We start from the raw sequence: 43,113 nt of genomic DNA, 5'->3' as shown, positions 1-43,113 counted from the left end.
GGCCAGGACCCGTACCGGTCCGGGCCCCCGGCGTCCGCCGTTTCCGGGGGCGCTGCCCCCGGACCCCCGCTCCTCAATCGCCGGAGGGGCTTGATTTTGCCCCCCGCCAACCCAGCCCCTCCGGCGCTTGAGGAGCAGGGCCCGGGGCGGAGCCCCGGTTACGGGAAGGGGCCTGGCGGGGAACAGGGCCGCCGCAGCCGTACCCCCCAGCCGCGCCCCCCAGGGGCGCCCCGCTTCCATCGAACCGGTGACAGCACAGGTGAGTTCCCCCACAACGGCCCGCCTCGAAGGAGCGACCAGCTCTTTCGCGCCTTACGCTCAACAAACCGCTCAACGAACCGCACGAACCCTCCCCGTTCCCACGTCTCGGAGGTTCACGCTCCATGAAGCTCACCGTCGTCGGATGCTCCGGCTCGTTCCCGTCCACGGGATCGGCATGCTCGAGCTACCTCGTAGAGGCCGACGGCTTCAGGCTGCTCCTCGACATGGGCAACGGCGCCCTCGGCGAGCTGCAGCGCCACGTCGGTCTCTACGACCTCGACGCCATCTTCCTCAGCCATCTCCATGCCGATCACTGCATCGACATGTGCGCGTACTTCGTCGTCCGCTACTACCCGCACGAGGGCGGACGCCCGGCCCCCATCCCGGTCTACGGCCCCGACGGCACGGAACAGCGGCTCACCACCGCCCACGCCGACACCCCGTCCGACCACGCGATGGGCGAGGTCTTCGACTTCCACACGCTGAAGTCCGGCTCGTTCGAGATCGGCCCCTTCTCGGTGCGTACGGAGAAGCTCCGCCACCCCGTCGAGACGTTCGGCATCCGCATCGAACACGGTGGCCGCTCGCTCACGTACTCCGGCGACACCGGCACCTGCGAGGCCCTGGACGAGCTGGCCGATGGCGCCGACCTCTTCCTCTGCGAGGCGTCGTTCGTGCACGGCAAGGAGGACATCCCGGACCTCCACCTCAACGGCCGCGAGGCCGGCCAGCTGGCCGCCCGCGCCGGGGTGGGGCGCCTGGTGCTCACCCACATCCCGCCGTGGACCGACGCCGGACGCAATCTGTCCGACGCCCGCGAGGTCTTCGACGGCCCGACGGAGCTGGCGGCCCCGGGCGCGGTCTACGAGATCTGACGGCGCCGGCCCCCTGACGTACGACGAAGCCCTCACCTTCCGCCGGGAAGATGAGGGCTTCGGTCATGAAGGCCGGACCGCGGAGGCTACGCCTTCGTCAGGTCCTCGACCTCTTCCTCGGGCTCACGACCCGGGGTGGTGAGGTTGAACTTGGTGATCGCGAACCGGAAGAGCACGTAGTAGATCACTCCGAAGACGAGACCGATCGGGATGATCAGCCACGGCTTGGTCGCCAGGTTCCAGTTCAGCGCGTAGTCGATGAAGCCGGCCGAGAACGTGAACCCGGCGTGCACACCGAGCGCCCAGGTAATGGCCATCGACAGCGCGGTCAGCACCGCGTGGATCGCGTAGAGCAGCGGCGCGATGAACATGAACGAGAACTCGATCGGCTCGGTCACACCGGTGACGAACGAGGTCAGCGCCAGAGAGACCATCATGCCCATCACGGCCTTGCGACGCTCGGGGCGAGCGGCGTGGGCGATGGCGATGGCAGCGGCCGGGAGGCCGAACATCATGATCGGGAAGAAGCCCGACATGAACTGACCCGAGGTCGGGTCACCGGCGAAGAAGCGGTTCAGGTCACCGTGCACGACGGCGCCCGTGGCGTCGGTGAAGTCACCCAGCTGGAACCACGAGACCGTGTTGACGAACTGGTGCATGCCGACGGGCAGCAGCGCGCGGTTGATCAGGCCGAAGAGCCCGGCACCGAAGGAACCGAGACCGGTCATCCACTCGCCGAAGTTGGATATGCCCTCACCGATGGGCTCCCAGACCAGGCCGAAGAAGACACCGAAGATCACACCGACGAAGGCCATGATGATCGGGACGAGCCGGCGGCCGTTGAAGAAGCCCAGCCAGTCGACCAGCTTGGTGCGGTGGAACTTCTGCCACAGGATCGCGGTGACGAGACCCATCAGGATGCCGCCCAGGACACCGGGGTTGTTGTACACCGCGGCGGTGTCCTCGCCCTTCTGGATCACCGCTTCGGAGACCGGGAAGGCCTTGAGGACGTTGCTGTAGACCAGGAAGCCGACGAGACCGGCCAGAGCGGTGGAACCGTCCGACTTCTTCGCGAACCCGATGGCCACACCGATGCAGAAGAGCATCGGAAGGTTGTCGAAGACCGCGCTGCCCGCCGTGGCGAACACGGACGCGACCTTGTGCCAGCCGAGGCCGTCGTCACCGAAGACGTCGGGCTGGCCGAGACGGAGCAGAATGCCCGCGGCCGGCAGCACGGCGATCGGCAGCTGGAGGCTGCGCCCCACCTTCTGCAGGCCCTGGAACAGGCCGGAGCCCCGCTTCTTCGCGGGGGCCGCCGTAGCGGTGGCCGTACTCATCAACTTCCTCCAGTAGGCAAGGCGCCGCCAGGGACAGGGATCTTGGTGGGCGACGACTCAAGGAACGTGGCAGAGTGCCACGTGGTCTGGACCACTCAGTGGTGTAGACCAGTTTTAGCACGGTGAGGGTTAGATAAGGAACCTGCGATTCCCGACTACTTCGCAGTAGCCATCGCCCACGCACGGTGACATGGCGAAGGCCCCCGGACCGAGTGGTCCGAGGGCCTTGGTAGCAGGGGGCATAGCCCCCGCTCAGCGGCTACTTCGTGAGGTTGTTCTCGATCTCCTCCTCCACCTCTTCGGGCTCCCGGCCCGGGGTCTGGAGGTTGAACTTGGTGATCGCGAACCGGAAGATCACGTAATACACCACGGCGAAGGCCAACCCGATCGGGATGATCAGCCAAGGTTTGGTGGCCAGACTCCAGTTGATGACGTAGTCGATCAGACCCGCCGAGAAGCTGAAACCGTCCTTCACCCCGAGCGCCCACGTCAGCGCCATCGACACACCCGTCAGCACCGCGTGGATCGCGTACAGCAGAGGCGCGACGAAGAGGAACGAGTACTCGATCGGCTCCGTGATTCCCGTCACGAACGACGTCAGGCCGACCGAGACCATCATGCCGCCGACCGCCTTGCGACGGTGCGGCTTCGCACAGTGGTAGATCGCCAGCGCGGCCGCCGGCAGGGCGAACATCATGATCGGGAAGAAGCCCGTGGTGAACTGACCGGCCGTGGGGTCGCCCGCCAGGAACCGGTTGATGTCACCGTGCACGACCGTCCCGTCCGGCTTGGTGAAGTCACCGAACTGGAACCAGACGAACGTGTTCAGGAACTGGTGCATACCGATCACCAGCAAGGCGCGGTTCGCCACACCGAAGATCCCCGACCCCAGCCAGTTCAGATCCACCAGCCACTTCGAGAAGCTCGTCAGACCGTCACCGATCGGCTGCCACAGCCACGCACACAGCGCCGCGAAGAGCAGCGCGACGAACGCCATGATGATCGGGACGAGCCGCCGGCCGTTGAAGAAGCCCAGCCAGTCCACCAGCTTCACCCGGTGGAACCGCTGCCAGAACCAGGCCGACATCAGACCCATCACGATGCCGCCGAACACCCCCGGGTTCTGGTACGCCGCCGCCGTCACCTGCGCGTCGTCCGTGACACACGTACCGAACCAGGTGCCGCCCGACACGAACGTCGAACCGGCGTCGCAGTCCACCGGGAAGGCATGCAGCACCGCGTAGTAGACAAGGAAACCCGTCACGGCCGCCAGCGCCGTCGAACCGTCCGCCTTCTTCGCCATGCCGATCGCGACACCGACACAGAACAACAGCGGAAGACCGAGCCCCGAATCGAGCAGCGCACCACCGGCGGCCGCGAACACCTTGGCGATATTGGTCCAGCCCAGACCGTCGTCACCGAAGACATCCGGCTGACCGAGCCGGTTGAGGATGCCCGCCGCCGGCAGCACGGCGATCGGGAGCTGAAGGCTGCGCCCCATCTTCTGGAGGCCCTGGAAGAGGCCGTTCCACCACTGCTTCTGTGGGATCGCTGCGCTGCTCGAGCTCATCGGCGTCCTCCCGGAACAAGACACAATTGGGGGTCGTTGCACACTGGTGTAGACCAGTTGAGGTACGGTGCGGAGCCCGCCCGGAAGACAGGGCACCGGTGATCGTCATCATTGGTGATGGCTCGGTTGCTCGCCCGCGAAGTTGGGCCAACCGTGCGTTACCGTGACGAAACGGACCCATGGTGGGCCGTCACATGTACGTGAAAACCCAGGGAGAAGGCCATGGCCAGCAAGGCTGAGAAGATCGTCGCCGGGCTCGGCGGAATCGAGAACATCGAAGAGGTCGAAGGCTGCATCACCCGCCTCCGCACCGAGGTCATCGACCCGAGCAAGGTCGACGAAGCCGCGCTCAAGGCCGCCGGCGCCCACGGCGTCGTCAAGATGGGCACCGCGATCCAGGTCGTCATCGGCACCGACGCAGACCCCATCGCCGCCGACATCGAAGACATGATGTGACCCACCGCTGAACCGCACGGGCCCACCCACCCGGCACCCCGCAGGCCCCGCCCCCACCGGACGGGGCCTGCGGCGCACCCACCCCCGGACAGCCCGCCCGCACCGGAACGACAGGGCCCCCGCACCCGATAAAGTCGACGCCATGTCTCGTATCGACGGCCGCACCCCCGACCAGCTCCGCCCCGTCACCATCGAACGCGGATGGAGCAAGCACGCCGAAGGATCCGTACTCATCTCCTTCGGCGACACCAAAGTCTTCTGCACCGCCTCCGTCACCGAAGGCGTCCCGCGCTGGCGCAAGGGCAGCGGCGAAGGCTGGGTCACCGCCGAGTACTCCATGCTCCCCCGCTCCACCAACACCCGCGGCGACCGCGAATCCGTACGCGGCAAGATCGGCGGCCGCACCCACGAGATCAGCCGCCTCATCGGCCGCTCGCTGCGCGCCGTCATCGACTACAAGGCCCTCGGCGAGAACACCATCGTCCTGGACTGCGACGTCCTCCAGGCCGACGGCGGCACCCGCACCGCCGCCATCACCGGCGCCTACGTCGCCCTCGCCGACGCCATCACCTGGGCCCAGGGCAAGAAGATCATCAAGCACGGCCGCAAGCCGCTCACCGACACCGTCTCCGCCATCAGCGTCGGCATCGTCGACGGCACCCCCCTCCTCGACCTCCGCTACGAGGAGGACGTCCGCGCCGAGACCGACATGAACGTCGTCTGCACCGGCGACGGCCGCTTCGTCGAGGTCCAGGGCACCGCCGAGGCCGAGCCCTTCGACCGCAAGGAACTCAACGCCCTCCTCGACCTGGCCACCGTCGGCTGCGTCGACCTCACCGCGTTCCAGAACGACGCCCTCACCCGCACCCTCGGCGAATAGAGCCGACCGGAGCCGCACGCGGGACCGGGTAAAGAAGCAACCAAGTACCCACTCCACAGCGTCGATACGAGTACGGGCGCACGGGTCGAACCGTGCGCCCGTCCGCGTATCCGCACCCGGGGAGGGACCACGCCATGGCCGCGCGACACCGACGCCACCGCACCGCACTGGCCATCAGCGCCGCACTGCTCACCGTCACCGCCGCAGCCGGCTGCGGAGCACTCGACAGGGCCATCGACTGCGTGCAGACCGCCGACGCCATCGCCACCAGCGTCAACAACCTCCAGCAGGCCGTCACAGACGCCTCGAACGACCCCAGCCAGGCCTCCGAAGCACTCGACGCCATCGAGAAGGAACTCGGCGACCTCGGCGACAAGACCGACAACGCCGACCTCGGCAAGGCCGTCGACGACCTCCGCACCGGCGTCGGCAACGTCCGCGCCTCCATCGACAAGGGCGACGACACCCCCGACATCACCCCGGTCACCGACGCGGCCAAGGAGATCGGCAAGGTCTGCACCCCGTAAACCGCGCTCCCGGTGGCGGCGATAATCGAGCCATGACCCGCCTCATCCTCGCCACCCGCAACGCCGGGAAGATCACCGAACTCCACGCGATCCTCGCCGACGCAGGCCTCACCCACGAACTCGTCGGCGCGGACGCCTACCCCGAGATCCCCGACGTCAAGGAAACCGGCGTCACCTTCGCCGAGAACGCCCTCCTCAAGGCCCACGCCCTCGCCCGGGCCACCGGCCACCCGGCCATCGCCGACGACTCGGGCCTCTGCGTCGACGTACTCGGCGGCGCCCCCGGCATCTTCTCCGCCCGCTGGGCAGGCACCCACGGCAACGACCGGGCCAACCTCGACCTGCTCCTGGCCCAGCTCTCCGACATCGACACCCCGCACCGTGCCGCCCACTTCGCCTGCGCCGCGGCCCTGGCCCTCCCCGACGGCACGGAACGCGTGGTCGAGGGCCGCCTGCTGGGCGCCCTGCGCCATACGCCGTCGGGCACGGGGGGCTTCGGCTACGACCCGATCCTCCAGCCGGAGGGCGAGACCCGCACCTGCGCGGAACTGACCCCGGCGGAGAAGAACGCGATCAGCCACCGCGGCAAGGCGTTCCGGGCGTTGGTGCCGGTGGTGCGGGAGTTGGTGGGGTGAGCAACGTGACGGGCCGCCCCGAGGGGCGGCCCGTCACGCGGTGCGGCCGGTGGGATTCGAACCCACACGAGCGAAGCTCACCCGGACCTAAACCGGCGCGCGTCTGCCATTCCGCCACGGCCGCCTGTCGGCCCATCGTACCGGGCAGGCCGTGCAGTCAGGGGGTCAGGGACGGGGTCCGGGGCTCAGAACTTCGGGTCCGGCGACTGGGCGTGCACCAGTTCCTCCGCCTCCTCGGTCGTCTCCACCGAGGGCGGCGAGCCGTCCAGCGGCTTGTTGGCCGTTTCCTTCATGCAGGCCACGGCGATGACGCCGACCACGGCCGCGCCCATCGCGTAGTACGCCGGCATCAGGTTGGTGCCCGAGACGCTGATCAGGGCGGTGATGACGAACGGGGTCGTACCGCCGAAGATCGACGCCGACAGGTTGTAGCCCACCGACAGGGAGCCGTAGCGGACCTGGGTCGGGAACAGGGCCGGGAGCGCGGCGGACATCGTGCCGAGCATGCAGACCAGGGAGAGGCCCAGCATCAGCATGCCGAGCGAGACGGCCGGAATGCTTCCCTGCCGGATGAGCAGGAACGCGGGGAGGGAGAAGATCAGGAAGCCGAGCATGCCCGCCATGAGGAGCGGCTTGCGGCCGAAGTGGTCGGAGAGCTTGCCGACCTGGCTGATGATCAGCATCAGGAAGACCATGACGGCGAGCAGGATGAGCAGACCGTGGGTCTCGCTGTAGCCGAGCTCGTCGGAGAGGTACGTCGGCATGTACGACAGCAGCATGTAGTCGGTGATGTTGTACGCGCCGACCAGGCAGATGCAGAGGATCAGCGTCGGCCAGTAGTCGCGGAAGATCTTGCCGAGGTCGCCCTTGGCGCTCGTCTCGACGCCGTCCGCCGCCTCGGTGGCGTGTGCGGTGCCGCCCTCCAGCTTCTGGAAGGCCGGGGTCTCGTCGAGGCGCAGTCGCAGGTAGAGGCCTACGAGGCCGAGCGGGCCCGCGACGAGGAAGGGGATGCGCCAGCCCCAGGACTCCATCTGCGGGGTGTCCAGGAGCGCGTAGAGCAGGGTGACCAGGCCCGAGGCTCCGACGTAGCCGGCGAGTGTGCCGAATTCGAGGAAGCTGCCGAAGTAGCCGCGTCGCTTGTCGGGGGCGTACTCGGCGATGAAGGTGGAGGCGCCGCCGTACTCGCCGCCGGTGGAGAAGCCCTGGAGCATCCGGAAGAAGATGAGCAGGACGGGGGACCAGATCCCGATGGAGCCGTGGGACGGGATGATGCCGATCGCGAAGGTCCCGATCGCCATCATGATCATGGTGAGGGCGAGGATCTTCTTGCGGCCGACCTTGTCGCCCATGGGGCCGAAGAACATGCCACCGAGGGGCCGTACGAGGAAGGCGACGGCGAAGGTGGCGAAGGAGGAGAGGAGCTGGGTGGTGTCGCTCCCCGACGGGAAGAAGACGTGGCCCAGGGTGGCGGCCATGTAGGAGTAGATGCCGAAGTCGAACCACTCCATGGCGTTACCGAGCGAGGCCGCCTTCACGGCACGCTTGACGGCCTGGTCGTCGGTGACGGTGATGTCGGTCCGGCGCAGCCTCGGGTTCTTCCGTTTCCGGATGGCCCGGAAGAGGGCGGGATGGCGTTTGACCGCTTCGGGGTCGGCCGCCTGATGGGGGTCGGAGGCCGCCATGGCCGGGTCCTTTCCTCGGTGGGTGTTCCAGGGAAGGCTTCTGCGCGGTCATGGCGGTCGCAAACCGAATCGGCGAAGGATTGGGATGTCCATCACATTTTTTCGGCCATTCGGCCTAGTGGTCGGCCGCTGTTCCCGGTCCGGCCGGTCGGGTCAGATGCCGAGGTCCTTGATGATCTTGGCGACGTGTCCGGTGGCCTTGACGTTGTAGAAGGCTTGCTCGACCTTGCCCTGTTCGTCGACGACGATCGTGGAGCGGATCACTCCTGTCACCGTTTTGCCGTAGAGCTTCTTCTCGCCGAAGGCGCCGTAGGCCTCCAGGGTCTCCTTGGCGGGGTCGCCGACGAGGGTGACCTTGAGGTTCTCCTTCTCGCGGAACTTGGCGAGCTTCTCGGGCTTGTCGGGGGAGACGCCGATGACGTCGTATCCGGCGCCGGCCAGGAGGTCGAGGTTGTCGGTGAAGTCGCAGGCCTGCTTGGTGCAGCCGGGGGTAAGAGCCGCCGGGTAGAAGTAGACGATGACTTTGCGGCCCTTGTGGTCGGCGAGCGCGATGTCGTTGCCGTCGGCGTCGGGGAGGGTGAAGGCGGGGGCGGTGTCGCCGGGCTGGAGTCGCTCGCTCATGGTTCTCCTCGTTGGTACGTGGGATGTACGGGACCGAGGGTAATAGGGGTGCCGCCGGGTGCGGGGGCGTCCGAGCTGACAGACTGTCGATGAAGGTTTACCGGACGAGGACCACGGAGGCGGCGCAGTGTCGGATGCCAGGAGCCCTGCGCAGATCGAGGCGGACATCATCACCAGGCGTGAGCAGCTTGCCGTGGTGCTCGATGAGATCGGGGTGCGGGTGCACCCGAAGACGATCGTTGGTGATGCGAAGGCGAAGGCCGCCGAGGCCGTGGACCGGACGGCCGGGCGTGCGTTCGTCGCGGTGAACCGGACGGTGTCGGATGTGCGGGCCCAGTTCGTGACGGAGGACGGTGCTCCGCGGCTGGAGCGGGTGATTCCGGCGGCGGTGCTCGTGGTGGGTGTGGTCGGTCTGGTCGTCGCGTCCAAGCGGCGCGGGAGGCGTTGACCGCCCCGGGAGGCGCCGGCCGCCCCGGGGCCGCCTTGGGCCGTGCGGGGTGGCCGGGTAGGTTGCGGGGCGTGAGCGAGAACGCGGACGACAAGCTGCCCATCCGGATGTTGCATGACCGTGTGCTGGTCCGGTCCGATTCTTCCGAGGGTGAGCGGCGTTCCGGCGGCGGCATCCTGATTCCGGCGACGGCTGCGGTCGGCCGTCGGCTGGGGTGGGCCGTGGTGGTCGCGGTGGGCCAGAACGTGCGGACGGTGGAGCCGGGGGACCGGGTGCTGTACGACCCCGAGGACCGTGCCGAGGTCGAGGTGCGGGGCGTGGCGTATGTGCTGATGCGGGAGCGGGATCTGCATGCGGTGGCCGCGGACCGTTTCGAGGGCTCGGTGGATTCGACCGGGCTGTATCTGTAGCCCGTAACCCGGCGTGTCCGTGACCCCGTAGCCCCGCGATCCCGTGCGCCTGTAAGCCCGTACGTCCCTGCAAAAGGCCTGGTGACCGTTGTCACCAGGCCTTTTGCCTGTTTTTTGCTACGGTGGTGGGACCCCGACGAGACGCGCCGTACCGGGCTTCCGCAAAGACGACGCATCCGTGTTGTTCCGCGTGTTCTGTCGTCGGAGGTGCTGTCGTGGCGTGGGTTCTGTTGGTGATCGCCGGTCTGCTGGAAGTGGCCTGGTCGATCGGGATGAAGTACACCGAGGGGTTCACCCGGCTGTGGCCGAGTGTGTTCACGGGTCTCGGGATCGTGGCGAGCATGGTGTTGCTGTCCCATGCGGCGCGGACGCTGCCGATCGGCACGGCGTACGGCGTGTGGGTGGGTATCGGTGCGGCGGGTGCCGCGGTGCTGGGCATGGTGGTGCTGCACGAGCCGGTGACGGCGGCCCGGATCTTCTTCGTGTGTCTGCTGCTGGTGGCTGTGGTGGGGCTGAAGGCCACGTCGGGTCACTGACCGCGTCGCCACCGCCCCTTTCCGCCGCTACAGGCGGCCCGGGGCCCGGGTGCCGCGGGCGCCTTCGAGGAGGCCGCCTGTGGTGTCCGGGCCGCCGTCCGTGTTTCCGCCGCTGTCGCCGTCCCCGGTGCCGGTTCCGCCGTCCGTGCTGCCGCCGGTGTCGGTGCCGCCGGTGGGGGGCCCGGTGGTGGCGGGTGAGGGGTCCGGGGCGGTCGGGGTGGTGTGCGGGGAGCTGGACGGGGTGCTCGGGCCGGTGCTGGAGGGTGTTCCGGTCGGCTGCCCGGTGTTGCCGGGGCCGGTGCTCTCCTCGTCGGGCAGCTCGGTCTCGTCGGTGCCGCTCTCCAGGTCGAGGTCGAAGTCCTTGACGGGGGCGCCGCGCAGGGCGGCGCCGGTGTACTGGGCCCAGGTCTCGGCGGGGGCGCCGCCGCCGTTGATGCGGGGCAGTCCGAGTGCGCCGTAGAGCGGCTGTTGGGCGCCGGTGGTGGGGTCCTGGCCCATGACGGCGATGACGGTGGCGAGGTTCGGGGTGTAGCCGGCGAACCAGGCGGCCTTGTCCTCCTCGGCGGTGCCCGTCTTGCCGGCTGCGGGGCGGCCCGCGCCCTGGGCGGCGGTGCCGGTGCCGCCGTCGACGACGCTCTGCAGGATCGAGGTGGTGGTGTCGGCCGCTTCGCGGCTGACGGCCTGTTTCGTGTCGCGGCCGGGGAGCTCGACGGTCTCGCCGTCCTTGGTGACCTTGTCGACGAGGGTGTGTGTGCCGTGCTTGCCGTGGTTGGCGAGGGTGGCGTAGGCCTCGGTCATGTCGAGGACGCTGGCGGTGGCGGGGCCCAGCGCGATGGACGGGGACGCGGTGAGGTCGGGGGTGTCCTTGGGGATGCCGAGGTCGACGGCGGTCTGGCGGACCTTGCCGGGGCCGACGTCCTCGGCCATCTGGGCGTAGACGGCGTTGACGGATTTGTCGGTGGCGGTGCTGACGGTGATGGGGCCGTAGTCGACGTCGTCCTCGTTGGACGGGTCGTATCCGGTGGGTCCGTCGGGGCCCTGGACCATGCGCTTGTTGGTGCCGTCGTAGATGGTGTCGGGGGTGATGCGGCGGCCGTCCTGGGTGGTGGAGTCGTTGGCGACGGCGGAGGTGAAGACGAAGGGCTTGAAGGTGGAGCCGACCTGGTAGTCGGTGCGGGTCGCGTTGTTGACGTACTGCTTGGTGTAGTCGATGCCGCCGTACATGGCGACGACGCGGCCGGTGGCGGGGTCGATGGAGGCGCCGCCGACGCGGACGTCGCGGTCGGCCTTGTTCTGTTTGCTCGTCTTGGACATGACGTTGTCGTCGACGGCTTCGACGAGGGCGTTCTGCTTCTTCTTCTCCAGCGTGGTGGTGATCCGGTAGCCGCGGGTCGCGAGGGTCTTCTCGTCGAGGATGTCGTTGCGGACGAGGTAGTCCTCGACGGCCTGGACGATGTAGCCGCGTTGGCCGGAGAGGCTGTTGGCGGGCTTGACCGGGCCGGGCGCCGGGAAGGCCATGGCGGTGCGCCGGGCGGCGGTGAGCCATTTCTCCTTGACCATGCCGTCGAGTACGTAGTTCCAGCGGGCGAGGGCCGCGCTCTTGTTCTCGGGGTGGGTGATGACGTCGTAGGCGCTGGGCGCGTTGAGCAGGGAGGCGAGGTAGGCGCCTTCGGCGGTGGTGATGTCGCCGATGTCCTTGCTGTAGTAGGCCTGGGCGGCGGCCTGGATGCCGTAGGCGTTGCGGCCGAAGTAGCTGGTGTTGAGGTAGCCCTCGAAGATCTGGTTCTTGGATTCCTCGCGGCCCAGCTTGATCGAGATGAAGAACTCCTTGATCTTGCGGCCGACGGTCTGTTCCTGGCCCAGGTAGTAGTTCTTGACGTACTGCTGGGTGATGGTCGAGCCGCCCTGTTTGCCCTTGCCGGTCAGGGTGTTCCAGCCGGCCCGGAACATCGCCTTGATGTCGATGGCGCGTTCGGAGTAGAAGTCGCGGTCCTCGGCGGCGAGGACGGCGTGCTGGACGGTGCGCGGTACCTGGGCGAGTTTGATGTTCTCCCGGTTGACCTCGCCGTCGCGGGCGATGACGCTGCCGTCCTTGTAGAGGTAGACGTTGGACTGGGCGGTGGCGCTGGCGTTGGCGGAGGGGATGTCGACGAGTTCGTACCCGGCGATGAAGCCGCCGATCAGGACCAGTGCGATGAGGAGGATGCCGCCGAGCACCATCCGCCAGGTGGGGACGGCGCGGCGCCAGCCCGTGCGTTTGGGGCGTTTGGGCTTCTTCTGCTTCGTCCCGTTCTTCCCGGTGGTGGGGTCCGTGTCCGGGGCGCCCTGGTCTCCGGGGGCGGCAGCGCCGGCAGGCAGGTCTCTGGGGCTCCAGCCCCGGGGGGCGGGGTCCTCGCTCTGCTGCTGTGGCTCGTCGCTCATGTCGGTGCAGACTCCTCGGCCGCGGTCAGTTCCCCCATAGTGCACTTTTCTGCGGAATAACCCCCGGATCGACCTCCGAAAAGCGGTCGCGGCGGTTGCCCCGGCTGGTCTAGGCTCGTGCGCTTTGGTGTCCGCACGCGGATGCCCGAGTCCGGGGGGTGGTGTGCTGTGCGGGTCTATGCGGTGGTGGCGGCGGGCGGGTTCCGGCGCTATGCCACGTACCGGATCGCGACGGCTGCGGGGGTGTTCACCAACACCGTCTTCGGTTTCATCATGGCGTACACGTATGTGGCGCTGTGGGACGAGCGTCCGCAGCTCGGTGGTTACGACATGTCGCAGGCGCTGACGTACGTGTGGCTGGGCCAGGCGCTGCTGATGACGTGCGCCATGATGGGCGGCGGTTTCGAGGACGAGCTGGTCGAGCGGATCCGCAACGGCGATATCGCGGTCGATCTCTACCGGCCGATCGATCTTCAACTGTGGTGGCTTGCCGGTGACTTGGGGCGGGCCGCGTTTCATCTGCTGGGGCGCGGCATCGTGCCGATGGTGCTGGGTTCGCTGGCATTCGATCTGGCGATGCCGGGGTCGGCCGGGGTCTGGGCGGCGTTTCTCGTCGCGGTGGCGCTCGGGGTCGTGGTCAGTTTCGCGATCCGTTATCTGGTCGCGTTGTCGGCGTTCTGGCTGATGGACGGGGCGGGTGCGACGCAGATGTCGTTCCTGGCGGGGATGTTCTTCTCCGGTCTGATGCTGCCGCTGAATCTGTTCCCGGGGCTGCTGGGCGAGGTGGCGCGGGCGTTGCCGTGGTCGGCGCTGCTGCAGGTGCCGGCGGATGTGTTCCTCGGCAAGCACACGGGCTGGGGTCTGGTGCGGGTGTACGGGTTCCAGGCGGGCTGGGCGCTGGCGTTGCTGTTCGCCGGGCGGCTCCTGCAGTCGGTGGCGACGCGGAGGGTGGTGGTCCAGGGTGGCTGAGGCGGTGGAGACGGTGGCGGAGCCCGTCGTGGTGTTCGAGTCCCGGTCGCGGCTGGTCGAGGGGGTCCGGGCGTACGGGCTGATCGCGGCGATGTGGCTGCGCTCGACGATGGCCTACCGGGCGTCGTTCGTGATGACGGCCTTCGGCAACTTCGCGGTGACGGCGTTCGACTTCGTGGCGATCCTGCTGATGTTCTCGCACGTGGATGTGCTGGGCGGCTACACGCTGCCGGAGATCGCCCTGCTGTACGGGGCCTCGGGTACGGCGTTCGGTCTTGCCGATCTGACGATGGGTTCGATGGACCGGCTGGGCCGGCGGGTGCGGGACGGGACGCTGGACACGCTGCTGGTGCGGCCGGTTCCGGTGCTCGCGCAGGTCGCGGCGGACCGGTTCGCGCTGCGCAGGCTGGGGCGGATCACGCAGGGGCTGCTGGTGCTCGGCTACGCGCTGGTGACCCTGGACATCGAGTGGACGGTGCTGAAGGTGCTGCTGATGCCGTTGATGCTGCTGAGCGGGGCGGCGATCTTCGCGGCGGTGTTCGCGGCCGGGGCCGGCTTCCAGTTCTTCGCGCAGGACGCCGCCGAGGTGCAGAGCTCGTTCACGTACGGCGGGAGCACGATGCTCCAGTACCCGCCGACGGTCTTCGCGAAGGACCTGGTGCGCGGGGTGACGTTCGTGGTGCCGCTGGCTTTCGTGAACTGGCTGCCGGCCCTGTATGTGCTGGACCGGGAGTATCCGCTGGGCCTGCCGCACTGGGTGGCGTTCCTGCCGCCGCTGGTGGCGGCCGCGTGCTGGGTGGCCGCAGGTCTGGCCTGGCGTGCGGGGCTGCGGGCCTACCGGAGTACGGGAAGTTGACGGACATCGAGCGGGACGGAACATCGGACATGGGCGCGGCAACCGGCGTGGACGGCGACTTCGGCACAACGGACGGCGGGGGCGGAGGGGACGGCGGGGACGACGGCTTCATCGAACTGAACGGCCTGGAGAAGGTCTTCGACGTCCGCCGCCGCACGGGCTTCATGCGCGCGGAGCGCCGCGAGGTGCGGGCCGTCGACGGCATCAGCTTCCGGGTGGCGCGCGGTGAGATGGTCGGCTACATCGGCCCGAACGGGGCGGGGAAGTCGACGACGATCAAGATGCTGACGGGCATCCTCACCCCGAGTGGCGGTTCGCTGCGGGTGGCGGGTATCGACCCCTCCCGGGAGCGTACGAGGCTGGCGCACCGGATCGGTGTGGTCTTCGGGCAGCGCACGACGCTCTGGTGGGACCTGCCGCTGCGTGACTCCTACCGGCTGGTCCACCGGATGTACCGGGTTCCCGACGCGCGCTTCCGGGCCAATATGGACCGTTGTATCGAACTCCTCGACCTGGGCGACCTGTTGGACGTCCCGGTGCGTCAGCTGTCACTGGGGCAACGGATGCGGGGTGACATCGCGGCGGCGCTGCTGCACGATCCCGAGGTGCTGTACCTCGACGAGCCGACGATCGGCCTCGATGTGGTGTCCAAGGCCAAGGTCCGTGGATTCCTGCGGGACTTGAACGCGGAACGCGGCACGACGGTGCTGCTCACCACCCACGATCTGACGGACATCGAGCAGCTGTGCAACCGGGTGATGGTGATCGACCACGGCCGGCTGATGTATGACGGGGCGTTGTCGGGTCTGCACGAGGTGGGGGAGAGCGAGCGGACGCTGGTGGTGGATCTGGAACGCGAACTCCCGCCGATCCGGCTGGAGTCGGAGCCGTCCGTGCGTACGGTGAAGGTGGAGGGGCCCCGGCAGTGGCTGGCGTTCCCGGCGTCCGCTTCGGCGGCGCCCCTGGTGGCACGGATCGCCGCGGAGTACCCCCTGGTGGATCTTTCGGTGCGGGAGCCGGACATCGAGGCCGTGATCGCGAAGATGTACGCGTCGGCTACCGGATCGTAGATCGGTGACGGAGGCGTACGCGTTCAATAGGCTGCGCGGTATGACGAGCGAACTTCCGGACATGCGTGCCTCCGACGCCGAGCGCGAACGTATTGCCGAGATCCTGCGCGAGGCGGTGGCCGAAGGGCGGCTGGAGATGGCGGAGTTCGACCAGCGCCTCGATGCCACCTACAAGGCGCGCACGCACGGGGAGCTGGTCCCGATCGTCCGCGATCTGCCGGGTGCGGGGGCCGCGGTGGCGCCGGTGGACGCGGGGCAGCCGGGGGCCGGTTCGATGGCCCGCTGGGCGGACCGGGTGGGCAAGCCGGCGACGTCGGGCGGCGCCTTCGCGTTCTGGGGCGGGTTCCGCCGCCGGGGGACCTGGACGGTCGCCCGGAAGTTCACCGCGTTCGCGATGTGGGGCGGCGGTGAGATCGATCTGCGCGAGGCGAACTTCGAGGACCGCGAGGTGGTCATCCGCTGCTTCGCGATCATGGGGGGCATGCAGGTGACGGTCCCGCCTGACCTGAATGTGGAGGTCCGGGGCATCGGCGTCATGGGCGGCTTCGGGGAGCACGGCAAGGACGACGGCGTCCCGGCACCGGATGCGCCCCGGGTGCGGATCACCGGCTTCGCGCTGATGGGCGGCGTCGGTGTGGAGCGCAAGCGGAGCAAGGCGGACAGGCAGCGGCTGCGGGACGCGGAGCGCGCCCGGGGCCGGCTGAAGAAGGGTGACGGGGGCGCCGGCGCGAACAGGAGCAAGTAGCGGGAAGGGTTCTCGCACCGCGGACGAAGCGCCTGTCACTCCGTTCCGCGCCGGCCCTGCCGCTCGTCAGAGCGCGTCGGACGAGGGGCGGACACGTACGAGATCGGTCAGGTCCACCAGGGAGCCCAGCCGCCGGTAGCCCGCGTCGTTCAGGTGGAGGTGGTCACCCGAGTCGTAGGCGGGGTGCAGCCGCTCCGGGTGGGCCGGGTCGCGCATGTCGCGGTCGAAGTCGAGGACCTGGTCGAAGACTCCGCCGGCCCGGATCGTTTTGTTGACCTGGGTGCGTACGGCGTTCTGGGCGGGGCTCCAGCTGCGGTAGCCGTCGTAGGGCATCAGGGTGGCGCCGATGACCCGCAGTCCGTGCGCATGGGCCAGCTCCGTCATGGTGCGCAGCGCGTCGGTGATCCGCTGCGGGTCCTTCTCCTGGGGGAAGCCCTGCACATCGTTGATACCGAGGGCGATGATGACGGTCTTCGCGCCGGTCACACCCAGCACGTCGCGGTCGAAGCGGCCCAGGGCGCGCTGCCCGATGCCGTCGCGCAGGAGGCGGTTGCCGCCGATGCCCTGGTTCACCACCGCGTACCGGCCGTTCAGCCGGTCCGAGAGGATGTCGGGCCAACGGGTGTTCGCGTCGGTGGTGGAGCCCGTGCCGGCGGTGAGCGAGTCGCCGAGCGCGACGACGGTGCCGGTCGCGTTCGGGCTGTGCACGTCGACGGCGGTGAGGTAGCGCCAGGAGGTGCTGCGCCAGGTGCCGCCCGCGGTCTCCACGTAGGAGCTCTGGTGGCTGTTGGGGTGCACGGTGACCGGGCCGCGGGCGGTGGGGGTGCGCAGGGTGACGACGAGGTCGGCGTCGGCGGCGACCGGCACGACGACGGGGTCGCTGACGATCTCCCGGCCGGCCGGGACGGTGGTGGTCGGGGCGCCACGGAACGTCACGGGGCGGGTGTTCACGGTGACGTTGTCGATCAGCAGTGGCTGGGTCCCGAAGAGGTTGGACAGGGTGATGCGGGCCGCGTTGCCGCCGATGCTGGTGTGCACGACGTTACGGATGGTGCGGTGAGCGGGGTCCTGGTCGTGGTTCGGGTCGGCTGCCCCGAGGACGGGCGCGGCCGCCCAGGTGGCGAGCCAGAGCCCGGAGGAGTGGGCCGGTGCCGCGGACCCCCGGGCGTTGTTCTGCGGCCCGGCGGCGGCGGCGGACGCCTTCGCCCGGGGGCCGGAGAACAGCAGCGAGCCGGCGAACGCCACGACGGCGGCGAGCGCGGCGGTACCCGCGACAAGGGCTATGAGCAGGGCGTACCCCTGGCGCCTGGGCATGGGCGGTGTCTCTCCTCTGTTGGTGGACCGGTTCCATGATGCGGCAGGGCGCGGGGAACTCAACGTGCGGCCCGGGAGTAGGTCAGGTAAGGACAATGCGTACGGGGCGTCGGGGGGCGATGCGTACGCGGACGGGTGGAGCGGATGAAACGTACCGAAGGAACCGGACCCGGCGAGCCGGCGGCCGGTACGGACGCGAGCCCGGACGGGGACGCGGGCACGCGGGAGGGCGAGGGAGCGGCTGCCGGCCGCCCCTCCGCCTCTCTGGCGTCGTTCGCGTACACCGCGGCCGATGAGGAGAAGCGGCGCGGCGTACGCCGTATGAAGACCACGGCCACGGGCCTCCTTCTGCTGGTCGCGCTCGTCTACGTGCTCGCCACCTGGGCGAAGAACGAGGGGGTGGGCGGCTGGCCGGGCTTCGTTGCCGCGGCCGCCGAGGCGGGCATGGTGGGTGCGCTGGCCGACTGGTTTGCCGTCACGGCACTCTTCAAGCGTCCGCTCGGTCTGCCGATTCCGCACACCGCCATCATTCCCACGAAGAAGGACCAGCTCGGGGCCTCTCTCGGTTCCTTCGTGGGCGAGAACTTTCTGTCGGGCGGTGTCGTACGGGACCGGATCCACTCCCTCGGCATCGGCGGCCGGCTCGGTGCCTGGCTCGCCGAGCCGGAGCACGCGGACCGGGTCACGGCCGAGCTGGCGACCGCGCTGCGCGGTGCGCTGACGGTGCTGCGCGACTCGGATGTGCAGGCCGTGGTCGGTGAGGCGATCACCCGGCGGGCGAACGCGGCGGAGATCGGCCCGGGCCTCGGCAAGATGCTGGAGAAGGTCGTCGCGGACGGCGGCCACCGCAAGGTGGTGGACCTGGTGTGTGTCCGGGCGCACGACTGGCTGGTGCTGCACGGCGACTCGGTGATGGACGCGGTGCAGGGCGGCGCACCGGGCTGGACCCCGCGGTTCGTCGACAAGCGGGTGGGGGAGCGGGTCTACAAGGAGCTGCTGCGTTTCCTCACGGAGATGCGCGACATGCCGGGGCACCCGGCGCGCGGCTCGATCGACACGTTCCTGACGGACTTCGCGGCCGACCTCCAGACGGACTCGGAGACCCGTGCCCGGGTGGAGCGCCTCAAGTCGGAGGTCCTGGGCCGGGGCGAGGTCCAGGACGTCATCGCGTCCGCGTGGTCCTCGGTCCGCGCGATGGTGATCGCGGCAGCCGAGGACGAGCAGAGCGAACTGCGCCTGCGCGCCCGGGCCTCCCTGATGTCCCTGGGCGCCCGCCTGGCGACGGACGGCCGCCTCCAGTCGAAACTGGAGGGCTGGCTGGAGGACGCGGCGGTGTACGTCGTGACGACGTACCGGGCGGAGATCACGTCATTGATCAGCGACACGGTGGCCGGCTGGGACGCGGACCAGACATCCAGGAAGATCGAGGCCCACATCGGCCGTGACCTGCAGTTCATCCGCATCAACGGCACGGTGGTGGGCGCACTGGCGGGCCTGGTGATCTATTCGGTGTCCCGAGCCCTGGGAGGCTGACCCGAAGAATCATGCCCGTCCGGCGATTGAGGACAAGCGGCTCCCCGGACGCCCCGGGGCCGGCCGGTACCCGCGCGCCCCGCACCCGCGCCCCCCGGAGCGCACCGCTCAGGCCGCGCGCCGCGTGACCGCCCAGGACGCCGCGGCCACCGTGCCCGCCACGGTGAAGACCGCCGGCCACGCACCGATCCGCTTGGCCAGCGGGTGCGACCCGGCGAAGGCGGCGACATACGCGGTGGTCAGCCCGACGGCGGCACGCGGACCGGCCTGACGGTTCCACTCGTACGCCGCCGCCGTGCCCGCGGCGGCGAGGGCGACGCCGCCCAGCGGCCGCTTCCTGGTCCACCGTGCGACGGCGTAGCCGCCGACCAGTCCGCCCGCCGCCACCGCCGCTGCCGGAATCCTCGCCATCGCAGCCACCTCCGCCTGTTCTCGTCCGTGGTCCGGTACCGCGTCCCGGTCCGGCTCCCGGATGCGAGGCTAACGCGGTCTGCGGACGCCCCGTCGCCGAGGGGGTGTACGTGCGTTTACCCTGGGGGTGAACGCACGTACACCCCCATGACGCCGAGCACCGTACGGAGAACCATGCCAGCGGACATACCGGTCCCAGCCGATCCCGCATCCGCGACCCCAGCCGTCCAGGCCCCGCACCCCCGCTTCGCGGTCGGCGTGCTGGCGTTCTGCGGTGTCGTGGTCGCGGTCATGCAGACGATCGTCGTCCCGCTGCTGCCGCACATCCCCGAGCTGACCGGCGCCACCCCCGCCGCCGCGAGTTGGCTGGTCACGGTCACGCTCCTCACCGGCGCGGTCTTCACCCCGGTCCTCGGCCGGGTCGGCGACATGTACGGCAAGCGGCGGGTGATGGTCGCCTCGCTGGCGGTGCTGGTGGTGGGTTCGGTGCTGTGCGCGGTCAGCTCCCACATCGGGGTGCTGATCACCGGCCGTGCCCTGCAGGGCGCGGCGATCGCCGTCGTACCGCTGGGCATCAGCATCCTGCGCGACGAACTGCCGCCCGAGCGGGTCCTGTCGGCCGTCGCGCTGATGAGCTCCACCCTCGGGATCGGGGCGGCCGTCGGTCTGCCGATCGCCGCGGTCGTCGTGGAGAACTTCGACTGGCACACCATGTTCTGGGTCTCCGGTGTGATCGGGCTCATCGACATCGCGCTGGTGTTGCGCTGTGTGCCGGAGTCCCCGGTGCGCAGCCGTGGCCGCTTCGACGTGGTCGGTGCGCTCGGCCTGTCCGCCGCGCTCGTCTGCCTGCTGCTCGCGGTCACCCAGGGCGCCGACTGGGGCTGGGGATCGGTGCGGACGGTCGGCCTGCTCGGGACCGCCGTCGTGGTGGCGCTGCTCTGGGGCGCGTACGAGCTCCGCGTCACGACGCCCATGGTCGACCTGCGGGTCTCCGCCCGCCCCGCCGTGCTGCTCACCAACGTCGCGGCGCTGCTGATCGGCTTCGCGTTCTACGCGAACTCGCTGGTCACCGCCCAGATGGTGCAGGAGCCGAAGGCGACGGGGTACGGGCTCGGTGCGTCCCTCGTCGTCAGCGGTCTCTGCCTGCTGCCGGGTGGTGTGGCGATGGTGGCGCTCTCGCCCGTGTCGGCGCGGATATCCGCCAAGCACGGCCCGAAGGTCAGCCTGGCGCTGGCCGCCGGGATCATCGCCGTCGGCTACGGCGTGCGCTACTTCACCAGCCACAGCCTCTGGCTGATCATCGCCGGTGCCACGGTCGTCGCCTCGGGCACGGCCATCGCGTACTCGGCCCTGCCCGCCCTCGTGATGCGCGGAGTCCCGGTCAGTGAGACCGGGGCGGCCAACGGTCTGAACACCCTCATGCGGTCGATCGGACAGGCCTTCTGCAGCGCCACGGTGGCCGCCGTCCTGGCCAACATCACTTTCCAGGCAGGGGGTCGTACGGCTCCGACCCTCCACGCGTACCAGTTGGTCTTCGTGATCGCGGCAGGCGCGGCGCTCGCGGCGCTGACCGTGACGCTGTTCCTGCCGGGCCCGAAGCGTGCCGGGGCGGGTACGGTCGGGGAAGGCCGCAAGGCCCCGGGCATCCGCGAGGGCGGTGCGCGGACGGCACGGATCCAGGAGGGCGCATGACCGGCGGCCAGGCCATCGCACCGGCCACCGGGTCCGCGGAGGCGGGCACCGGCCGGGAGGCGATCCTGCGCGCGGCGCGGCGGGCGTTCACCCAGCGCCCGTACGCCGAGGTGACGATCCGCCGGATCGCGGCGGACGCGGGCGTGAGCCCGGCTCTCGTGGTCAAGCACTTCGGCCGCAAGGAGGAACTCTTCAACACGGTGGCCGACTTCGGCCCGGCCGCGGCGGAGCTCCTCGACGCCCCACTCGGCCTGCTGGGCCGCCATCTGGTCGTCACGCTGGTGACCCACCGCCGCGAGCTGAAGTCCGACCCGCTCCTGCGCGTGGTGTTCTCCCTGGGCAACCAGGACGAACGCTCGCTGCTGCGTGACCGCTTCCAGGAACAGGTCACCGACGCCCTGACCGACCGGCTCACCGGCCGGGACCGCGCGTTGCGCGCCGAGCTGCTGGCCGGACACCTCCTCGGCCTCGGCGCGACCCTCAGCCTTCACCGCGAGGGGGCAGGCGCCCTGGCCACCCCGGAGCACATCGCCGACCTCTACGCTCCCGCACTCCAGAAGCTGATCACCGGCTGAGCGGTCAGGGTATGGTCTGGGCCATCCGATGAGGGGGGCCTCTTGTGACTGTTCGTATCCGCGCCCGTATCCACACCCGAAGACATGCTGCCGCACTCGCGGTGGCCGCCGCTCTGGTGACATCTCTGGTGGGCTGCTCCAGGGCGACCGAATCGCACGGGCCCGGCGACGAGGTCCCGCAGGTGGCACCGTCGGTGTACGAGTCGGCGGACCGGGCCGGTACGACCGAGGTCGCCGCGGAGACGGCGGGCGCGGACGGCGGCGGGCAGGAGGCTGCGGCTGACGGCGACGACGCGCAGAGAGCGTCGCCCGGACCCGAGGAGGTGCGGGACGCCTTCGCCGGCCTCCAGGCCACCCTCGACGACACCTGCACTCCCGGCGCCGGTGACTGTGCCTACTTCCTGGGCCGGGTGAACGAGGAACTGACCGGGCTGGACGCCTCGATGAAGGCGGACCAGCAGGGTCCCGGCCACTTCAAGGAGCCTCTGGCGTGGACGGCCGCGCTGCGCACCCGGTTGGCCGGTGACACCTCAACGGCCAACCTGGAGAAGCACTTCAAGGATCTGATCGGCACGCGTGACCGCATCAACACCTGGATGCAGGGTCATCCGGAGGACTACCGCTGATCCCGGGGGGCCCGATGCTCCCGGGGCCTGCGATCTCGGAACCCTGAACACGCCCCTGACGCGACGTCACTTGCCCAGCTTCGCGGCCGACGCGGCCCGCCGGGCGAACATCTCCTCCTTGGCGGTGGCCATCTCGCGAAGAGCCGTCCTGCGTTCCCGATGGCCGAGCCGGTCCAGGTAGAGGCGGCCGCGCAGGTGGTCCGTCTCGTGCTGGAGGCAGCGGGCGAAGTAGCCCCGGCCCTCGATCACCAGCGGACTGCCGTCCTTGTCCCGGCCGCGTACGACCGTACGGTCGAGGCGGGGCACCATGCGGTAGGGCCCGGGAACGGACAGACAGCCCTCGGACTCCTCGACCAGCCTGCGCTGTTCGGCCGGCACCTCGTCCAGGACGGGATTGGCGATGTGCCCGACGTGGCGCACTCCCCACTCGTCGGTGATGTCCCACATGAACAACTGCAGGTCCACACCGACCTGGTTGGCGGCGAGCCCGGCGCCCTCGGCCACCTGGTTCGTGGCGAACATGTCGTCGACCAGGCGCGCGAGCTCCGGCGTGCCGAACTCGGTGACCTCCCGGCACGGGCGGTGCAGCACGTCCTCCCCCACGACGGTGATACGGCGCACCGCGCCCCGTTCGACCTCGGGTGCGAGCCGGGGATAGGACGCGACGGGTACGCCCTGCACGCGCACCCGGCGGTCCTGCGAGGTGTCACCGAACCCGACAGACATGGAGCATCAACGCCTTCCGCGCACAACGGAGTCGGCCGGGGCGGGCGGCTCCGGCCGGCTTGACCAAACGCTTTGCAAAGTAGCACCCTTTGCAAAATGAGCGATGAAAAGCGTCAAGCCGCAGCCACGGACCCGCAGCCGCAGCGCGCCCGCCAACCGCTCCCGGACCATCCCGTGCGCGTGGCCCTGCTGGACCTGCTCGCCGAGGCCGGCACGGTCACGTCCACGCAGGCAGCCGCGCGCCTCGGTCACAGCTCCGGGCTCTGTTCCTTCCATCTGCGCCAACTCGCCCGGCACGGACTGATCGAGGAGGTGCCCCGCAGCGGCGGCCGGGCCCGGCCGTGGCGGCTCCGATGGGAGTCCGCGCAGGAGTCGGGCCGGCGGCAGGGGGACACGCGTGGGCAAGAACAGGAACGCGAGCAGGGGCACGGACAGGAACGCGAGCGGGGCCGGGAGGCGCCGCAGGAGTTCGAGGCACTCGCACGCGGCCTGGAGGACGAGAGCTACCGGCACTGGCTGAGCCACCGCGACCAGGCGCCGGCCGAGTGGCAGCAGGACGAGTCCTTCAGCGCCGTGGTCCATCTCACCCCGGCGGAGGCGGCCGAACTCGCCCGGTCCATCCGCCTGTTGCTGGCCGGATACCGCCACCGGGACCAGCACCCCGAGGCCCGCCCCGCAGGAGCCGTGGCCGTGGCCGCGGTCACCCGTCTGTTCCCCCTGGGGAGTCCGGGCAGGTCTGCCCGGACGCTTCCGCCAGCACCGTGAGCACCTTTCCGAGCTGCTCCCGCACCCCCGGCTCCGTGATGACCCCGTCCGCCCCGACCGCCTCCCGGTCCACCTGAACCCGTACACAGGCCGCCTCGACGATTGTCGCGCCCGTGTAGCCGAGCACGGTCCGCAGCGTCGCCTCCGCGCCCTGGCCGCGACCGGGTGCGGCGGCGTTGACCCAGGCGACGGGCTTGTCGCAGATCTCCGTCCCGCCGACCGTCCAGTCCAGCAGGTTCTTGAACGCCCCCGGCAGGGTCCCCGCGTACTCCGGCGTACAGATCAGCAGGCCATCGGCGGCCTCGATCGCCGCCCGCAGCCGGGCCACCGGCTCCGGCAGTGGTTCGACGTCGTCATCGGGGTTGAAATGGGGGAGCGCGGCCGGGCTCTCGTGGAGCACGGTGCGTACTCCCGGGGGCGCCACGGCCTGAGCGGTGCGCAGGGCCGTCTCGTTGGAGGAACCGGACCGCAGGCTTCCGGACAGCAGCAGGATCACACGTGGCGTCGTCGACATGCTCGGACAACCCGGAAGCCGCGGCCGCTCATTCCCGTCCCCGCGCTCTACCGGCGCACGGCCAGGTCGAGCTCGGCCACCACCTGGTCGCCGCTCAGCTCGCCGGTCGTCCGGAATCCGAGCTTGCGGTAGAACCCTTCGGGCCCGTGCGCGCCGGGGACGTACGACACGGTCGTACGTGTCTGCCCGCGTCGCCGTAGCTCGTCGTTGACCGCCTCCACTGCGAACCGCCCGTATCCGCGCGTCTGTTGTGCGGCGGCGATGTTCAGCCGCCAGAGTCCGGAACGCAGCCGGTCGTCCGGCTGCCCGGGGGCGAACCGCACGTCGAGGAAGGCCATGACGAAGCCCACGATCCGCTCACCGTCGACGATCAGCCGGGGCCACGCGGTGTCGGGTGCGGCGTAGGCCTGGGCCAGTGACCAGGAGACCGGCTTCACGAGCCCGTCCTGGTCCGGGCGGATCTTCAGCGAGCAGGCTTCCTCGACGTTGTCGGACGTGACCGGTATGAGGCGGAGTGAGGCAGACATCCCCGCAACCTACATGCCGGGCCGGAGCCGCACCCGTGAATATCGGCGGCCCGCGGAGCCGGGCCCTCGTGGACGGGACGGGACGGGACGGGACGGGACGGGACGGGCCGGGACCGGACGTGTGGTGGAAGCCGACGTGTTGTGCAAGCCGGGGTCCCCGCGCCAGGATCGGCCGTGCCGTACGGACGGCAGCCGCCGCGGCTCCGTACGTGTACCGCGTACCGCTTCAGCCGAACTCGACCTGGAGGCCCCACCGTTCATGAGTGACTTCAGCATCCACCGCGGACAGGTGCACCACGCCTGGGACCGGACGGTCAAGCCCGTCGCCACGCTCTTCCCCGGTGACGAGGCGGTCCTGGAGTTCCAGGACGCGAGCGGCGGGCAGCTGACCGCCGGTTCGACCTCCGCCAATCTCAACGAGCTCGACTTCGGCACGCTCAACCCCGTCACCGGACCGCTCCACGTGACCGGTGCCGAGCCCGGGGACGCGCTGGTCGTCGACATCCTCGACGTACAGGTCGGGGAGTGGGGCTGGACGGCCTGCCTGCCCGGGTTCGGGCTGCTCACCGAGGACTTCCCCGACCCGCACCTGCGGATCTCCGCCATCGCCGACGGATACGCCGAACTCCTGCCCGGCCTGCGGATCCCGGTGGTGCCGATGATCGGGACGATCGGCGTCGCCCCGCCCGAGCCGGGACCGCACTCGGTCATCCCGCCCCGCCGCTGGGGCGGCAACATGGACATCCGGCACCTGGGCCCCGGCGCCCGGCTCATCCTGCCCGTCGGGGTCGAGGGCGCCCTGCTGTCGGCGGGCGACGCGCATGCCGCGATGGGGGACGGCGAGGTCTGCGGCACGGGGATCGAGACGCGGGCGACCGCGCGGCTGCGGGTGGACGTCCGCAAGGGCGCGGCGCCCCGCACCCCGGTCATCGAGACGGATCCGGTCAGCGCCCGGGCCGGCGCCGCCCTGGCCACGACGGGCATCGGCCCGGATCTGACGGAGGCGGCGAAGGACGCCGTCCGCGCGCTGATCGACGAGGTCTCGGCCAGGACGGGGCTCGTCCCGCAGGACGCCTACCTGCTGGCGAGCGTGGCGGCGGACCTGAAGATCTCCGAGATCGTGGACGCGCCGAACTGGGTGGTCACGGCGCACGTGGAGCGCGCGCTCCTGGGGGGTGCGCAGGCCCCGTGAGAGGGGGCGGGGCGGTAGGGCGACTGCCGGGAGCACCTGCGCCTGGCAGTCGCCGTACCGCGACTGTGCGGTGTCCCGCCCCGGTCGTCGCCGTACCGCGACTGTGCGGTCAGCCGACCGCGTTGCGCCAGACGGTCACGTCGATCGTCATGTAGTCGCTGGTCGAGTCCTCGGGGGAGTGGCCCTGGTACGTCAGGAGGGCCAGATGCCCCGTCCCCGTGGTGATGCAGATCTGCCGCCCCTTGGAGAGCTTGTCCACGTAGATGTTCGTGGTGAACCGGGTCTCCGAGCGGCAGGTGTCCAACGACCCGTCCTGCCCGGGGTCGAGCAGGACGAGGCGTCCGCCTTCGCTCTCCGCGTCGAGGTATCCGCCGGTGTCGTAGGACAGTTCGTATCCGCCGTCCTCGCCGTCCTGGGGGTGCACGTCCTCGTCCCCGAGCGTCAGGTGGTAGCCGGCCGGGAGGTTGATGGACTTGTAGTCGGCCGGGTCCGGGTCCGCCTTGGCGGGAGGCTTCGGATCGTCCCCGCCGCCCGTACCGCCGCCCTCATCCGTGCCGGGCGACGAACTCCCCTTGTCGGCGGGGGTGTTCTTGTCCTTCGCCGAGTCGTCGCTCTGCGTCTTCTTGTCGTCGTCCTTGAGCAGGAAGTACGCCGTTCCGCCGCCCGCGACACCGAAGAGCAGTGCGGCGGCGATGGCGATGGCGGCCACCCGGCCACCCTTGCGCCTGGCGGGCCCGGGCGACTGCGGCGGCTGGGCGGCGGCCTGCGGCAGGCCGTGGCCGGGATATGTCCGGTCCTGAGCCGGATACCCGTACCCGGTGGGGAACTGGGTCGGGGCATGCGCCTGCGACGGGCCCCCGCCGGTGAACTGCTGGGGACTCTGAACGGGTTGAGCAGGCTGAGTGGGATGCGCGGCCTGGGCCTGGGCGGGATACGGGGTCTGCGGCGACTGGCCCGGCGGCGGTGTGGGAGCCGGGCCGAACCCCGGGGGAGGCGTGCTCGGGGCCGCCGGCGCGGTGGGGGAGTAGCCCACGGACGGGCTGGCGGCCACAGCCGGGGCGGTGGGCGGGGGCGGCGGGGTCTGGGCAGGGGCCGGAGCCGCCGCCCGTACGGTGATGTCGGCGGCGACCGGGCTCGGCAGCCAGTCCTCGGGGCGGCGCAGCACCGTCTCCGCATTCGCGGTCTGGCAGAGCGCGATGACCTCGGCCACCGACGGTCTGGCATCCGGGTCCTTGGCCAGGCACCGGCCGACCAGCTCCGTCAGCCGTACCGGGATACCGGTGAGGTCGGGATCCTCGTGCACGATCCGGTAGAGCACGCCGTGCGAGGTCCCCTCGCCGAACGCCGGTGTCCCCGTGGCCGCGTACGCCGCGACCTGCCCGAGGGCGAAGATGTCCGTGGCCGGAGTGACCCGGCTGCCGGCGGCCTGCTCCGGCGCCATGAACGACGGGGTGCCGATGGTGACGCCGCTGCCGGTGAGCGACGTCGCGTCGGCCGCGTACGCGATACCGAAGTCGATGACGCGCGGCCCGTCCGCGGCGAGCAGCACATTGGACGGCTTGAGGTCGCGGTGCACGATGCCCGCACCGTGAATCACGTGCAGCGCCTCGGCCATCCCGGCGATCAGCAGCAGAACGGCCTCGACCGGCAGCGCCCCGTGCGCGACGACCGCGTCGGCGAGCGACGGGCCCGGGACATACGCGGTGGCCAGCCACGGCTGTGCGCCCTTGGTGTCCGCATCGATGACCGGTGCGGTGAACAGCCCCTGCACGCGCTGCGCGGACTGCACCTCCTGCGCGAACCGGCGCCGGAATTCCGGGTCTTCGCCGAACTCGGGCCGGATCACCTTGATGGCCACGGGCCGCCCGCCGGGCGTGTACGACAGGTACACCTTGCCCATGCCGCCCGCGCCGAGCTTGGCCGCCAGCCGGTATCCGGCGATGGTGGCCGGATCGTCCGTGCCGAGTGGCTGAAAGACCTGGGAGCTACCGCCCCCGTGTGGCTGCTGTCCGCTCATGACCTTGTATCTCCCCCGAAGAGCGTTGATGTAGGAACGGCACCCTATCCAAATCCGGGCCGCGGGGTGCCGGAGGCGGAGGGCCGCTCCGCGCGGCGTGCCGGAGGAGCATCAGGAGCCGTACCGGGTCAGGGCGGTCGGCCCCTGGGGAAGTCACGAGGGCCGGGGGCACGACCTCGTCGCCGCCCTGGACTCCGTACGGCGTGAACTGGATTCCGAGGGTTGGCTGCTGGCGATCAACGCGGTCTACCGCGCCACGAACGAGCCGCTCTTCCGTTCGGACAACCGCGACCCGTCAGTCATCTTCCAGGAGGGTTTCGCACCGAAGAACACCCATAACGCGGACCTGGACAACTACGTACTGACCAACCAGCCCGCGATCTACGTCTCCACCTCGACCTCGGCTCCCCTCGCCTTCAGCTGGGGTGCGAAGTACGTCTACGACATCCGGACGCCCACCGGCGGGATCGACGTCAACACCACCTACGGGTCCCATTCCCCCTACCCCGACCAGGAGGAGGTCGCGTTCCCCGGTGGGGTCGACCCGAAGTACATCAAGGGAGCGTGGACGGACCACGGCTACACATCGAACCCGAACTACGACCCGGGGCCCGGAGTGACCGAGGGCGACGACCCGTTCTCGTCGCAGGACCTGGAGATGGCGGACGCCCCGGACACCCCGGGGGCACGGGACCCCAGCCTCGACATGACGGACCCGGACGCGCCCGAGTTCATGGACATCGACTAGGCGGGTGGCCGCCCGAGATCGGAGAGCAGGCCGTCGAGGGCCTTGTGGAGGGCTGCGGAGTTGGCCGGGCCGAACCATGTGGTGCGGATGTGTTCGTTGTTTCCGTTCGGTGTCTCGTGGTCGGCGGCCAATTGGTGCAGGGAACGGGTCTCGTCGCTCAGGGCGCGGCCGACCCCCTGGAAGAGTCCACGGATGTAGCGGTCGGCGTCCTCGGACGCGATGCCCTGATCGGCAGCCCACGACGTGAGCGTGGCGAGGTACGAGTAATGGGTGGTCAACGTCCCTGTCAGTGCGGAGAAGACGTCGAAGGCGGCCTCGTCCGCGACCGGTAGCACCCCGCCCAGTCGCTCGAAGAGGGGGTCCACCGCCGGGTGCGTCGGGTACGTCACGGTGACGGAGCGGCGTTCGCGTACGGAGGGCAGGGGGATGGCCCGGATCAGCGGGGCGTCGGTGGCCAGGATCCGGCGCAGCTCGTCGTGGGTGATGCCGGCCATCACGTTGACCACGATCGTGTCGTCGTCCACCCGCAGGTCCGTCAGAGCTTCGGGCAGGTCCTGACGGCGTACGGCGATGAGTACCACCTCCGAGCGGTCCACCACCTCCTGGTTGTCGGCGCAGACCTGTACGCCCTCGTAGCGCGCGGACAACTCCGCTGCTGTGCGGGCTCCCCGGGGTGAGAGGAAGACCTCTGGCGACGTGTCGTCCCCGTCGCGCAGGCCCGTCACGATGGCCCGGCCGATCTCGCCCACTCCGATGATGCCGATGCGCTTCACTGCTTCTCCCTCCTCCACAGAAGCGTGACCGCCAGGAGTGCGGCCGCACAGGGAGCCATTCCGGCCCAACCGAGCGCCGGCGGCAGACCGGTCTCACCGGAGGTGTCGGTGGTGAGCAGCCCGGTCAGGCCGGCACCTGTCGCGACCACGAACATCACGGTCGCGACAGGACGGGCCCACCGTTTGCCCGCCTTGACGGCCCAGGTCGTCCAGAGCCAGGCGATGACGCCGAGCGCTCCGACGACGGACAGCAGGACCAGATAGGTGGTGACGGCCGACTCGACCCGTGCCTGGGTGTACGTGGGGTAGCCGGCCCGGATGTGGTCGGCCAGCAGATGGGTGGTGGCACGGTCGACGTACGGGAGGACCGTCGCGAGGACGGTGAGCCCGAGTCCGGTGAGCATCGCGCCGATCGCCCGGCGCTCGTGGCGTGTCTTCGTCATCGGAGTGCTGGTCATTGGAGTGCCTCCTCCATTCCGGTATTCCTTTCGGTCGCACGGTGGGGGAGCCCTGACGAACGGCCCGCGACCTGAAACTTACGCCGTAGGTTTGCACTCCGCACGATAATTTCTACGGCGTAGGTTTGGCAAGCAGGGGAAGCGGCCGTGGGGCTTGAGTCGCGGCCGGGTGCACTCAGGACTCCTCAGCAGCCCACTTTTCCTCGGCTGTTGCGGAACGCCGGCCGGATTCATAGGGGCCGTCACCGGAAAGGGCATCACCATGCGACTGGTGCTCCTGGCGATCGGCTGCGCATCCCTCGCCCTCGCGGTGGTCTCGTCGAAGTATGTGAAGCGCCGGCAGGGCGAGCGGAATGCTCGGTGAGGCGAGCGACAGGTGAACCCGACCTCCTCGCTCTGAGACCGACGGCGCACCCACGGCCGTCATCCTCCCGCCACCGGCTGACGGACCGCCCCCCCCGGCAGAACCGTTCGGGCGTCCCGGGGCGTCCTCGGCTTCGGCGGGGCGATCAGTGCCCCTATTCTCGACGGCATTGACCTCACTGCCCGCCAACTGACGGACAGTGGAAATCAGTTCGGGGAGGCAGACCAGCATGAGCGGTGCGAACGGGGACGGTCGCAGCGAGCCGGAGAGCTACGCCGACGGGGGCCTCAAACCGCTCGCCGCCTTCGACCCGGCACGTATCGGTCCGTACCTGCTGCTCGGCCGGCTCGGTGCCGGAGGCATGGGGCGGGTGTTCCTCGCACGGTCGGACAGCGGACGCACCGTCGCCGTGAAGGTGGTCCACGAGGAACACGTGTCCGACGAGCAGTTCAGGGCGCGGTTCCGGCGGGAGATCGAGGCGGCGGGGAGAGTCGCCGAGCGGCACACCGCACCGGTGCTCGACTCCGGGCCCGACGACGACCCGCCATGGGTGGCGACCGGGTATGTGCCCGGCCTCTCGCTGGAGCAAGTCGTACGGCGCCACGGCCCGTTGCCCGCCTCGTCGCTGCACACCCTCGCCGACGGGCTGCTGCACGCCCTGAAGGACATCCACGACGCGGGGATCGTGCACCGTGACCTGAAGCCCTCGAACGTCATGCTGACCGTGGACGGGACCAAGGTCATCGACTTCGGGATCGCCCGGGCCATGGAGGCCTCCGTCGAGTCGCTGCTGACCAGTACGGGGATGATCGTCGGCTCGCCCGGCTTCATGGCGCCGGAGCAGTTGCGCGGGCAGAGCGCCGGCCCCAAGAGCGATGTGTTCACCGTCGGCTGCGTGCTCACGTACGCGGCGACGGGGCAGCTGCCCTTCGGGCAGGGGGCCGACAACCAGCATGCCGTCATGTACCGGATCGTGCAGGAGGAGCCGCAGCTGGAGGCGGTCGAGAATCCCGCTCTCCGGGCCCTCATCGCGCGTTGTCTGACGAAGGACGTCGAGCAGCGTCCGAGTGTGGACGAACTGCTGGCCGATCCCGACCGGGTCGGGCCGATGGCGGCCGGGCGGGCCTGGCTGCCCGCCGACGTACTCACGCACATCGCCCGGCAGACCGCCAAGCTGCTGGACGCCGAGGTGCAGCCACTGCGTGAGGAGCCCGTGGACCGGGCGACCGTCGGTCTGCGCGCGGGGGCCGAGTCGGACGTGGTCGTCCTGGCGGCGGGCGCCGTCTCCGACGCGGAGACGGCGCAGGGCAAACGTCCCCGTCGGCGCCGGACGATCGTCGCGTTGCCTATCGTGTTCGTTCTCGCAGCAGGAGGGGGCACGGCGGCCGTACTCCAGCCCTGGAGCGACGACAGCGGCGGCGTGCACGCCCAGTCGCCCAGCAGCAGCGTGAGCCCGACCTCTGCCGGCAGTAACTCGCCCGGCAAGCAGAGTAGTTCCCCTTCCGGGAAGGGGAAGGCGAAGGACAAGGACGGTGGGGGCGGCAAGAGCAAGCCGACGGAGCAGGGAGACGGGAAGAACAAGGACAAGTCCGGTGGGAGTGACTCCGGTTCGGGGGACGCCGCGTCCGGTTCCACGGGATCGTCGGGCTCTTCGGGCTCCTCTGGATCGAAGACGGGCGGCTCGTCCGCTTCCGGTGGCTCGTCCTCGGGGTCGTCGACGGCAGGCGGCTCGTCCGGTTCCGGTGGTTCGTCCTCGGGCGGCAGCGGGGGAAGCTCATCGGGTTCGGGCGGATCCACCGGCTCCCGGCCGCCGGCGATGACCGGTTACAACATCGTCTACACCAACTCCTGTGCCGGCGCGTGCGACATGCCCCTCAAAGTGAGCTGGTCATCGGTGTCCCGAGCGACTCGATACGACATCCACTACACCAACAAGGGCAGCAACTTCACGAAGAAGAACGTCGACACCGTCTACTCCACGAGCGGCAACAGCTACACGATCAAGGGGCCCTTCTCCCGTGACGAGATCTGTGTCGCGGTGCGTGCGGCCAACAAGTACGGTGCCTCCGCCTGGGCGGAGACCTGGTGCGGGACGGTTCCGCCGTGAGCCCGGCCCCGCCTGCCCTGCTGCCGTCTGCTGATCCCGTGCTCCCCTCGGAGCTCACCTCGGATTCCGTCAGCTTCCCTCAGCCGATTGTGTCCAGGAACCCGGAGATCAGGGCGTGCAAGACCCCGGGGCGCTCCAGGTGCAGGTCATGGCCGGTCCCGGGGAAGCTGACGGCCGAGGTGGCGGGGCGCCTGCGCAGCATCTCGTCGGCCTCCTGCGGCGGGACGAAGCCGGACTGGCCCAGGACGAGCAGGGTCGGGCAGGCGACGGCGCCCCACTCGTCCCAGAAGGGGCGCCTGGCGTTCTCCGTGAGAGATCCGACCATGACGTCCCGGTCGAACCGAGGCCACCAGCCGTCGGCGCGCTCCTCCAGTCCGCTCGCCCAGCCCTCGCCGAGCGGTCCTCCGCCGAAGAACCGGACGGCAGCCCCGCGCGAGGGGAACGGTGTCGGCCAGGTGTCCAGCCAACTGCCGATCTTCTCCGGGGTGTTCGGGTCGGCCATGCCCGGCCCTGCCTCGACGAGGACGAGTGCGCGTACGTACTCGGGGTGGGCGGCGGCGGTGAGCATGGCGGTGTGGGCGCCCAGGGACTGGCCGACGAGGACGGGCCGCCGCAGTTCGAGCTGATCGGCCACGGCGATGACGTCGGAGACATAGGCGGCGCGGGATACGTCCCGCGGACGTCGTTCGGCGGCGCCGTGACCGCGTTGGTCGACCGCGACGATCCGGAATCCGGGGCTCAGGGGCCGGGCGACCGTGTCCCATTCACCGGCGTGACCTGCCAGTCCGTGCAGCAGGATGACGGGCCGCCCGGGGCCGCCCCAGTCCCGGCAGACGAGCCGGACACCGTCCCGGACCACCACGCGTTCGGACCAGGTCAAGGCGGCCTCCGGATCTCCATGGGGCGGACGGACAGGTCCAGATCATGCCGCACGAGCGCGACGACGGCACAGGCGTATATGCGGATGCGGGTACGGGCATGCTCGCCGGCCGGCCAGGGGCGACGGTTGGTCGCCCTTCACCGGCCGCTCCTGCTATCGGCGCTGCGGCGCCACGGCTCGACGCCAGGTATCCGCGTCAGGCGGCGGAGGCGTCCGTCACCGCGGAGGCGGTCGGAGCGCCCGGAGCGGTCGGGCCTCGGTGTCGTCGCCCGTGGCACCGCCGTGGGCGGTGGCCTCGTGGGAGGTCTGGGTGATGCCGTCGGCGCCGTGGAGGACGCGCTCACCCCAGGAGCTGAGCCGGGTGGGGCCGAAGCCGATCGTGAGGTCGAGGACCGGGTCGGTGTCGCCGCTCCACGACCGGGCGGGAACCCATTCGGTCAGGGGCACGTCAAGATGCCGGACGGAGTGGGGTGTGTGGGTTGTCGCCTGTTGCTTCAGCGACCGTGCGGCGATGATCAGGGGACGAGCACCAGTCGGCCGCGCAGGCCACCCTCGGCCAGTCGGCGGTGTGCCCGGCTCGCCTCATGGAGGGGCATGGTGTCGGCGACGCGCAGGGTGAGCCCGCCGGTGTCGGCGAGGCCGGAGAGCCGGGCGAGGGCATCGCTGTCGGCCGCTACCCACTGCTCGCGCACACGGATTCCCCGCAGCGGGACGGGTGCGGCACCGCCGACGACGGAGACGAACGCGCCGCGGTTGCGTACGGCTCCCAGCGCGGGCAGCCCGACCACGGCCGCGTCCAGTGCCGCGTCCACCCCGCCGGGTACCAGGGCGCGGACGGCCTCGGCGAGGTCGGCCGGCCGCGGGACGAACCACCGGGCTCCGGCGCCCCGGACGAGCGCCTCGTCCTCCGCCGCCGCATACGCAACCACCCGCAGCCCGCGCAGGGCGGCAAGCTCCACCGCGTATCCGCCGACAGCCCCCGCCGCACCCGTCACCAGCAGAGTCGTACCCGGCTCCGGATCGAGCAGGTCCAGGGACTGGAGTGCCGTGAGTCCGTTCAGCGGCAGCGTCGCGGCCTCGACGGCGGACCGACGGGAAGGGGCTGCCGCGACCGCGCCGGTGTCCAGTACGACGAACTCGGCGTAGGCGCCCAGCGGGACATCGAGTCTGTCCCGCACCCCGATCACCGGGTCACCCGGCGCGAACGCCGTTACCCCCGAGCCGACTTCATCGATGCGTCCGGCAACATCCCACCCCATGCCGATGACCTCCCCGGGTGCCATCAGTCCGGCCCGGACGAGGTCCCCGGACCGAGTGGCGAGGTCGACCGGATTCACGGCCGCCGCCTCGACACGTATACGCACCTGCCCGGCGCCGGGCACCGGCATCGGCACGTCCACCACGTCCAGGGCCTCTGGCCCGCCCACCGTTCGCACCACGACCGCGCGCATGCCCGACTCCTTCCGTTGGCCTCTGTCGATGTCCACGACCTTATGAAGAGCTACTCTCCATAAGGAAGAGGGCACTTCAAGGTGCCTGTCGCACCCGAAGGTGAGCCATGACGACGACCCGATCCGAGGCCCATGCCGCCTACGACGCCTACCTCGCGCAGTGCCCCGCGCGGCACCTCCTGGACCGGATCAGCAACAAGTGGGTCAGCCTGATCGTCAACGCCCTCGCGGACGGACCGCAGCGCTACACGGAACTGTCCCGGATCCTCGTCAGCGTCAGCCAGAAGATGCTCACCCAGAGCCTGCGCACCCTCGAACGCGACGGCCTCGTCACACGGACCGTCACTCCGTCGGTTCCGGTCCGCGTGGACTACGCCCTGACCTCTCTCGGCGAGAGCCTGGTGCCGGTGATGCGGACGATCAAGGCGTGGGCGGAAGAGAACATGGACGAGGTCCTGGCCGCCCGGTCCACGTACGACGCGGCGCCCGGGGTCTGACGAGCCCTGCACTGCTCCAGTGGCCGTGGCCCGGTGATTGCGGTGATGTACGGGGCTCCAGCGGTCCTGGTCCATCCCCTGTGGCGGCCGGCGAGCGGCGACCGGACCGGTCAGCCGGCGGACGGGGTGAGCACGGTGCGGTCGAACGGGCCGCCGTGCGCGGCGGCATACGTGACGGCGCTGTTGACGTCGTCGAGGGCGAAGGACCGGTTCCGTTCGTGCGCGAGGTCCGGTGCGCCCGAGGCGAGGAGCCGGATGATGCCGACGTTCGCGGTGCGCGGGTACATCCACTGCCCGCGCACGGTCACCGAGTTGCGCATGATCCACGGGTACGGGAGCGCGAAGTCGGCGCCTCCCAGCATGCCGACACCTCCCATGAGGACGACGCGGCCGTACTCGCGCACGGTCATCGCGGCCGCACGCGCCGCCGAGCTGGGCGCGCTCGGCGGGAGCAGGTCGATCACCATGTCGACCGGGCCGTCGGCCGCGGCGGACATCGCCGCGCGGTCGGCAGCCTCCTCCCCGCTCAGCACGACGGGGCGCACCCGCGGGCCGAACCGGTCGGTGAGGAGTCCGAGTGCCGCCCGGTTCCGTCCCGGCGCGACCACGCGGCCCGCCCCCATGGCGAGCGCGAGCGCGACCGCGCTGCTGCCCAGATTCCCGGTGGCCCCGCTGACGAGCAGTGTCTCCCCGGCCGCGAGCCCGCCGGCCAGCAGACCGCCGTAAGCGATGACGTACACGCTGAGCGAGGCCCAGCGGGCCACGTCGTCCTCCGCCGTCGCGGGCAGGCGGAAGACATTCTCCGTCGGGACCCTCATGGACTCGGCGAACGCCCCGTCGTGCAGGTACCGGGCGAGCCTGGCACCGCCGTCCCCGCGGGAACTCCAGCCCTGCAAGGTGATGTCGGGCGTCAGGGCGTCGTCCCGGGAGCGCACGGTCGGGTCGCACCACACCAGGTCGCCGACGCGCAGCCGGGTGGCGTCCGGGCCGATGTGGGCGACCCGTCCCAGGCCGCCGGTACCGGGCACGACCGGTGGGACCAGAGGGTAGTTCCGCGCCCCGCTGAAGACCTCGGCCGCGTACGGGGCAACGCAGGTGGCGAGCACGTCGACCACCACCTCGCCGAGCCCCGCCACCGGGTCCGGCACCTCCTGAACCGTGAGCGGGGCGCCGAACTCCGTCAGAACTGCTGCTCGCACCTGGGTACCTCCGTGTTCATCCTCGGTCGTCCGTGTCCGGCGGATTCATCGATACATCGGTTCATCGTCACGTCGGTATCGAGACTAGGAAGTCGAAAGCCATGCGGGAAGCGAAGATCTCGCATGTCTGGTATGCGTAGGCAGCATGGACATTTCCAGTACGGGTCTGCGGATCCTGCAGCAGATCGCCGAGTCTGGCAGCTTCACCGCGGCGGCCGTCGACCTCGGCTACACGCAGTCGGCGGTCTCTCGCCAGGCCGCGTCCCTCGAACGGAGCGCGGGCGCCGCGCTGTTCGAGCGCCGCCCGGACGGGGTGCGGCTCACCCCTGCGGGACTGACCCTGCTGCGGTACGGCCGCACGATCCTGGACTCCGTCGCGGCGGCCGAACGCGACATCGCCGGCACCCTCCCGCAGACCGAACCGGTGCGGCTCGGGGTGTTCCTGAGCGCGGGCGCGTTGATCCTTCCCGCCGCGCTCACGAAGCTCGCGGCTGCCGCCCCACAGGTCACGGTCACGACGAGCGAGGGCACCACACCCGGTCTGATCCGGTCCCTGCGCGCGGGCTCCATCGACCTGGCCGTGCTGACCTCCCGTCCGCCGCACCGGCCCACGGACGGCGAGTCGCCACGCCTGTACACCGAAGCGGTCGCGGACACCGAATTGGCCGTGGCGGTCTCGACGACCGGAGTGTTCGCCGGCCGCACCGCGGTGCATGTCGACGAGCTCCTCGACGCGGCGTGGATCGATACCCCGTCATCGAGCTCCGAGCCGCTGCTGGGAGTGTGGCCCGGCATGCCGGGACGGCCGCGCATCGTCCACTCGGCACGCGACTGGCTGACGAAACTGCGCTTGGTCGCCGGTGGGTTCGGCATCACGACGGTGCCGGTCCGCATGTCGGCGGTGCTGCCCCCCGGCGTGAGCCTGTTGCAGGTGGAGGGAGCACCTCGCGAACTCCGCCGGGTTCTGGTGGCTCGCCTCCCCGGCCGCCCCACACCGGCATTCACAGCCGTCACCCGGGCGATCGGCTCGGCCGTCTGACCCGTCCAACGGGCCGTTCCACCGGCCTTCCCGTCGATCACTTCCGTCGCTTCATGGCCTCTGTGCGGCAGATTCTGGGAGACTCCGTCCCGGGGCGGACTCCGTCCCGTGGCGCTCGAATGGGCGCAGGGACAGTCGAGGGCGGGGGCCAACCGTGGAAGCGATGACCATCGGCTTGATCGTGCTGGGCCTGCTCGTGGTCGCGGCCCTGGTCAGGTCCATTCGCGTGATCCCGGAGTCCACTTTCACCGTCGTGGAGCGCCTCGGACGGTACAGCCGCACCCTCGGCCCGGGCGTGCGCATCGTTCTTCCGTTCATCGACTCCATCCGCAGCAGGTTCGACCGCCGTGAACAGATCGTGACGTTCCCCCCGTACGCGGTGACCACCCAGGAGAACCTGCTCATCAGCGTCGAAACCGTCGTCTACTGCCAGGTGACCGATGCCCGGGCGGCGACGTACCAGGTCACCAGCTACATCCAGGCCATCGAGCAACTCCTTGTCACGACTCTCCGCAAGACCGTCGGCGGGATGAACGTGGAGCGAGTGCTCACCACCCGCCAGGAGACCGGCGACGCCCTGCGCGGGGTCCTTGACGACGCCGCGGGCAACTGGGGCGCCAAGGTCAACCGCGTCGAGATCAAGAGGATCGAACTGCCCAAGTCCCTCGAGGAGTCGATGGAGAAGCAGATGCGCGCAGACTTGGATAAGCAAGCGGCCGTTCTGCGCGCCGAGGCTGTCCGTGCGGAGGCGGTGATGAAGGCGGAGACGGAAAGGGACGTGGCAGCGATCCTCGGCAGCAAGGGGCCGGCGCAGGGGCAGGCGCAGGCAGCCGTCCCGGGACAACGCTCGTCGCCCGAGCCGCCGGTCGCACCCGGCGCCGCCCACCAGCCGCTACGGGACGAGGATCCCCGCCGGATCGGCCGCTACGACCTGACGGCGAGGCTGGGCCAGGGAGGGATGGGGACGGTGTTCCTCGGCCGGTCCCCGGGCGAGCGGCTGGTCGCCGTCAAGGTCATCCACACCGAGTTCGCCTCCGACCCGACGTTCCGGAAGCGATTCGCCCGCGAGATCGAAGCGGCACGTCGGGTGGGCGGCTTCCATACGGCCGCCGTGGTCGACGCGGACGCGGAGAGCGAAAACCCCTGGCTGGTCACCGAGTACATCCCCGGCCCTTCGCTGCACGACGTCCTCAAACAGCACGGCGCGATGCCGCCGAGAACGCTCAACTCCCTCGCCCTGGGCATCGCCGAGGCGCTCGAAGGCATCCACTCCTGCGGCATCATCCACCGGGACCTCAAGCCCAGCAACATCATCGTCTCCACCACAGGCCCACGCGTCATCGACTTCGGCATCGCGCGGGCCTTCGACAGCACCTCGCTCACCCGCACCAACTTCGTCGTGGGCACACAGGGGTTCCTCGCTCCGGAGCAACTGGCAGGCTCGGCGCCCACCCCTGCCAGTGACCTCTACGCCTACGGGATGGTGCTGTGCCACGCCGCCGGTGCCGTGCCGTTCCCGGAGGGTGAAAGCCTTGAGTCGGCACTCGAACTACTGCCGTCCACCCTCGTCGACGTCATCACCAGCTGCCTCAAGCACGATCCGGCGCAACGCCCCAGCCCCACCGGAGTGCTTGAGCGGCTCACCCGGATCCGCCAGAGGTCCGAGGACTGGCTGCCCCCGCCCGTCCGGACCATGGTCGACTTCCATAACGTCCCGACCGCCCTCTGATACAGGGGGACTTCAGGCCCCCGTTGAAGCCGTGGCGGGCCACCGTGTTGCGATGCCGCTCCTCGTCGACCACTGATGCGTGGCGAGGCAGTGCAGTGGGTTCTCAGCCGCCCGAAGGGGACGGGGTGTGACACTCGTGGGTGGCGGCGTTGCCTTGGCCGATGCGGTCCTGGTACACCCCGACCTTGAAGCGGATCAGGTCCAGGGACTCGGTGAGCCTGACGATCTGGGTGGTGACGTTCTCCTGGTGTTCGCGCATGAGCGCGAGTCGCTCCTCCTCGTTGCCGGATCCCTCTCCCACGAGGTCCGCGTACCGGCTCAGCGTGGGCAGGGGCATGCCTGAAGCGCGGAGAATGATGCAGACGGTCAGCCAGTCGACATCATCCTGGCTGTAGACACGGCGCCCACCGGGCCCGCGCCGTACAGGATTGACGAAGAGGCCCTCGCGCTCGTAGAAGCGCAACGCGTGAACGCTCAAACCGGTGCGTTCGGCGACCTGTCCGATGCTCAGACTTGTGGTGATCTCAGCCATGCCGGTCAGATTAGCGGGGTTGGTGACGGGGGTTGATCTAGAGCCGGGTCTAGATCCTAGGGTCTGCCGTGCGACCGGCTCTTCTGCCGCTCCGCGCATTGAGTTGATCCAGTAAGGGGCATCACCATGCGATATCGCACTCTCGGCAGAACCGGTATCGAGGTCAGCGTCCACTGCCTCGGGACCATGATGTTCCAGGACGGCTGCAACCCCGATCACGACGACTGCGCCCGCATCATCCACGCCGCCCTCGACCAGGGAATCAACTTCGTCGACACAGCCGACATGTATGGCCAGGGCGAGTCGGAGGAGATCGTGGGAAAGGCGCTGCGGGGGCGCCGTGACGACGTCGTACTCGCCACAAAGGTCCACTTCCCCATGGGTGAGGGACGCAACCGCGGTGGAAACTCGCGGCGTTGGATCCTCAAGGCGGTCGAGGACAGCCTCGGCCGTCTGAACACCGACTGGATCGACCTCTACCAGGTCCATCTCCCCGACCACTCCACCGACATCGAGGAGACGCTCTCCGTACTCACCGACCTCGTGCACCAGGGCAAGATCCGCGCCTTCGGCTGCTCGAACTACCAGGCCGACGAGATCGTCGAGGCACACCATGTCTCCGAGCGGCGCGCTCTCGGACGCTTCCGCACCGACCAGCCGCCCTACTCGATCCTGGCCCGCGGGATCGAAGCCTCGCTTCTGCCTGTCTGCGAGCGCTACGGAATGGGGGTACTGGTCTGGAGCCCGCTGGCCTTCGGGTTCCTCACCGGCAAGCATCGCAAGGACCAGCCGATCGATCTGGCAACCGGCCGTGCCGCGCTCCGGCCGGCATTCTTCGATCCGGAGATCGCCGAAAACACCGCCAAGCTGGACGCCGTCGAAAAGCTCATCGAACTCGCGACCGACATCGGCTGCACCCTCCCTCAGCTCGCCGTGGCATTCACCGTGGCCCATCCAGCCGTCACTTCCGCGATCATCGGGCCGCGGACCATGCAGCAGCTGGAAGGCCTGCTCCAGGGGGCCGAACTCGCGCTGGACGACGCGGTCCTGGACCGGATCGACGAGATCGTGCCGCCCGGGACGAACCTGTACAACCCAGCGGCCTCATTCCCTCCGCGATCGCTGACCGAGACCGCCTTGCGGCGCCGCCCGCTCACCCAGCGCTCCGCAGCCTGACTGACCCGATGCCGGCGGACGGCTCCCGTCACTCGCCGCTGGTCACCGCGACCCTGCGGCCACCAGCTTCGCAGTGATGGGTTCGAGCTTCGCGACCAGCTCGTCGAGCTCGGCGGGGGACAGAACGTCGTACGGCGGGGCGGCGAGCTCGTCGGTGAGGGCTTCGACGCGTTGCCTGGTCTCGCGGCCGGCGTCGGTGAACCGGCTCTCGGCATCGACGAGCCCGCGCTCGCGCAAGCCCTCCATGACCGCGGCCAGCCGCTGCTTCGGCAGGTGATGGACGCGCCCGAACGACTCAGGCGGGTGGATGCCCTGCTCCAGCGCGCTGAGCACGTGGGCCTCCGTTCCGCCGACGCGTGCGCCGACGAGAGCGGCGACGTGCCCGTCACAGCGGTGCTCGCGGAGCACGGTCGCACAATGCCACAACCGGGCCACCGGGTCGCTCGGCACCGGAAGGGAGCGCATCCCGGCATACATCATCCGGCCTTCTGTGGGCGCGCTCGTCGCGGCTTTGGCGGCCAGGTCGGCGGCACGCACCAGGCCCGCGGAAGCGGCCACCTTCCCGCCGAGGATCCGCCGCAGGGAAGCCGCGCTGCCCCGCTCCCGCGCGGCGACGGACGCCTCGGGCGTGATGGTCTCCCACACGCTCGGAATGTGCCGCGCGACCTCCCCGTCGGTGAAGCTGTAGAAGGCCGCGTGCACGACCTCGGCCGGCACCCGCCCCAGCGGCGCGGCACGGCTGGCGAAGTACCCGTCCCAGTAGGTGCGGTGGCCGAGCGCGGCCAGCTCCTCGTTGCACTCGTCGGCGAAGAAGGTGACCAGGCAGATCGGCTCCAGGAGCTCGAACATGCGGCGGGCGGTGTGTGTCATGGCCTGCATTGTGCCCGCGGTCGCGCCGCGCGGAGCGGTGCGGCAGGGCCGCATGGGTGCCGCCACCTCTGGTGGGAGGCAACGGAGCCCCCGTTTCTTCAATTCGCCATACGGGCAGCGAACTTGGGCCGGGGGCGGTCACGAACCTCATAGGAGGACCAAGGTGTCGGCGCTCCCGACGATCATCGTCGTGCTCTTCCTCGTCGCGTTGGCGGCATGGATCAGCTCCGCAGGCGTGGGCGGTCGGAAGAACGACAACGATGGCGGCAGAGGTGGTAGCTGACCGCGAAGGGCGCTGCTCTCAGGGGGGCTTGAGCCTTCCACCCCAGCAGCCCGAGCGGGGCGGCGCGGCCACCGAACGTCATGCACCCAGTCGAGCCGCGATCTCTGCCGCCTTGTCCGCGTCCAGCGGATAGGGAGACCCGTACAGCATCTCGCCGGTGACCACGGCGGGGCCCGTGACCGGAGGCGAACCGTACTCGGCCGCGAGTTGGCTCGCAGCGGGGTTGGGCGGACCCGGATGAGCCCGGCCGGGTGCGATCTCGGCGTGCCAGAGAGTCAGCGCGTCACCGATCTTGGTCGACCGTATGTGCTCGGACTGCAGGAGGCGGCTCACCTCCTGGACGAGGTCCATCCCGAAGAGGGAGGTCGGCACGTGCTGCACGTGTCCGTCTTTCATGAGCAGCAGTCTGTGAGTCCCGTTGCTGCTTTCCTTGCGGCGGCTGAAGAGTCCCATCCGGCGAGCCTATTAGCGTGAGCAGGCGACGTGGAGAGGGCTGAGCCGGTTGTTGCGTACGGGCGCGGGCCCGGGCCCGCGCCGTCGACACGAGCAGCCGACCCGGCGCACCTGGATCAGCTTGTCGAACACGATCCGGTCGTTGAGACCGCGGCACTTCACCATCGCGAGGAGGGCGGAGAGGAGACCGAGGCGGTGCGGTGTCACGGAGCCCTGTTCCTGACGCGTCCGTCCAAGGACGCGACGCGGGGTGGTGGGGGGGGGGCACCCCCGCCCGGGCCCCCCCCGCGCGGATTAAAAAAAAAAGACGGCGCCCGAATAGGGGGGGTTTTTTTGGGGGGGGGGGGGGGGGGTGAAAAAGGG

The 43,113-nt window shown here is 70.0% G+C and carries 44 protein-coding genes, 1 tRNA gene, 1 pseudogene and 1 riboswitch; of the genes and pseudogenes, 24 read left to right on the top strand and 22 right to left on the bottom strand.

Features of this window, described 5'->3' with window-relative positions:
* Nucleotides 1-383 precede the first annotated feature (383 nt).
* Nucleotides 384-1,136: an MBL fold metallo-hydrolase gene (locus ACFVW8_RS20360; protein WP_389691883.1), complete on the top strand. Its 753-nt coding sequence runs from the start codon at nt 384-386 to the stop codon at nt 1,134-1,136.
* Between the two features lie 86 nt (nt 1,137-1,222).
* Here ACFVW8_RS20360 and ACFVW8_RS20355 read toward each other — a convergent pair whose 3' ends face one another.
* Both ACFVW8_RS20355 and ACFVW8_RS20350 read right to left on the bottom strand, forming a co-directional pair.
* On the bottom strand, nt 1,223-2,473 hold the full coding sequence (locus ACFVW8_RS20355) for a PTS transporter subunit EIIC (RefSeq protein WP_389691881.1): 1,251 nt from the start codon (nt 2,471-2,473) through the stop codon (nt 1,223-1,225).
* A 259-nt stretch (nt 2,474-2,732) separates the two neighbouring features.
* Nucleotides 2,733-4,043 carry a PTS transporter subunit EIIC gene (locus tag ACFVW8_RS20350; RefSeq protein WP_389691879.1) on the bottom strand — a complete coding sequence of 437 codons (1,311 nt, stop codon included), beginning with the start codon at nt 4,041-4,043 and terminating at the stop codon, nt 2,733-2,735.
* A gap of 222 nt (nt 4,044-4,265) precedes the next feature.
* On the opposite strand from ACFVW8_RS20350, the gene ACFVW8_RS20345 reads away from it, so the two are divergent.
* From ACFVW8_RS20345 to rdgB, 4 genes are all read left to right on the top strand, one after another.
* Nucleotides 4,266-4,499, top strand: a complete 234-nt coding sequence (locus ACFVW8_RS20345) for a glucose PTS transporter subunit EIIB (protein ID WP_018517946.1) — start codon at nt 4,266-4,268, stop codon at nt 4,497-4,499.
* Nucleotides 4,500-4,641: 142 nt separating this feature from the next.
* Nucleotides 4,642-5,379: a ribonuclease PH gene (gene rph / locus ACFVW8_RS20340; protein ID WP_389691877.1), complete on the top strand. Its 738-nt coding sequence runs from the start codon at nt 4,642-4,644 to the stop codon at nt 5,377-5,379.
* A 134-nt stretch (nt 5,380-5,513) separates the two neighbouring features.
* The gene (locus ACFVW8_RS20335; RefSeq protein WP_389691876.1) at nt 5,514-5,906 is read left to right on the top strand and encodes a hypothetical protein; all 393 of its coding nucleotides are present in this window, start codon (nt 5,514-5,516) and stop codon (nt 5,904-5,906) included.
* 32 nt (nt 5,907-5,938) lie between these two features.
* Nucleotides 5,939-6,541: an RdgB/HAM1 family non-canonical purine NTP pyrophosphatase gene (gene rdgB / locus ACFVW8_RS20330; protein ID WP_389691874.1), complete on the top strand. Its 603-nt coding sequence runs from the start codon at nt 5,939-5,941 to the stop codon at nt 6,539-6,541.
* A 41-nt stretch (nt 6,542-6,582) separates the two neighbouring features.
* Here the strand turns inward: rdgB and ACFVW8_RS20325 are convergent.
* The 3 genes from ACFVW8_RS20325 to bcp form a co-directional block, all read right to left on the bottom strand.
* Nucleotides 6,583-6,665: transfer RNA gene (locus tag ACFVW8_RS20325), tRNA-Leu, on the bottom strand.
* A gap of 61 nt (nt 6,666-6,726) precedes the next feature.
* The gene (gene proP / locus ACFVW8_RS20320) at nt 6,727-8,223 is read right to left on the bottom strand and encodes a glycine betaine/L-proline transporter ProP (protein ID WP_389691872.1); all 1,497 of its coding nucleotides are present in this window, start codon (nt 8,221-8,223) and stop codon (nt 6,727-6,729) included.
* 153 nt (nt 8,224-8,376) lie between these two features.
* Entirely contained in the window at nt 8,377-8,844 is a 468-nt protein-coding gene (gene bcp / locus ACFVW8_RS20315; RefSeq protein WP_389691870.1) for a thioredoxin-dependent thiol peroxidase, read from the bottom strand.
* Nucleotides 8,845-8,971: 127 nt separating this feature from the next.
* Between bcp and ACFVW8_RS20310 the strand changes: the two genes are divergently transcribed.
* From ACFVW8_RS20310 to ACFVW8_RS20300, 3 genes are all read left to right on the top strand, one after another.
* The gene (locus tag ACFVW8_RS20310; protein ID WP_389691868.1) at nt 8,972-9,292 is read left to right on the top strand and encodes a DUF3618 domain-containing protein; all 321 of its coding nucleotides are present in this window, start codon (nt 8,972-8,974) and stop codon (nt 9,290-9,292) included.
* A 71-nt stretch (nt 9,293-9,363) separates the two neighbouring features.
* On the top strand, nt 9,364-9,702 hold the full coding sequence (locus ACFVW8_RS20305; RefSeq protein WP_384129923.1) for a GroES family chaperonin: 339 nt from the start codon (nt 9,364-9,366) through the stop codon (nt 9,700-9,702).
* 111 nt (nt 9,703-9,813) lie between these two features.
* Nucleotides 9,814-9,879: riboswitch (guanidine-III (ykkC-III) riboswitch) on the top strand.
* 38 nt (nt 9,880-9,917) lie between these two features.
* Complete coding sequence (locus ACFVW8_RS20300) at nt 9,918-10,238, top strand: multidrug efflux SMR transporter (protein ID WP_024491021.1); 321 nt, start codon at nt 9,918-9,920, stop codon at nt 10,236-10,238.
* 27 nt (nt 10,239-10,265) lie between these two features.
* On the opposite strand, the gene ACFVW8_RS20295 is transcribed toward ACFVW8_RS20300, so the two are convergent.
* Nucleotides 10,266-12,659 (bottom strand): transglycosylase domain-containing protein, encoded by a 2,394-nt coding sequence (locus tag ACFVW8_RS20295; RefSeq protein WP_389691866.1) that lies wholly within the window; start codon nt 12,657-12,659, stop codon nt 10,266-10,268.
* Between the two features lie 168 nt (nt 12,660-12,827).
* On the opposite strand from ACFVW8_RS20295, the gene ACFVW8_RS20290 reads away from it, so the two are divergent.
* The 4 genes from ACFVW8_RS20290 to ACFVW8_RS20275 are packed head-to-tail and all read left to right on the top strand — an operon-like array spanning nt 12,828 to nt 16,299.
* Nucleotides 12,828-13,628, top strand: coding sequence for an ABC transporter permease (locus ACFVW8_RS20290; protein WP_389691864.1), 801 nt, complete (start codon nt 12,828-12,830; stop codon nt 13,626-13,628).
* Nucleotides 13,621-14,484 (top strand): ABC transporter permease, encoded by an 864-nt coding sequence (locus ACFVW8_RS20285; protein ID WP_389691862.1) that lies wholly within the window; start codon nt 13,621-13,623, stop codon nt 14,482-14,484. Before ACFVW8_RS20290 ends, ACFVW8_RS20285 begins: the two co-directional genes overlap by 8 nt.
* Before the next feature lie 29 nt (nt 14,485-14,513).
* Nucleotides 14,514-15,554, top strand: a complete 1,041-nt coding sequence (locus ACFVW8_RS20280; RefSeq protein ID WP_389691860.1) for an ATP-binding cassette domain-containing protein — start codon at nt 14,514-14,516, stop codon at nt 15,552-15,554.
* A 40-nt stretch (nt 15,555-15,594) separates the two neighbouring features.
* The gene (locus ACFVW8_RS20275) at nt 15,595-16,299 is read left to right on the top strand and encodes a DUF1707 domain-containing protein (protein ID WP_389691858.1); all 705 of its coding nucleotides are present in this window, start codon (nt 15,595-15,597) and stop codon (nt 16,297-16,299) included.
* 66 nt (nt 16,300-16,365) lie between these two features.
* Here the strand turns inward: ACFVW8_RS20275 and ACFVW8_RS20270 are convergent, their stop codons facing one another.
* Nucleotides 16,366-17,613 (bottom strand): SGNH/GDSL hydrolase family protein, encoded by a 1,248-nt coding sequence (locus ACFVW8_RS20270; protein ID WP_389691856.1) that lies wholly within the window; start codon nt 17,611-17,613, stop codon nt 16,366-16,368.
* A gap of 144 nt (nt 17,614-17,757) precedes the next feature.
* On the opposite strand from ACFVW8_RS20270, the gene ACFVW8_RS20265 reads away from it, so the two are divergent.
* Complete coding sequence (locus tag ACFVW8_RS20265) at nt 17,758-19,146, top strand: DUF445 domain-containing protein (RefSeq protein WP_389691854.1); 1,389 nt, start codon at nt 17,758-17,760, stop codon at nt 19,144-19,146.
* A gap of 108 nt (nt 19,147-19,254) precedes the next feature.
* Here the strand turns inward: ACFVW8_RS20265 and ACFVW8_RS20260 are convergent, their stop codons facing one another.
* Nucleotides 19,255-19,557 carry a hypothetical protein gene (locus ACFVW8_RS20260; RefSeq protein WP_389691852.1) on the bottom strand — a complete coding sequence of 101 codons (303 nt, stop codon included), beginning with the start codon at nt 19,555-19,557 and terminating at the stop codon, nt 19,255-19,257.
* Nucleotides 19,558-19,731: 174 nt separating this feature from the next.
* Between ACFVW8_RS20260 and ACFVW8_RS20255 the strand changes: the two genes are divergently transcribed.
* Genes ACFVW8_RS20255 through ACFVW8_RS20245 form a run of 3 tightly spaced genes read left to right on the top strand, consistent with a single transcriptional unit; the run spans nt 19,732 to nt 22,450 of the window.
* Nucleotides 19,732-21,249, top strand: coding sequence for an MFS transporter (locus ACFVW8_RS20255; protein WP_389691850.1), 1,518 nt, complete (start codon nt 19,732-19,734; stop codon nt 21,247-21,249).
* Nucleotides 21,246-21,824: a TetR family transcriptional regulator gene (locus ACFVW8_RS20250; RefSeq protein WP_389691848.1), complete on the top strand. Its 579-nt coding sequence runs from the start codon at nt 21,246-21,248 to the stop codon at nt 21,822-21,824. Before ACFVW8_RS20255 ends, ACFVW8_RS20250 begins: the two co-directional genes overlap by 4 nt.
* Before the next feature lie 44 nt (nt 21,825-21,868).
* Complete coding sequence (locus ACFVW8_RS20245) at nt 21,869-22,450, top strand: hypothetical protein (RefSeq protein ID WP_389691846.1); 582 nt, start codon at nt 21,869-21,871, stop codon at nt 22,448-22,450.
* A gap of 66 nt (nt 22,451-22,516) precedes the next feature.
* Here the strand turns inward: ACFVW8_RS20245 and def are convergent, their stop codons facing one another.
* Nucleotides 22,517-23,176: a peptide deformylase gene (gene def, locus ACFVW8_RS20240; protein WP_389691844.1), complete on the bottom strand. Its 660-nt coding sequence runs from the start codon at nt 23,174-23,176 to the stop codon at nt 22,517-22,519.
* Between the two features lie 96 nt (nt 23,177-23,272).
* Between def and ACFVW8_RS20235 the strand changes: the two genes are divergently transcribed.
* Nucleotides 23,273-23,941, top strand: a complete 669-nt coding sequence (locus tag ACFVW8_RS20235; RefSeq protein ID WP_389691842.1) for a helix-turn-helix domain-containing protein — start codon at nt 23,273-23,275, stop codon at nt 23,939-23,941.
* Here ACFVW8_RS20235 and ACFVW8_RS20230 read toward each other — a convergent pair.
* Both ACFVW8_RS20230 and ACFVW8_RS20225 read right to left on the bottom strand, forming a co-directional pair.
* Nucleotides 23,877-24,455: an NADPH-dependent FMN reductase gene (locus ACFVW8_RS20230; RefSeq protein ID WP_389691840.1), complete on the bottom strand. Its 579-nt coding sequence runs from the start codon at nt 24,453-24,455 to the stop codon at nt 23,877-23,879. The two genes, ACFVW8_RS20235 and ACFVW8_RS20230, sit on opposite strands and share 65 nt — an antisense overlap.
* A 47-nt stretch (nt 24,456-24,502) precedes the next feature.
* Nucleotides 24,503-24,982 carry a GNAT family N-acetyltransferase gene (locus ACFVW8_RS20225; RefSeq protein WP_389691838.1) on the bottom strand — a complete coding sequence of 160 codons (480 nt, stop codon included), beginning with the start codon at nt 24,980-24,982 and terminating at the stop codon, nt 24,503-24,505.
* Nucleotides 24,983-25,241: 259 nt separating this feature from the next.
* On the opposite strand from ACFVW8_RS20225, the gene ACFVW8_RS20220 reads away from it, so the two are divergent.
* The gene (locus ACFVW8_RS20220) at nt 25,242-26,174 is read left to right on the top strand and encodes an acetamidase/formamidase family protein (RefSeq protein ID WP_389691836.1); all 933 of its coding nucleotides are present in this window, start codon (nt 25,242-25,244) and stop codon (nt 26,172-26,174) included.
* Between the two features lie 109 nt (nt 26,175-26,283).
* Here the strand turns inward: ACFVW8_RS20220 and ACFVW8_RS20215 are convergent, their stop codons facing one another.
* Nucleotides 26,284-28,191, bottom strand: a complete 1,908-nt coding sequence (locus ACFVW8_RS20215; protein ID WP_389691834.1) for a protein kinase — start codon at nt 28,189-28,191, stop codon at nt 26,284-26,286.
* A 97-nt stretch (nt 28,192-28,288) separates the two neighbouring features.
* Here ACFVW8_RS20215 and ACFVW8_RS20210 point away from each other — a divergent pair, with 97 nt between their 5' ends.
* On the top strand, nt 28,289-28,939 hold the full coding sequence (locus ACFVW8_RS20210; RefSeq protein WP_389691832.1) for an enterotoxin A family protein: 651 nt from the start codon (nt 28,289-28,291) through the stop codon (nt 28,937-28,939).
* On the opposite strand, the gene ACFVW8_RS20205 is transcribed toward ACFVW8_RS20210, so the two are convergent.
* Together ACFVW8_RS20205 and ACFVW8_RS20200 are read right to left on the bottom strand one after the other, a co-directional pair.
* Complete coding sequence (locus ACFVW8_RS20205; protein ID WP_389691830.1) at nt 28,936-29,712, bottom strand: NAD(P)-binding domain-containing protein; 777 nt, start codon at nt 29,710-29,712, stop codon at nt 28,936-28,938. The genes ACFVW8_RS20210 and ACFVW8_RS20205 overlap by 4 nt on opposite strands.
* Nucleotides 29,709-30,170: a hypothetical protein gene (locus ACFVW8_RS20200; protein ID WP_389691828.1), complete on the bottom strand. Its 462-nt coding sequence runs from the start codon at nt 30,168-30,170 to the stop codon at nt 29,709-29,711. Before ACFVW8_RS20200 ends, ACFVW8_RS20205 begins: the two co-directional genes overlap by 4 nt.
* Nucleotides 30,171-30,763: 593 nt before the next feature.
* Here ACFVW8_RS20200 and ACFVW8_RS20195 point away from each other — a divergent pair.
* Complete coding sequence (locus tag ACFVW8_RS20195; RefSeq protein WP_389691826.1) at nt 30,764-32,641, top strand: serine/threonine-protein kinase; 1,878 nt, start codon at nt 30,764-30,766, stop codon at nt 32,639-32,641.
* A 79-nt stretch (nt 32,642-32,720) separates the two neighbouring features.
* Here ACFVW8_RS20195 and ACFVW8_RS20190 read toward each other — a convergent pair whose 3' ends face one another.
* The 3 genes and pseudogenes from ACFVW8_RS20190 to ACFVW8_RS20180 form a co-directional block, all read right to left on the bottom strand.
* The gene (locus ACFVW8_RS20190; protein WP_389691824.1) at nt 32,721-33,521 is read right to left on the bottom strand and encodes an alpha/beta fold hydrolase; all 801 of its coding nucleotides are present in this window, start codon (nt 33,519-33,521) and stop codon (nt 32,721-32,723) included.
* 202 nt (nt 33,522-33,723) lie between these two features.
* Nucleotides 33,724-33,944 (bottom strand): annotated as a pseudogene (locus tag ACFVW8_RS20185) (beta-mannosidase); the annotation flags it as partial.
* A 92-nt stretch (nt 33,945-34,036) separates the two neighbouring features.
* Complete coding sequence (locus ACFVW8_RS20180) at nt 34,037-34,972, bottom strand: NADP-dependent oxidoreductase (RefSeq protein ID WP_389691822.1); 936 nt, start codon at nt 34,970-34,972, stop codon at nt 34,037-34,039.
* A 107-nt stretch (nt 34,973-35,079) separates the two neighbouring features.
* Here ACFVW8_RS20180 and ACFVW8_RS20175 point away from each other — a divergent pair, with 107 nt between their 5' ends.
* On the top strand, nt 35,080-35,469 hold the full coding sequence (locus tag ACFVW8_RS20175; protein ID WP_389691820.1) for a winged helix-turn-helix transcriptional regulator: 390 nt from the start codon (nt 35,080-35,082) through the stop codon (nt 35,467-35,469).
* A gap of 110 nt (nt 35,470-35,579) precedes the next feature.
* Here ACFVW8_RS20175 and ACFVW8_RS20170 read toward each other — a convergent pair whose 3' ends face one another.
* Nucleotides 35,580-36,668: an alcohol dehydrogenase catalytic domain-containing protein gene (locus ACFVW8_RS20170; protein WP_389691818.1), complete on the bottom strand. Its 1,089-nt coding sequence runs from the start codon at nt 36,666-36,668 to the stop codon at nt 35,580-35,582.
* Between the two features lie 145 nt (nt 36,669-36,813).
* Between ACFVW8_RS20170 and ACFVW8_RS20165 the strand changes: the two genes are divergently transcribed.
* Nucleotides 36,814-37,707 (top strand): LysR family transcriptional regulator, encoded by an 894-nt coding sequence (locus tag ACFVW8_RS20165; RefSeq protein WP_389691816.1) that lies wholly within the window; start codon nt 36,814-36,816, stop codon nt 37,705-37,707.
* 163 nt (nt 37,708-37,870) lie between these two features.
* Nucleotides 37,871-39,436: an SPFH domain-containing protein gene (locus ACFVW8_RS20160; protein WP_389691814.1), complete on the top strand. Its 1,566-nt coding sequence runs from the start codon at nt 37,871-37,873 to the stop codon at nt 39,434-39,436.
* 103 nt (nt 39,437-39,539) lie between these two features.
* Here ACFVW8_RS20160 and ACFVW8_RS20155 read toward each other — a convergent pair whose 3' ends face one another.
* Nucleotides 39,540-39,968: a MerR family transcriptional regulator gene (locus ACFVW8_RS20155; RefSeq protein WP_389691812.1), complete on the bottom strand. Its 429-nt coding sequence runs from the start codon at nt 39,966-39,968 to the stop codon at nt 39,540-39,542.
* Nucleotides 39,969-40,094: 126 nt separating this feature from the next.
* Here ACFVW8_RS20155 and ACFVW8_RS20150 point away from each other — a divergent pair, with 126 nt between their 5' ends.
* Complete coding sequence (locus ACFVW8_RS20150; RefSeq protein ID WP_389691810.1) at nt 40,095-41,144, top strand: aldo/keto reductase; 1,050 nt, start codon at nt 40,095-40,097, stop codon at nt 41,142-41,144.
* A gap of 42 nt (nt 41,145-41,186) precedes the next feature.
* Here ACFVW8_RS20150 and ACFVW8_RS20145 read toward each other — a convergent pair whose 3' ends face one another.
* The 3 genes from ACFVW8_RS20145 to ACFVW8_RS20135 form a co-directional block, all read right to left on the bottom strand.
* Nucleotides 41,187-42,014 carry a MarR family transcriptional regulator gene (locus tag ACFVW8_RS20145; RefSeq protein WP_389691808.1) on the bottom strand — a complete coding sequence of 276 codons (828 nt, stop codon included), beginning with the start codon at nt 42,012-42,014 and terminating at the stop codon, nt 41,187-41,189.
* Nucleotides 42,015-42,375: 361 nt separating this feature from the next.
* Nucleotides 42,376-42,693 carry a hypothetical protein gene (locus ACFVW8_RS20140; RefSeq protein ID WP_389691806.1) on the bottom strand — a complete coding sequence of 106 codons (318 nt, stop codon included), beginning with the start codon at nt 42,691-42,693 and terminating at the stop codon, nt 42,376-42,378.
* 69 nt (nt 42,694-42,762) lie between these two features.
* Nucleotides 42,763-42,957, bottom strand: coding sequence for a hypothetical protein (locus ACFVW8_RS20135; protein WP_389691804.1), 195 nt, complete (start codon nt 42,955-42,957; stop codon nt 42,763-42,765).
* Nucleotides 42,958-43,113 lie beyond the last annotated feature (156 nt).

Source organism: Streptomyces sp. NPDC058221 (genome assembly GCF_042882365.1).
In the GTDB taxonomy this organism is placed as follows: Bacteria; Actinomycetota; Actinomycetes; order Streptomycetales; family Streptomycetaceae; genus Streptomyces.
The sequence above is the reverse complement of the archived record's forward strand: the minus strand, read 5'-3'. Positions and strand labels throughout refer to the sequence as shown.

Coding starts and splice junctions, on each gene's coding strand:
- ACFVW8_RS20360 (WP_389691883.1), top strand. CDS start 384: ATGAAGCTCACCGTCGTCGGATGCTCCGGCTCGTTCCCGTCCACGGGA.
- ACFVW8_RS20355 (WP_389691881.1), bottom strand. CDS start 2,473: ATGAGTACGGCCACCGCTACGGCGGCCCCCGCGAAGAAGCGGGGCTCC.
- ACFVW8_RS20350 (WP_389691879.1), bottom strand. CDS start 4,043: ATGAGCTCGAGCAGCGCAGCGATCCCACAGAAGCAGTGGTGGAACGGC.
- ACFVW8_RS20345 (WP_018517946.1), top strand. CDS start 4,266: ATGGCCAGCAAGGCTGAGAAGATCGTCGCCGGGCTCGGCGGAATCGAG.
- rph (WP_389691877.1), top strand. CDS start 4,642: ATGTCTCGTATCGACGGCCGCACCCCCGACCAGCTCCGCCCCGTCACC.
- ACFVW8_RS20335 (WP_389691876.1), top strand. CDS start 5,514: ATGGCCGCGCGACACCGACGCCACCGCACCGCACTGGCCATCAGCGCC.
- rdgB (WP_389691874.1), top strand. CDS start 5,939: ATGACCCGCCTCATCCTCGCCACCCGCAACGCCGGGAAGATCACCGAA.
- proP (WP_389691872.1), bottom strand. CDS start 8,223: ATGGCGGCCTCCGACCCCCATCAGGCGGCCGACCCCGAAGCGGTCAAA.
- bcp (WP_389691870.1), bottom strand. CDS start 8,844: ATGAGCGAGCGACTCCAGCCCGGCGACACCGCCCCCGCCTTCACCCTC.
- ACFVW8_RS20295 (WP_389691866.1), bottom strand. CDS start 12,659: ATGAGCGACGAGCCACAGCAGCAGAGCGAGGACCCCGCCCCCCGGGGC.
- ACFVW8_RS20280 (WP_389691860.1), top strand. CDS start 14,514: ATGGGCGCGGCAACCGGCGTGGACGGCGACTTCGGCACAACGGACGGC.
- ACFVW8_RS20275 (WP_389691858.1), top strand. CDS start 15,595: ATGACGAGCGAACTTCCGGACATGCGTGCCTCCGACGCCGAGCGCGAA.
- ACFVW8_RS20270 (WP_389691856.1), bottom strand. CDS start 17,613: ATGCCCAGGCGCCAGGGGTACGCCCTGCTCATAGCCCTTGTCGCGGGT.
- ACFVW8_RS20265 (WP_389691854.1), top strand. CDS start 17,758: ATGAAACGTACCGAAGGAACCGGACCCGGCGAGCCGGCGGCCGGTACG.
- ACFVW8_RS20260 (WP_389691852.1), bottom strand. CDS start 19,557: ATGGCGAGGATTCCGGCAGCGGCGGTGGCGGCGGGCGGACTGGTCGGC.
- ACFVW8_RS20255 (WP_389691850.1), top strand. CDS start 19,732: ATGCCAGCGGACATACCGGTCCCAGCCGATCCCGCATCCGCGACCCCA.
- ACFVW8_RS20250 (WP_389691848.1), top strand. CDS start 21,246: ATGACCGGCGGCCAGGCCATCGCACCGGCCACCGGGTCCGCGGAGGCG.
- def (WP_389691844.1), bottom strand. CDS start 23,176: ATGTCTGTCGGGTTCGGTGACACCTCGCAGGACCGCCGGGTGCGCGTG.
- ACFVW8_RS20235 (WP_389691842.1), top strand. CDS start 23,273: ATGAGCGATGAAAAGCGTCAAGCCGCAGCCACGGACCCGCAGCCGCAG.
- ACFVW8_RS20230 (WP_389691840.1), bottom strand. CDS start 24,455: ATGTCGACGACGCCACGTGTGATCCTGCTGCTGTCCGGAAGCCTGCGG.
- ACFVW8_RS20225 (WP_389691838.1), bottom strand. CDS start 24,982: ATGTCTGCCTCACTCCGCCTCATACCGGTCACGTCCGACAACGTCGAG.
- ACFVW8_RS20220 (WP_389691836.1), top strand. CDS start 25,242: ATGAGTGACTTCAGCATCCACCGCGGACAGGTGCACCACGCCTGGGAC.
- ACFVW8_RS20215 (WP_389691834.1), bottom strand. CDS start 28,191: ATGAGCGGACAGCAGCCACACGGGGGCGGTAGCTCCCAGGTCTTTCAG.
- ACFVW8_RS20200 (WP_389691828.1), bottom strand. CDS start 30,170: ATGACCAGCACTCCGATGACGAAGACACGCCACGAGCGCCGGGCGATC.
- ACFVW8_RS20195 (WP_389691826.1), top strand. CDS start 30,764: ATGAGCGGTGCGAACGGGGACGGTCGCAGCGAGCCGGAGAGCTACGCC.
- ACFVW8_RS20180 (WP_389691822.1), bottom strand. CDS start 34,972: ATGCGCGCGGTCGTGGTGCGAACGGTGGGCGGGCCAGAGGCCCTGGAC.
- ACFVW8_RS20175 (WP_389691820.1), top strand. CDS start 35,080: ATGACGACGACCCGATCCGAGGCCCATGCCGCCTACGACGCCTACCTC.
- ACFVW8_RS20165 (WP_389691816.1), top strand. CDS start 36,814: ATGGACATTTCCAGTACGGGTCTGCGGATCCTGCAGCAGATCGCCGAG.
- ACFVW8_RS20160 (WP_389691814.1), top strand. CDS start 37,871: ATGACCATCGGCTTGATCGTGCTGGGCCTGCTCGTGGTCGCGGCCCTG.
- ACFVW8_RS20155 (WP_389691812.1), bottom strand. CDS start 39,968: ATGGCTGAGATCACCACAAGTCTGAGCATCGGACAGGTCGCCGAACGC.
- ACFVW8_RS20150 (WP_389691810.1), top strand. CDS start 40,095: ATGCGATATCGCACTCTCGGCAGAACCGGTATCGAGGTCAGCGTCCAC.
- ACFVW8_RS20145 (WP_389691808.1), bottom strand. CDS start 42,014: ATGACACACACCGCCCGCCGCATGTTCGAGCTCCTGGAGCCGATCTGC.
- ACFVW8_RS20140 (WP_389691806.1), bottom strand. CDS start 42,693: ATGAAAGACGGACACGTGCAGCACGTGCCGACCTCCCTCTTCGGGATG.